This is a genomic window from Streptomyces doebereineriae, assembly GCF_031845645.1.
GTDB classification, from domain to species: Bacteria; Actinomycetota; Actinomycetes; order Streptomycetales; family Streptomycetaceae; genus Streptomyces; species Streptomyces canus.
In genome coordinates, this window is record NZ_JAVREZ010000015.1 from 113183 (window position 1) to 168829 (window position 55647).

The 55647-nt window shown below is 68.2% G+C and carries 50 protein-coding genes and 14 pseudogenes (1 of these 64 running past the window's edge); 31 read left to right on the top strand and 33 right to left on the bottom strand.

The window, feature by feature from the left end:
* Window positions 1-259, bottom strand: partial view of a LamG domain-containing protein gene (locus RNB18_RS35005; RefSeq protein ID WP_311718111.1) — the 5' end (the start) only. It extends 3497 nt beyond the left edge of the window; the window shows 259 of its 3756 coding nt (coding positions 1-259); its start codon is at window positions 257-259; its stop codon lies off the left edge, out of view.
* A gap of 150 nt (window positions 260-409) precedes the next feature.
* Window positions 410-703: a hypothetical protein gene (locus tag RNB18_RS35010; protein WP_311718112.1), complete on the bottom strand. Its 294-nt coding sequence runs from the start codon at window positions 701-703 to the stop codon at window positions 410-412.
* A gap of 485 nt (window positions 704-1188) precedes the next feature.
* On the opposite strand from RNB18_RS35010, the pseudogene RNB18_RS35015 reads away from it, so the two are divergent.
* Together RNB18_RS35015 and tpg are read left to right on the top strand one after the other, a co-directional pair.
* Window positions 1189-1752: pseudogene (locus tag RNB18_RS35015) on the top strand (telomere-associated protein Tap); the annotation flags it as partial.
* Between the two features lie 91 nt (window positions 1753-1843).
* Window positions 1844-2397: pseudogene (gene tpg / locus RNB18_RS35020) on the top strand (telomere-protecting terminal protein Tpg); the annotation flags it as partial.
* A gap of 99 nt (window positions 2398-2496) precedes the next feature.
* Here tpg and RNB18_RS35025 read toward each other — a convergent pair.
* Both RNB18_RS35025 and RNB18_RS35030 read right to left on the bottom strand, forming a co-directional pair.
* On the bottom strand, window positions 2497-2889 hold the full coding sequence (locus RNB18_RS35025) for a MerR family transcriptional regulator (protein WP_311718113.1): 393 nt from the start codon (window positions 2887-2889) through the stop codon (window positions 2497-2499).
* A 26-nt stretch (window positions 2890-2915) separates the two neighbouring features.
* Window positions 2916-3686: an SDR family NAD(P)-dependent oxidoreductase gene (locus RNB18_RS35030; RefSeq protein ID WP_311718114.1), complete on the bottom strand. Its 771-nt coding sequence runs from the start codon at window positions 3684-3686 to the stop codon at window positions 2916-2918.
* Window positions 3687-4169: 483 nt separating this feature from the next.
* Between RNB18_RS35030 and RNB18_RS35035 the strand changes: the two genes are divergently transcribed.
* Window positions 4170-4784 (top strand): hypothetical protein, encoded by a 615-nt coding sequence (locus RNB18_RS35035; RefSeq protein ID WP_311718115.1) that lies wholly within the window; start codon window positions 4170-4172, stop codon window positions 4782-4784.
* Between the two features lie 149 nt (window positions 4785-4933).
* Here RNB18_RS35035 and RNB18_RS35040 read toward each other — a convergent pair whose 3' ends face one another.
* Together RNB18_RS35040 and RNB18_RS54200 are read right to left on the bottom strand one after the other, a co-directional pair.
* Window positions 4934-5680, bottom strand: a complete 747-nt coding sequence (locus RNB18_RS35040) for a hypothetical protein (protein WP_311718116.1) — start codon at window positions 5678-5680, stop codon at window positions 4934-4936.
* A gap of 218 nt (window positions 5681-5898) precedes the next feature.
* Window positions 5899-6064 (bottom strand): annotated as a pseudogene (locus RNB18_RS54200) (IS630 family transposase); the annotation flags it as partial.
* A gap of 782 nt (window positions 6065-6846) precedes the next feature.
* On the opposite strand from RNB18_RS54200, the pseudogene RNB18_RS35050 reads away from it, so the two are divergent.
* Window positions 6847-7156, top strand: a pseudogene (locus RNB18_RS35050) (ankyrin repeat domain-containing protein).
* Here RNB18_RS35050 and RNB18_RS35055 read toward each other — a convergent pair.
* From RNB18_RS35055 to RNB18_RS35070, 4 genes are all read right to left on the bottom strand, one after another.
* A protein-coding gene (locus RNB18_RS35055; RefSeq protein ID WP_311718247.1) for an IS5 family transposase occupies window positions 7149-7948 on the bottom strand; the annotation gives its coding sequence in 2 pieces (ribosomal slippage) (window positions 7149-7609 and window positions 7609-7948; 801 coding nt in all). The pseudogene RNB18_RS35050 and the gene RNB18_RS35055 sit on opposite strands and share 8 nt — an antisense overlap.
* 346 nt (window positions 7949-8294) lie before the next feature.
* Window positions 8295-10592: an FtsX-like permease family protein gene (locus RNB18_RS35060; protein WP_311718117.1), complete on the bottom strand. Its 2298-nt coding sequence runs from the start codon at window positions 10590-10592 to the stop codon at window positions 8295-8297.
* Window positions 10589-11287, bottom strand: a complete 699-nt coding sequence (locus tag RNB18_RS35065) for an ABC transporter ATP-binding protein (protein ID WP_311718118.1) — start codon at window positions 11285-11287, stop codon at window positions 10589-10591. Before RNB18_RS35065 ends, RNB18_RS35060 begins: the two co-directional genes overlap by 4 nt.
* Window positions 11284-11808, bottom strand: a complete 525-nt coding sequence (locus tag RNB18_RS35070) for a PadR family transcriptional regulator (protein ID WP_059209554.1) — start codon at window positions 11806-11808, stop codon at window positions 11284-11286. Before RNB18_RS35070 ends, RNB18_RS35065 begins: the two co-directional genes overlap by 4 nt.
* A gap of 285 nt (window positions 11809-12093) precedes the next feature.
* Between RNB18_RS35070 and RNB18_RS35075 the strand changes: the two are divergent.
* The 3 genes and pseudogenes from RNB18_RS35075 to RNB18_RS35085 all read left to right on the top strand — a co-directional run bounded on the left by RNB18_RS35075 (window position 12094) and on the right by RNB18_RS35085 (window position 13750).
* Window positions 12094-13061: pseudogene (locus tag RNB18_RS35075) on the top strand (TIGR01777 family oxidoreductase).
* A gap of 97 nt (window positions 13062-13158) precedes the next feature.
* Window positions 13159-13317 carry a hypothetical protein gene (locus tag RNB18_RS35080; RefSeq protein WP_311718119.1) on the top strand — a complete coding sequence of 53 codons (159 nt, stop codon included), beginning with the start codon at window positions 13159-13161 and terminating at the stop codon, window positions 13315-13317.
* An 82-nt stretch (window positions 13318-13399) separates the two neighbouring features.
* Entirely contained in the window at window positions 13400-13750 is a 351-nt protein-coding gene (locus RNB18_RS35085; protein WP_311718120.1) for a hypothetical protein, read from the top strand.
* A gap of 77 nt (window positions 13751-13827) precedes the next feature.
* On the opposite strand, the gene RNB18_RS35090 is transcribed toward RNB18_RS35085, so the two are convergent.
* Window positions 13828-14274 (bottom strand): ATP-binding protein, encoded by a 447-nt coding sequence (locus RNB18_RS35090; RefSeq protein ID WP_311718121.1) that lies wholly within the window; start codon window positions 14272-14274, stop codon window positions 13828-13830.
* Window positions 14275-14484: 210 nt separating this feature from the next.
* Between RNB18_RS35090 and RNB18_RS35095 the strand changes: the two genes are divergently transcribed.
* Entirely contained in the window at window positions 14485-14847 is a 363-nt protein-coding gene (locus tag RNB18_RS35095) for an STAS domain-containing protein (RefSeq protein WP_311718122.1), read from the top strand.
* Window positions 14848-14873: 26 nt separating this feature from the next.
* Here RNB18_RS35095 and RNB18_RS35100 read toward each other — a convergent pair whose 3' ends face one another.
* Both RNB18_RS35100 and RNB18_RS35105 read right to left on the bottom strand, forming a co-directional pair.
* Entirely contained in the window at window positions 14874-15224 is a 351-nt protein-coding gene (locus tag RNB18_RS35100; RefSeq protein ID WP_311718123.1) for an ANTAR domain-containing protein, read from the bottom strand.
* Between the two features lie 410 nt (window positions 15225-15634).
* Window positions 15635-15943, bottom strand: coding sequence for a hypothetical protein (locus tag RNB18_RS35105; RefSeq protein WP_311718124.1), 309 nt, complete (start codon window positions 15941-15943; stop codon window positions 15635-15637).
* A 323-nt stretch (window positions 15944-16266) separates the two neighbouring features.
* Between RNB18_RS35105 and RNB18_RS35110 the strand changes: the two genes are divergently transcribed.
* Complete coding sequence (locus RNB18_RS35110) at window positions 16267-16947, top strand: GNAT family N-acetyltransferase (protein ID WP_311718125.1); 681 nt, start codon at window positions 16267-16269, stop codon at window positions 16945-16947.
* 75 nt (window positions 16948-17022) lie between these two features.
* Here the strand turns inward: RNB18_RS35110 and ku are convergent, their stop codons facing one another.
* Window positions 17023-17922, bottom strand: a complete 900-nt coding sequence (gene ku / locus RNB18_RS35115; RefSeq protein ID WP_311718126.1) for a non-homologous end joining protein Ku — start codon at window positions 17920-17922, stop codon at window positions 17023-17025.
* Window positions 17923-18294: 372 nt separating this feature from the next.
* Between ku and RNB18_RS35120 the strand changes: the two genes are divergently transcribed.
* From RNB18_RS35120 to RNB18_RS35130, 3 genes are all read left to right on the top strand, one after another.
* Entirely contained in the window at window positions 18295-18858 is a 564-nt protein-coding gene (locus RNB18_RS35120; protein WP_060892461.1) for a cysteine hydrolase family protein, read from the top strand.
* A gap of 324 nt (window positions 18859-19182) precedes the next feature.
* Window positions 19183-19389, top strand: coding sequence for a DUF6207 family protein (locus RNB18_RS35125; RefSeq protein ID WP_311718127.1), 207 nt, complete (start codon window positions 19183-19185; stop codon window positions 19387-19389).
* Between the two features lie 124 nt (window positions 19390-19513).
* A complete protein-coding gene (locus tag RNB18_RS35130) occupies window positions 19514-20491 on the top strand; it encodes an ATP-dependent DNA ligase (protein ID WP_311718128.1) in 978 nt (325 codons plus the stop codon).
* Between the two features lie 272 nt (window positions 20492-20763).
* On the opposite strand, the gene RNB18_RS35135 is transcribed toward RNB18_RS35130, so the two are convergent.
* The 4 genes from RNB18_RS35135 to RNB18_RS35150 all read right to left on the bottom strand — a co-directional run bounded on the left by RNB18_RS35135 (window position 20764) and on the right by RNB18_RS35150 (window position 22978).
* Complete coding sequence (locus RNB18_RS35135; protein ID WP_311718129.1) at window positions 20764-21495, bottom strand: hypothetical protein; 732 nt, start codon at window positions 21493-21495, stop codon at window positions 20764-20766.
* Between the two features lie 49 nt (window positions 21496-21544).
* Window positions 21545-22129: a hypothetical protein gene (locus RNB18_RS35140; protein ID WP_311718130.1), complete on the bottom strand. Its 585-nt coding sequence runs from the start codon at window positions 22127-22129 to the stop codon at window positions 21545-21547.
* Window positions 22130-22357: 228 nt separating this feature from the next.
* Entirely contained in the window at window positions 22358-22549 is a 192-nt protein-coding gene (locus RNB18_RS35145; protein WP_311718131.1) for a hypothetical protein, read from the bottom strand.
* A 39-nt stretch (window positions 22550-22588) separates the two neighbouring features.
* On the bottom strand, window positions 22589-22978 hold the full coding sequence (locus tag RNB18_RS35150) for a hypothetical protein (protein WP_311718132.1): 390 nt from the start codon (window positions 22976-22978) through the stop codon (window positions 22589-22591).
* A 407-nt stretch (window positions 22979-23385) separates the two neighbouring features.
* On the opposite strand from RNB18_RS35150, the gene RNB18_RS35155 reads away from it, so the two are divergent.
* Together RNB18_RS35155 and RNB18_RS35160 are read left to right on the top strand one after the other, a co-directional pair.
* A complete protein-coding gene (locus RNB18_RS35155; protein WP_311718133.1) occupies window positions 23386-23550 on the top strand; it encodes a hypothetical protein in 165 nt (54 codons plus the stop codon).
* 484 nt (window positions 23551-24034) lie between these two features.
* Entirely contained in the window at window positions 24035-24658 is a 624-nt protein-coding gene (locus tag RNB18_RS35160) for a hypothetical protein (protein WP_311718134.1), read from the top strand.
* Window positions 24659-24737: 79 nt separating this feature from the next.
* Here the strand turns inward: RNB18_RS35160 and RNB18_RS35165 are convergent, their stop codons facing one another.
* The 3 genes and pseudogenes from RNB18_RS35165 to RNB18_RS35175 all read right to left on the bottom strand — a co-directional run bounded on the left by RNB18_RS35165 (window position 24738) and on the right by RNB18_RS35175 (window position 26937).
* Entirely contained in the window at window positions 24738-25337 is a 600-nt protein-coding gene (locus tag RNB18_RS35165) for a hypothetical protein (protein ID WP_311718135.1), read from the bottom strand.
* 78 nt (window positions 25338-25415) lie between these two features.
* Window positions 25416-25643: pseudogene (locus tag RNB18_RS35170) on the bottom strand (transposase); the annotation flags it as partial.
* 400 nt (window positions 25644-26043) lie between these two features.
* Window positions 26044-26937: a helix-turn-helix transcriptional regulator gene (locus RNB18_RS35175; RefSeq protein WP_311718136.1), complete on the bottom strand. Its 894-nt coding sequence runs from the start codon at window positions 26935-26937 to the stop codon at window positions 26044-26046.
* Between the two features lie 207 nt (window positions 26938-27144).
* Here RNB18_RS35175 and RNB18_RS35180 point away from each other — a divergent pair, with 207 nt between their 5' ends.
* Both RNB18_RS35180 and RNB18_RS35185 read left to right on the top strand, forming a co-directional pair.
* Window positions 27145-27501 carry a carboxymuconolactone decarboxylase family protein gene (locus RNB18_RS35180; RefSeq protein WP_394817722.1) on the top strand — a complete coding sequence of 119 codons (357 nt, stop codon included), beginning with the start codon at window positions 27145-27147 and terminating at the stop codon, window positions 27499-27501.
* A 125-nt stretch (window positions 27502-27626) separates the two neighbouring features.
* The gene (locus tag RNB18_RS35185; RefSeq protein WP_311718137.1) at window positions 27627-28025 is read left to right on the top strand and encodes a (R)-mandelonitrile lyase; all 399 of its coding nucleotides are present in this window, start codon (window positions 27627-27629) and stop codon (window positions 28023-28025) included.
* A gap of 297 nt (window positions 28026-28322) precedes the next feature.
* Here the strand turns inward: RNB18_RS35185 and RNB18_RS35190 are convergent, their stop codons facing one another.
* The 4 genes from RNB18_RS35190 to RNB18_RS35205 form a co-directional block, all read right to left on the bottom strand.
* Complete coding sequence (locus RNB18_RS35190) at window positions 28323-29765, bottom strand: NF041680 family putative transposase (protein ID WP_311718249.1); 1443 nt, start codon at window positions 29763-29765, stop codon at window positions 28323-28325.
* Between the two features lie 901 nt (window positions 29766-30666).
* On the bottom strand, window positions 30667-32124 hold the full coding sequence (locus RNB18_RS35195; RefSeq protein ID WP_311718138.1) for an MFS transporter: 1458 nt from the start codon (window positions 32122-32124) through the stop codon (window positions 30667-30669).
* A gap of 457 nt (window positions 32125-32581) precedes the next feature.
* Entirely contained in the window at window positions 32582-33487 is a 906-nt protein-coding gene (locus tag RNB18_RS35200) for a helix-turn-helix transcriptional regulator (RefSeq protein ID WP_311718139.1), read from the bottom strand.
* A gap of 243 nt (window positions 33488-33730) precedes the next feature.
* Window positions 33731-34588, bottom strand: coding sequence for an inositol monophosphatase family protein (locus tag RNB18_RS35205; RefSeq protein ID WP_311718140.1), 858 nt, complete (start codon window positions 34586-34588; stop codon window positions 33731-33733).
* Between the two features lie 77 nt (window positions 34589-34665).
* On the opposite strand from RNB18_RS35205, the gene RNB18_RS35210 reads away from it, so the two are divergent.
* The 3 genes and pseudogenes from RNB18_RS35210 to RNB18_RS35220 all read left to right on the top strand — a co-directional run.
* Window positions 34666-35433, top strand: a complete 768-nt coding sequence (locus RNB18_RS35210; protein ID WP_311718141.1) for a transposase — start codon at window positions 34666-34668, stop codon at window positions 35431-35433.
* A 188-nt stretch (window positions 35434-35621) separates the two neighbouring features.
* Window positions 35622-36998, top strand: a pseudogene (locus RNB18_RS35215) (IS1380 family transposase).
* A 284-nt stretch (window positions 36999-37282) separates the two neighbouring features.
* A pseudogene (locus RNB18_RS35220) lies at window positions 37283-37525 on the top strand (transposase); the annotation flags it as partial.
* Window positions 37526-37750: 225 nt separating this feature from the next.
* On the opposite strand, the gene RNB18_RS35225 reads toward RNB18_RS35220, so the two are convergent.
* A complete protein-coding gene (locus RNB18_RS35225; protein ID WP_311718142.1) occupies window positions 37751-38410 on the bottom strand; it encodes a response regulator transcription factor in 660 nt (219 codons plus the stop codon).
* Window positions 38411-38460: 50 nt separating this feature from the next.
* Window positions 38461-40488: a sensor histidine kinase gene (locus RNB18_RS35230; RefSeq protein WP_311718143.1), complete on the bottom strand. Its 2028-nt coding sequence runs from the start codon at window positions 40486-40488 to the stop codon at window positions 38461-38463.
* A gap of 116 nt (window positions 40489-40604) precedes the next feature.
* On the opposite strand from RNB18_RS35230, the gene RNB18_RS35235 reads away from it, so the two are divergent.
* From RNB18_RS35235 to RNB18_RS35245, 3 genes are all read left to right on the top strand, one after another.
* Complete coding sequence (locus RNB18_RS35235) at window positions 40605-41300, top strand: hypothetical protein (RefSeq protein ID WP_311718144.1); 696 nt, start codon at window positions 40605-40607, stop codon at window positions 41298-41300.
* Window positions 41301-41469: 169 nt separating this feature from the next.
* A complete protein-coding gene (locus RNB18_RS35240; protein WP_311718145.1) occupies window positions 41470-41691 on the top strand; it encodes a hypothetical protein in 222 nt (73 codons plus the stop codon).
* 550 nt (window positions 41692-42241) lie between these two features.
* A complete protein-coding gene (locus tag RNB18_RS35245) occupies window positions 42242-43093 on the top strand; it encodes an IS5 family transposase (protein WP_311718146.1) in 852 nt (283 codons plus the stop codon).
* Between the two features lie 28 nt (window positions 43094-43121).
* Here RNB18_RS35245 and RNB18_RS35250 read toward each other — a convergent pair.
* Window positions 43122-43630: pseudogene (locus tag RNB18_RS35250) on the bottom strand (IS5 family transposase); the annotation flags it as partial.
* Between the two features lie 129 nt (window positions 43631-43759).
* Window positions 43760-43972, bottom strand: coding sequence for a hypothetical protein (locus RNB18_RS35255; protein ID WP_311718147.1), 213 nt, complete (start codon window positions 43970-43972; stop codon window positions 43760-43762).
* Here RNB18_RS35255 and RNB18_RS35260 point away from each other — a divergent pair.
* Window positions 43969-44358, top strand: a pseudogene (locus RNB18_RS35260) (transposase); the annotation flags it as partial. The gene RNB18_RS35255 and the pseudogene RNB18_RS35260 sit on opposite strands and share 4 nt — an antisense overlap.
* 96 nt (window positions 44359-44454) lie before the next feature.
* Here RNB18_RS35260 and RNB18_RS35265 read toward each other — a convergent pair.
* Window positions 44455-44985, bottom strand: a complete 531-nt coding sequence (locus RNB18_RS35265) for a GNAT family N-acetyltransferase (protein WP_311718148.1) — start codon at window positions 44983-44985, stop codon at window positions 44455-44457.
* 222 nt (window positions 44986-45207) lie between these two features.
* Here RNB18_RS35265 and RNB18_RS35270 point away from each other — a divergent pair.
* From RNB18_RS35270 to RNB18_RS35290, 5 genes and pseudogenes are all read left to right on the top strand, one after another.
* Window positions 45208-45603, top strand: a pseudogene (locus RNB18_RS35270) (NF041680 family putative transposase); the annotation flags it as partial.
* 66 nt (window positions 45604-45669) lie between these two features.
* Entirely contained in the window at window positions 45670-46191 is a 522-nt protein-coding gene (locus RNB18_RS35275; RefSeq protein WP_311718149.1) for a GNAT family N-acetyltransferase, read from the top strand.
* A gap of 63 nt (window positions 46192-46254) precedes the next feature.
* The gene (locus RNB18_RS35280; protein WP_311718150.1) at window positions 46255-46650 is read left to right on the top strand and encodes a hypothetical protein; all 396 of its coding nucleotides are present in this window, start codon (window positions 46255-46257) and stop codon (window positions 46648-46650) included.
* Between the two features lie 263 nt (window positions 46651-46913).
* Window positions 46914-47201, top strand: coding sequence for a hypothetical protein (locus RNB18_RS35285; RefSeq protein WP_311718151.1), 288 nt, complete (start codon window positions 46914-46916; stop codon window positions 47199-47201).
* A 173-nt stretch (window positions 47202-47374) separates the two neighbouring features.
* Window positions 47375-47866, top strand: a pseudogene (locus RNB18_RS35290) (alpha/beta fold hydrolase); the annotation flags it as partial.
* Between the two features lie 64 nt (window positions 47867-47930).
* Here the strand turns inward: RNB18_RS35290 and RNB18_RS35295 are convergent.
* Window positions 47931-48182 (bottom strand): annotated as a pseudogene (locus tag RNB18_RS35295) (hypothetical protein); the annotation flags it as partial.
* Window positions 48183-48266: 84 nt separating this feature from the next.
* On the opposite strand from RNB18_RS35295, the pseudogene RNB18_RS35300 reads away from it, so the two are divergent.
* From RNB18_RS35300 to RNB18_RS35310, 3 genes and pseudogenes are all read left to right on the top strand, one after another.
* Window positions 48267-48608, top strand: a pseudogene (locus RNB18_RS35300) (alpha/beta fold hydrolase); the annotation flags it as partial.
* Between the two features lie 100 nt (window positions 48609-48708).
* Window positions 48709-49839, top strand: coding sequence for an ISL3 family transposase (locus RNB18_RS35305; protein WP_311718152.1), 1131 nt, complete (start codon window positions 48709-48711; stop codon window positions 49837-49839).
* 81 nt (window positions 49840-49920) lie between these two features.
* Window positions 49921-50682, top strand: a complete 762-nt coding sequence (locus tag RNB18_RS35310) for a hypothetical protein (protein WP_311718153.1) — start codon at window positions 49921-49923, stop codon at window positions 50680-50682.
* Between the two features lie 307 nt (window positions 50683-50989).
* Here RNB18_RS35310 and RNB18_RS35315 read toward each other — a convergent pair whose 3' ends face one another.
* Window positions 50990-55033 (bottom strand): CHAT domain-containing protein, encoded by a 4044-nt coding sequence (locus RNB18_RS35315; protein ID WP_311718154.1) that lies wholly within the window; start codon window positions 55031-55033, stop codon window positions 50990-50992.
* Entirely contained in the window at window positions 55030-55473 is a 444-nt protein-coding gene (locus RNB18_RS35320) for a hypothetical protein (protein ID WP_311718155.1), read from the bottom strand. Before RNB18_RS35320 ends, RNB18_RS35315 begins: the two co-directional genes overlap by 4 nt.
* Window positions 55474-55647 lie beyond the last annotated feature (174 nt).

A 55647-nucleotide genomic window follows, 5' to 3' on the forward strand; every position in this document is an offset into this window, starting at 1 on the left:
CGCCATCGGGGTTGGCGAAGACCGTCTCCCGCTCGGTCCGTTCACCAACCACCTCGACCGGCTCACCGGACTCCTTCGCGTCCAGCTGTGCCTGCTCGTTCTCCGAGAATGCGCTGCGCTCGACCGCTGCGGCCGGCGGGGCAGCAAGGGGCGGCGCCAGACCGGGGGTTGTCACCAGCGCGGCGAGCGCCGTCAGCCAGATGATCCTGGCACGCCTCCGTCTGACGGCATGCGGCCGCCACACTCCCCCGTTGCCCATTCCCCACCCCTTGTTCACACACTTCACACAGGTGGCAAATCAGATGTCATGAACTGGTAAGTGTCAAGTAAATAGCGGTAGCTGAAAATCCATCACCGGACTGTCTGGCGGGATCCGACGATTTATCATGTAAGGGGGCAAAGAAGCGGGCTACCTGCCGGTGTAATGCTTGCCGTCAAGGCCGAGAAGGGCACATTTTGAGACGTAGTTCAGCACGTTTTCCTGCCTTCGCAGGCCACCGCCCGTCGCATGCCGTTGTGCAAAGGCCTGGTCCTCACCCAGGACCAGCAGCATCGCGCAAGTGCCGCCGGATAGCAGCGCGAAGCGCCCATGCACCTGTGGCAGATACTGGACCTGGCAGGCGGGATGCCACTTGGCCGAGGCGTTGAGCACACACACTGCGGAGCGCCGCAAAGTGTTTTGAAGGCCCTCATGTGAGGACACCGCGGGAAGAACCTCCTCCGGCCCTGTGCCCGGTAACGCAAGCAGGGATGTCTTGCGGAGGGAGTCCTCGACAGCGAACGACTCCATGAGCCCCGGAAGGCATGCCCCTCCCATGCGCGAGCCTTCCCCGGAGCCCAGTACCTTCGGGCCCGCATCGCGCTACACCAAACACCCAAGGAACACACTGTCCGGAGAGTCCCACGCCCCAGCACAGACACGGCCAGCGTCACGTGTGACGAGCCCAGCCCGTCTCGGTACAGAAGCCCTGCAAGTAGGCTCCCGCACTGTGGCCGGTGTAAGGGCCATTACCCTGGCGGCATGCACGATCAGAGACCATCGACGGCCAGCGACACCTCCCCACAATTCCCATGCACGGCACCGACTTTGTATCTCTGACCAGTGCAAACTCCGCACTCGCTATAGCAGTCGGCATAAGAATGACCTGGTCTTTCGTCATCCGTGTCAGCACCAGGTGAGCACCATGCAAGACCGCCTACGTCGACACCCTCGCCGACCTCGGCGTCACCAAGGAGCTCACGGACGTGGAGTTCCTGGCGGCGATGGAGCGGCACAAGGACGCCGACCCGGCGATGGCGGCCGTCCTGGCCGCCATCAAGGCGACCGTGAAGGGCGGCATCGGCAAGCTCCGCGAACGCCCGCAGGGCAAGAAGTACCAGGAGGGCGAGCGGTGGCCGGCCCTTCAGCGGCCGACCTGGCGCCCTGACATCCGCGCCGCCGTCATCTCCAAGGCCCGCATCAACATGCACCGCAAACTGCGCAACATGGCCACCATGACGGGCCTGTACCCGCTCGCCGTACTCTCCGACTGCGTCGTCTACCCCTCACCAGGCGACTCGCCGCTGGACTTCCTACCCTACGCCGCCAGCGGCAAACCCCAGCCGGGCGGGTTCCGCCTCGGCCCCACACCCGGCCTGGCCAAGCTCGAAGGCGTCCAGTCCATGCTCTGGGCGGTCGACCTGATGGAACAGGGCTACAACCCCGCCCGGCACATCAAGGGCGGCGACGCCGTCCTCGACGAAGGAGAGTAGGCCAGTGCCCGACACCGGCCCCACGCACAACACCCGGTTCCCGCCGGCCGACACCGGCGGCCAGGACCCCACCGCCGAGAAGAGCTGAGCCGTGCCAGAGATCGAGGACGCCATCGAGCGAGCCGACCGGGAAGCCTTCACCCGCCAGCCCCCCAAGACACTCAAAGGGCAGATCGGCTACCTGATCCGGCAGTTGGGCAGCGCGAAGGCCGTCGCACGCGAGATCGGCGTCACCGCCGACTCCGTCAACCGTTACGGCGCGGCGCCCGCAAACACGCCCGCCCCGACGTCGCCGCGGAGATCGACGACGCCGTGCGCGCCCGCTGGCAGCCCCAAGTGCGCAAGCGCCGGCAGCAACAAGCCGCCACCACGACCGGGATCTCCGTGGAGACGTGGGCCCGGTTCGGCTACACCGCACCGGTCGGCACGACCGACGACGGACGCTTCCGCCGCCTGACGGTGCACCTCCCCCCGGCGTACGCGCAGCGCCTGTTCAACGCCCGCAACACCGGAGCTGGCGACCAGCAGAGGCGCCAGATCATCGCCGAAGGACTCAAAGAGATCTACTTCCAAGACAGCGGAGCCCGCGCTCTGGGACTCTCCGACGTCACCCTCAACGACATCGACTACCTCGACCTCGACTACTACCCCAGACCCGGCCGGGTGCACAGCACCCTGAGCCGAGTCAGGCTTGTTGGCACCGTGAGTGGCCGTTGAGAGCGAAGCGACGCCAAGTTTCTCTGGCTAAGTGACGGGGCGGGCGGTCAGGCTGCGGGGCAGATTCGGCCCCCCGGTTGCCCGTCGCAACGCGGCTTCCAGCCGGTCGCGGGCCTGGGTCTGGGCGGCGATCCGTTGGTTGAGGACCGCCAGCCGTTCCAGCGCGACCCGCAGACCCTGGTCCGAGGTCGGTGCGGCAGCCACATCGCCATCCAGACAGGGCAGGAACACCCGCACGTCGTCCAGGGTGAGCCCGGCGGCCAGCAGGTGGCGGATGTTGCGGACTCGCACCACGGTCCGCTCGTCGTAGACGCGGTATCCGTTGGAGGCCCGTTCGGAAGAGATCAGTCCGGCCTGCTCGTAGTGCCGCAGCGCACGAGCGGTCGTTCCAGTTGCCGTGGCCAGTTCACCGATCCGCACCCGTCCCACCTCCCCGGCCACTCTTATCACGCCACGACCGCTCCGCCGTCGACCGGGAGTACCACTCCGGTGACGAACGATGCGTCCGGGGCCGCAAGCTGAGTGATCGCCCACGCCACCTCCTCGGGGCGACCGATCCGGGCCAGCGGGGTGTGCGCCAGCTGCCACTCCCGCACGGCTGCCATGCGCTCCAACGTCAGGCCCTGGTGCTCGCCGATGGGGGTGTCGATCGCGCCGGGGGCGACTGCCACCACCCGGACCCCGCGGGGTGCCAGCTCGACGGCCCAACTGCGGGTCAGCAGCTCCAGAGCGGTCTTGGTCGCCGCATAGACCGAGCTACCCGGCCAGGCCCGCTGCCCCACCGACGTACTCACATTGACGATCACCCCGCCCGACGCCTCCAGGAGCGGCAGCGCGGCCTGAGCCAGCAGGGTAGGGGCCACGAGGTTGGTCGCAAGCTGAATCTCGATCATCTCTGGCGTCAGCGTGCCGAGGGCGCCACTGCGCACCATGCCGGCGTTGTTGACCAGCACATCCAGCCGACCGTGCCTCTCCAGCACGGCCTGAAGAATCCGGGAAGGCTCGCCCTCAGCGGTGATATCGGCGGTCAGCGCTGTGATCCGGTCGTTCTCGGCAGCGGCCTCCATGAGCGGCTCGGCTCGCCGCCCGATCGCGACCACATGGGCGCCCTCGGCAGCGAAGGCGCGGGCGGTCGCCCGGCCGATCCCGGTGCCGGCTCCGGTGACGGCAACGATCCTGCTGCTCCGCGGTGCGGCGTTGTTGTTCATGCCGGTCATCGTTCAACCCTGCCGCCAGCGACAAGGTCAAGCAGCGCCTGGCGAGCGGTAGTCACCGCCGATGGCCGCCGCGAACGCAGTGACGCCACGTTCTTCCAGCCTCGGCACCGAGACCCGCCTCACGGTGACAGAAAGACTGCTGAATGAGCGCCTGTGACAAGCCGGATGCCTCGTTGGTGACGACCACGCTGCTTCGACCGTCCCCATCCAGCTCAGCCGGTCCCGCTGGTGACAACTCCTGAGCTTCGGCTCAGCAGTTCAGTACGCCCTTTCGTCCGGGCTCGAGTTCCCGTCGGCGGGCGTTGCCGGAGTGTGGCGCGGTCCTCTCGGCGGGAGCCGGGGCTGGTCGGCGCGTTCATCGACCGCTGCGGCCGCTACCGGGCACCAGTAACGCTCGTTCGCCGTGCACCGGAACCGGGCGGCCGGTGCCCCGTGGGTACTGCGGGACACCGTCTGGTCGGGTGGCGAGCGGGAGGCGGTTCGGTGGAGGCAGTCCTGCAGGTGGTGCCCGTGGTGGGTGAGACGACGTGGTCATTTGTGCATCGGGTGGCGGCCGCGTACGGGCTGGACGCCGCGGATCTGACCGGAGAGTGGCAGTCGGCGAACTGGACGCAGCACAAAGACCGCGGATGCGCGGGCGGTGAGGTGCTGCTCGACGAGGTGGCGCAGGAGCAGTTGGCCCGGTGGTGCCGCGTGCCGGCGGGGTATCTGGCGCGGGCGCTGCCGTCGTGGGCGGCCGGGCCGCAGGCGCTGGCCGGCCGGGGCGGGGACGGGCGGGGGTGGATGCGGTGGCGTACGGGGGTGCTGGAGTGGGGGTCGGTGGTGTTCGGGTGCGGGCTGTGTGCGGCCCAGCGCGGGGGTGGTGGACGGCGGGTGTGGGTGTACGGGCCGCAGTGGCAGCGGCTGTGGGTGCGCCATGGCCGGTGGCTGCTGGAGCCGGGCGGAGGTCATCCGCTGCGGTGGGTCGAGGTCGCCAGCCTGGCGCAAGAGTTGGGGCGGGCGCAGCGTCGGTGGGCTCGGGTGACGCGGGCCGCCAAGGAGGGCGGTGTGGCGCCGCGGGAGGTGAACTCGTGGCCGTTGACACCCTTCGCGCAGTGAATGTGCGGTCACCATTACGACCCGCCGCCAGAACCATGGGTTGTATCAGAAACCTCTCTGAAGGACACACCGAAGCGGCTTCATGACCAGGCCTCGCGCGGGCATCCCTCATTTCGCCCCGGAGTCATCCCGTGTACGGCGTCCACGCGCTAACCGCCGAGGGCACTGTTGATCGCCACCGAGCCGGCCTCACGCAGCCACTGACTGGCGGTCGAATCCGGAGCCCTCCCCAGGACACCCATGACCGCGTCGTACGCCCGTCGCAGGGCTGTCGGATTCGGCTGCTGAGCCGACGCCTCGCCGTGCAGGGCCGCCGCTTCCTCGACGAGTTCCGCTTCGGCGATGTCGTCGAGCCCGAGTTCGGGAAGCCGTGCCAGCACGTCCCTCGCGAATCGCAGCAGCGAGTCCGGCTTCACGCCCCAGGTGTTGTTCATGGTGTTCTGCCGACCTCCGATCTGGAAGCCCTGGGCTCCGGACTCGACCGTCGTGTTGTACGTGTCGCCCGTCGACGCAGGCCTGGGGTAGAGGAATTCTGACACTGTCATCCCACTTTCTGCGCAGTCGAGCCCGAGGCGGGTCAGGGAAATGCGGTGCGCCGTATGGACCTCCCGATAGCCGGGGTCCGTCCAGTGCGTCTTGTGGAACAGCTCCATCAGGTTTCGTTCAACCAGATACTGTGCGGCCTCGCGCAGGTCTTCGAGCGTCAGGGGAACGCTTTCGAACGAGGCGTCAGGAGACCCCATGAAGTCGCCGCAGACCGGCATGCGGTCACCTGCTCGGTACAACTGATGCGCCCAGCCCAGAAGCGCGTTACGCGTATGGACGGCACGGGCGGTCGGATCCTGAGCCGCCCTGGCCATGCGCAAGGCCTCACGCTCCGCAGCGACGGCCGTCATCTTGCCGCCAAGCCCTCGGAAAACACGGCGAAGTCCAGTCGCCGGCCGCTCATCGGGACGATCCGTACTCAACGACCCCCTCCTCCCCCTCGACGCCCCTCACCTCGGACCGAACCGCAACGCGGGGAACCGTAACCTTGCTTTACCCCTGAACGAGCATCTTTTCCCTGATCCCACGCAGAGCGGTCCTTTTGTGCTAGAGATCTTTAATAGCTGGGTTACGACGGTTGGAGGTCGAGTCCGGTCTTGGCGATGAGCATCGATGAGGTGGGGTCGGTACTGCATCCGTTTCAGCCGCGTCTTCACCAGCGCGGTGAGCTGGTCGAGGCTATGTTTGGTGAGGTTGGCCAGGGACCTCTTCAGGTGCGACCACACGCCCTCGACAGCTACTTGCCGCCGCAGATCGCCGCGCTGGCCCGGAAGGTCGCCGACGCCCTGGAAGTACCCCGGCCGGCCACCACATGACACCGTCATGGTGCAGTCGCTGAGCAGTGCTGAGCATCCGCGCCTGCCGGAGATGCCGGGGCGTGTCCGACCCAGGCTTGGTGCTGGGGCGCCACGTGCAGGCCCTCGCGCCGCCGGCCTAGTAGGACACCGCCTCGTGTTCTGCCCTCCAGGACCTGAAGGCCGCCGGCATCTCCCTGGTTCCCGTCGAAACGCAACAGGCTGAATGACCGAGCTTCTTGTAGCGCCCGCCCCGAGGATCTGCCTGATCCCCTGGGGCGGGCCTGTCGGGTTTCCCGCGCCAGGCCAGGTCGGCTATGAGTGCGTCGTGAGGACGGTCGTGGACGCATCGCTTGAGGTCGCCGACGGGTTGACCCTTGTCACCAGCCGCGAACGAGCGACCAGCGGTGTCGGCGTACATCAGAACGCGGCCAGCGAGGTACAGAGAAACGTCCCCGGCATGAAGAGGGTCAGGTGCAGGCTGGAGAGCCGGTCCCTGTGACCGATGTCCCGACGCGGGGGCCGGTAGGCACTTGGCCGTCGATATACCACTCCACCAAGGGCAGACCCGAGGCGATGGCTGTTCGAACACGTCTCTCGGCCCTATGGTCGATGGCGTGACTGTGCTGGAGACGGTGGGCGCTTTACAAGTCATCTCAATTGGCGCTCAGTGACGGGGGAATGCGTTGGCCGGGCTGGTGCAGCAACGGTTGAATGCCGCCGTGGAGAACACCTGGACACCGGCCCATCAAGCGGTGGAGAACGAGGACGCAGAGACCCTGGCTCAGCTACTAGGGGGCCGACCCCGACGAGGTGTGCGACAACATGACCCTCCTGACGCACGCCATTGACGCCGAAGGCGATGGCGCCTTGCAGAGCGGCGGCCCACTGACTGTGCATACCACCGCTGTGCTCCTGGCCTTCGGTGCTGACCCGCAACTCCCGGGGCCCGACGGGCAAACGCCCATGGACCTGGCCCTTCACTATGGCCACGACCTGGCAGTCAGGTTGTTGCAACGGCACATCAGCTAGTGAGGCGGCGCAGACAGATGAGGGTGCAGGCGATGCTGGTGAAGGCCAGGAAGTGTTCTGCCTTGCGTTCGTAGCGGCGATGAAGGCGGCGGCAGCCGGCCAGCCACGAGACGGTCCGTTCAACGACCCAACGGTGGCGGCCCAGCCGCAGGGAGCTGTCCCTTCCCTTGCGGGCGATCCGGTGCCGGATGCCGCGTGCCGATAACCATCGCCGCAGGTGGGCGTAGTCGTATCCCTTGTCGGCGTGAAGCTTTGCCGGTCTGCGCCGCCGAGGTCCGCGACGGGACCGAACCGGCGGGATGCCCTGCACGAGCGGAACCAGGGCCTGGCTGTCATGGACGTTGGCCGCGGAGATTCCGACAGACAGGGGCAGACCGTTCCGGTCGGTGATCAGGTGGATCTTCGAGCCATATTTGCCCCGGTCGACAGGATTCGGACCTGTCAGATCCCCCTTTTCAGGGCCCGCATGTTGACCGAATCGATCGCGCAGTGGGACCAGTCAAGCTCGCCGCGGGAGCCGAGTTCGTCGAGGACCAGGCGGTGCAGCTTGGCCCACACCCTGGCTTGCGTCCACTCGGTGAACCGGCGGTGAGCCGTCGCTCCCGACGGTCCGAACGAAGCGGTGGGCAGTTGCTGCCACGTGCAGCCCGACGTCGACACGAACACGATCGCGGCCAGTACCTCACGGTCACCGTGCCGGCGCCGACCGCCGCCCTGAGGCCGAGTCGGCGCCTCCGGCACCACCCGCTGGAACAGTTCCCACAGCTCGTCCGGCACCAGCCGCTCAACGATCCCCACCACAGGCCACAGCCTACCCAGCCAATTGAGATGACTTGTAAGCACCGTTACCGCCGTTGCCTTGATCATCTGGCTTTGGACTTGAGGTCATCTCACAACGCAAGGGGACGGTAAGCCAGGAAGGCTGCCGGGCGGACAGCGCGGAGCACGGTGGGGCGAGCGGAGGCGGCCGAGTCGATGACCGAGATGTCAGCAAGGACACGATCTACACGTGCGTACCGGAGCTGATGGGCAGCGGCCCAGTCGCGCGGCCCGAGTACGAGCTCGCGATCCAGCGGCCCTGAACGAGGGATGGCTCGGAGCGGCTGCGGTGAGCCGGTCCGAGCCATCGTCGTTCCTGCTACTCGTTGCGTGCCGTTTCGGGTCCCGTGATGCGTCTGAGCAGCGGCATCGTGGACGCGATGACCGCAAGCGAGGCGGCGAGCCCGGCGAGCACGATCGCGTAGTACTGGATTCCCGGTGCCCGGATCGAGTACCTGAACTGTGCCTGTACGAACAACTGGGCAGCCAGGAAGCCCATCCCGATCGCCACGACGGCGACCACCAGGAGCGGGACCGCGCTCTCCAGAAGCACCACCCTCCGCAGCACCCCGAGCTGTGTGCCGGTCAGCCGCAGCAGGCTGAAGGGGCGCTTGCGGTCGCGCAGTCCCCCGGCCACGCTCACCGCCAAGCTGCAGCCGGCGATGGGGAAACTGACCAGGATGACGACGTTGGCCAGTTGTTGGTATCCGGCGAGCTGTGCGCCACTTTGGGCATGCTCCTCGCGGACGGTCCAAGGGACGTCTCGGTCGGGATACGTGTTCGCGAGGATGGTGCGCGCGCGTTCGATTGCCGACGTCGACCCGTCGGTGGCCACGACGATCTCCTGGACCGGGAGGCGGGCCAGTCGCTGGGCGGAGATGTCGGCGGCGGGCCATGCCGTGGGCCAGTGCTGCCAGTAGTACGTGCCGAGGCTGCCGTAGTTCTGGGTGACCGATGCCGCTTGGGCTCCGGAGGCGCACGCGCTGTGGGCCGGCATCTTCGCGAGTTCCGTACACGAGGCCAGGCCGGCGATCGGCGGGGTCCCGGCGCCTCGGGGGCCTTGATAGGCCGGGTCCGTGGTGCCGAGCGGGTTCGTGTGGATCATCAGCACGCCGTTGACGCCCGGTACGGAGTTCAGGTCACCGAGCGCGGCCTTCGAGAGCGGGGGCACGCTGCCGATCTGACGCCCGGTAGCTGAGTTGAAGCCTTGGACGTAGTTGGCGTCCAAGGCGCTGGCGACCGCCCGGTCGGCCTGCGGGATGCTGCGCTCGGCGTTCAGCGAGCCGATGATCCCGACGGCCGCGCTGGTGACGCACAGGGCGAGGACCAGCCCGCTGACCGCGCGGAAGCCGGCCTTCGGGTCGTCCGCGAGGCGCCGGCCCGCGACGAGCAGCGCGGGGCGGCTGGTCTGCCGGGCCAGGAGGCGGGCTCCGGCCATGGTCAGCCAGGGGCCGGCGATGACGAGTCCGGTCAGGACCAGCAGGATTCCCGGGACGAAGACCCAGATCTGGCCGTTGGTGTTCCTGGGCACCCGGCCGATGGTGTACGAGAGTTCGGCGATGCCGGCGGCCAGTGGGATCAGCCGATAGGCCCGCGGCGGGCGTGGCGTGATGCGCAGGGTGACCCCGAGCGGGGAGACCTGCACGCGGCGCAGGGCGATCCGGGCGGCGATGGCGGCCCCCACCGGGACGGTGACGGCGACGAGCAGGATGTCACCGGTCCGCAGCGTGAGATCGCCGGCGAAGTACGGCGTACTCGTGAGGTCGACCGCCGCCAACTGCGTACGCGACAAGTAGAAGAGGCCGAAGCCGACGGCCGTGCCGAGGACCGCGGCGAGGGTCGATTCGACGGCCGAAATCATGGAGATCTGCCGCGGTGTGGCGCCGACCAGGCGCATCGCGGCGAAGCGCTGCTCGCGGCGGGCGGCTGCCAGGCGGGTGGCCGTGCCGATGAGGATGAGCACGGGGAAGATCAGGGCGGTGCCGGCGACGGAGAGGATGAGCTTGATGCCTCTGTCGTCGATGCCCGCCCTGACCGTGCAGTTGGTGCCGTTGCAGCTGCTGGGGGCCACGGTGGTGATCGAGGTGACCCGGGTGGCGTCGTGCTGCTTCGCGAGCTGGTCGGGACGGTGGCCAACGACGACGACCAGGGAGTCGGGGCCCGGGAGCGCCGCCTTGCCGACCGTGCCGACCTGGTGGCCGGGGTAGCGGTCGGCGAGTTCGGCGGCCGGGGTGGAATGCAGGAGCCTGCTGAGGGCCGGTGAGGCGTAGAACTCGCCCGGTCCGGGAAGGCGTGAAAGGCCCGGTGGGACGGGGGAGTTCGGGCCAGTGGCGGCGACGTCGACGCGGCCGATGGTTTTGCCGTCGAAGTGGTCCGCCCGAAGCAGCCACCACAGCGGGTCGGTCTCCGCCTCGGCGGCCGACCGGCTCGATGTCACTGTGCCGGAGCCGGTGTTGAGCCAGGCGTTGCGGCTGTTCTGGGTGGCGGTGGCGTTGATGGCCGCCAGGATGCTCAGCAGCAATCCGACGCCGAGTGCGACGGCGGCCGCGATGACGGCCAGGCGGGCGGCGGCCTCCTTGCCGCCGCTCACGGTGAGGCGCAGGCCGAGGCGGATCACGAGGTGAGCCGTTCGACGAACAGCGGCGTCACCTTGCCGTCGCGGACGATGACTTCGCGCTTCGCGAAGGCGGCCACCCGCGGCTCGTGGGTCACGAGGACGACGGTGGTGCCCTCCTCCCGTGCGGAGGCGACCAGGAGGTCCATCACGTGCTCGCCGGTGAGTGAGTCGAGCGAACCGGTCGGTTCGTCGGCGAACAGCACCTTGGGCCGGGAGACCAGGGCGCGGGCAAGGGCGACACGCTGTGCCTGTCCGCCGGAGAGCTCGCCGGACCGGCGCCCCTCGAGGCCGTCCAGACCGAGCCGCCCGAACCACGAGCGGGCCTCGGCCAGCGCACTCGCCCTGCGGGACTTGGCGAGCAGGAGCGGCAACGCGACATTCTCCTCGGCGGTCAGTTCGGGGACGAGCTGACCGAACTGGAAGACGAAACCGAACCGGTCCCGGCGCAGCGTGCTGCGTTCGGGCTCACCCTGGGTGTCGACGCGGCGGCCATCGAACCAGATCTCGCCGGAATCGGGGACGAGGATCCCGGCCAGGCAGTGCAACAGGGTGGACTTGCCGGAGCCGCTCGGGCCGGTGACGGCAAGGATCTCACCAGCACGGGCGCAGAGGTTCGCACCCTGCAGTGCGGGTGTCTTCCCGAACGACAGGACAACATCCCGCGCTTCCACCAGGAAGCCATCGTCCGAACTCATGAACGCACCTCCGCTGTCAGAGCGGCGAGCCGCGCCACGGTCTGGTCCATCCACCGCAGATCGGCCTCCAGGTGGAACACGCCGTGATCGGCCAGCAGCGAGTCGATCGTGCTGCCGGTCCGGCGCAGTTCGGTCAGCTCCCTCATCCGCTCCATATGGGCAGCGCGCTGGATGTCGAGGTACACGCGGGGGTCACGCTCCAGCAGCACCGCCAGTACGACCTTGGTGAACAGCACCGTCTGCAGGTGCGGTTCACCCGCGACCGGCTCGGTCAGCCAACTCTCGACCTGCGTGACCCCAAGCTCGGTGATCACGTAGCGCTTGCGGTCCGGCCCCGAACCGGGCCCGGTCTCACCGACCTCGACCTTCCCGTCACGGGCCAGGCGCCCCAGGGTCGAGTAGACCTGCCCGGCGGGCAACGGTTTACCCCGGCCGAAATAGGTGTCGTAGTCGCGCTTGAGGTCGTAGCCGTGACTCGACTCCCGTTCAAGGAGTCCGAGAAGTGCCAGAGGAACAGTCATACCTCAGTATCTACACTCAGTATCTAGCTGGCGTCAACGGACGGCCGGCGGCCGACCCGCCCGACGTCCTCCTGATAGTCGCCGCAGGAACCCGTCATCGGGGAGACAGGGCCTAGCTGGCCCCGCCCCGGCATGTGACGTCCTCAACCGCCGCAGTCATGCCGCTGGTGACGTGACCGGCCGTCACGTGCGTGATCGAGAACGCTCTCCGGCCGACTCCGGTCCCGCTTTGAACGCGTTCAACTCTTTGGTCTAGGCTCACCCGGGACGAAGGAGGGGTAGCCGATGAAGATTGTGATTCCCGGGGGCACCGGACAATCGGCGCGGTCCTGAAGCGCGCACTCGACGCCGCAGGCCACGAGGTCGTGATTCTCACCAGACGCCCCAGGCGCGAGGGCGAGGTCGAATGGGACGGTCAGACCCTGGGGCCATGGACGGCGGCGGTGGACGGCAGCGATATCGTCATCAATCTGGCCGGACGCACTGTGAGTTGCCGATACACGGCGGCCAATCTGCAGGAAATGATGGACTCCCGGGTCGACTCCACCCGGGTCGTGGGCGCCGCGATCGCGGGCGCTGCCCAACCGCCCCGGGTCTGGCTGCAGATGAGCACCGCCACGGTATACGCGCACCGCATCGACGCCCCCAACGACGAGGCCACCGGTGTGATCGGCGGTACCGAACCGGGCATGCCGGACTACTGGGCGTACAGCGTCGAGATCGCCAAGGCCTGGGAGCAGGCTCAGCAGGAGGCCGAAACGCCGGTTACGCGCAAGGTCGCTCTTCGCTCGGCCATGGTGATGAGCCCAGACCCCGGCGGGGTCTTCGCCGTCCTGCTGGGACTGGCCCGCCTGGGTCTCGGGGGACCGGTCGCCGGTGGGGCACAGTACATGTCGTGGATCCACGAACACGACTTCGTGCGCGCGGTGGAATTCTTGATCGACAAGGAGGACATCGCAGGGCCGGTGAACCTGGCGGCTCCCCATCCCCTGCCGCAGCGCGCATTCATGCGCACCCTGCGCTCCGCGTGGGGTGTACCGGTGGGTCTCCCTGCGACCAAGTGGATGGCCGAGGCCGGCGCGTTCGCTCTGCGTTCCGACACCGAACTGCTGCTGAAGAGCCGCCGTGTCGTCCCAGGCCGCCTGACCCAGGCAGGCTTCGACTTTCAGTACGCACAGTGGCCGCAGGCCGCGAATGAGCTGGTGCGCCGGGTACGCAAACGGATCGACGGCGGTTCCGCGGCACGCCGATGAACGGATCCGGGACGGCGGCCGATCCGGCCGCCCCCGTCGTCCCTGGCCAGCCTGTGCGCTACACCAGCGCCCTGGCCAGCCTCGGTAGCGAGTGCTGGTGAGCCACGTCGCCCTCCGGCTCTGGGAGGGCGCCTACATGCAGGCGGACAACACGTCGTTCGCGGCCGCGACCGGCGATCCGGATGTGGCCTACGACGCGGCGGTCTTCCAGCCGACCACGACCGCGGCCACCGGTCCCTGTTTCACCGGTTCCTGATCCCACCCGGCACTGCGCACACCGCCTGGAACCCACCGGGCCGTGGACGCTTCTCGTCCCCCCCCTCTCACGGAGTCCCACCATGCATTTCCCGACCCACCGTCCCCGGTACGCCGCCGTGCTGGTCGTCGCCGCGCTGGCCCTGACCGGCCGTTCGGCCGGCCACGGCACCGACCGCGCTCATTCGTCCGCGTCTTCGGGGACGACCCCCGCCGCGGACGCCTCTCCGAGCGCGGCCGCCGCTGCCGTCGGCCCACAGCCCCGCCCGACGGGCATCGACAACTGGCCGACGTACCCGGCTGCCAAGCAGGACGTGCCCACTGGCGGCTGCGGCGGAAGTCGTCCGCGGCGGCGCGCACATCGCGCGCGCCTCTGCCGCCCACCCGGGCAGCAGAGCCGGGTCCGGCTCCTGACGCCGGCGGCGGTCAGGTAGGGACCGGCCCGCCGGACGCACTGGGCGTTGGCGGGGCGCTGCGCGCAAGGCAGTGAAGCCGACGGGAGCGCAGGCTGTTACTGGGGGCGGCGGCCAGCGACGTGCCCGCCCAGGTCGTCGGGCAGGGCAATGCGGGCGGTGATGCGTTTGCCGACCGGCTCCCGCTGGGCCTCGAAGCCCTGCGCGACGGCCATGACGATCTCCAGACCGTGCTGCCCGACCCTGCCCGCGTCAGCGGCCCGGGCCACCGGCAGGACGGGATCGCTGTCCCACACGACCACTTCCACGACGGCGCCGGAAACGCGCAGTTCCATCAGCACCGGGCCTGGGGCGTACTTGCGGGCGTTGGTGACCAGCTCGCTGACCACCAGCTGGGTCAGGTCCATCGCGCATGCGGACACCGGCAGGCCGTGCTCGGCCTGGACGCGGGTGAGGAAGTCCACCGCGCGGTGGCGTGCCTCGGCGATGCAGGATCCGTCGCCGTCCAGGGCGACGGTGTCCTGGATCGGAGGGGCGCCAGGCATGACGCTGTCATCGCCCTCGGGGACTGATTCAGCCGGATCCACCCTTTTCCCCCGTTCATCCGCCCGCACATACCCCGGACTCTGCCTCACATGCCGTGAGCTCGGTTACGCAGAGGACCGAACAGCTGTTCACCGTAGTATCGGGGCAGGCTGCCAACACACACCGTGTCGGGGCCCGAGCCCCCATCAGCGAGCGCAGTCGAGGAAACGGTGACAGACACCCACGGAGCAGCCCGGCCCGGCCTGTCCATCGACCACACTGCCGTCGACGGCATCCGTGTGATCACCGTGCGCGGAGAGATCGACCACGCCGTCAAGGACACGCTCAGCCAGGCCCTGCTGTCCTTCGACGGCGCGACGGCGCCGCGGACCGTGGTGGACCTCAGCGGCGTGACCTTCATGGACTCCACCGGCATCAACGTCCTCGTCGCCGCCGACCAGGGCATGAGCGACGCTCAGGGATGGCTGCGCATCGCCGGCGCCCAGGAGCCGGTGCTGCGGGTCCTGGAACTCGTCGGCCTCGACCAGGTCATCGGCTGCCATCCCACCGTCGAACAGGCCCTGGCCCCCTGACCGACGCCGTGCCCGTCTCCGGCGCTCTACCCGGCTTCCGCGTCCGGGGCATTCCGCTGGCCTGAGCGCCGCTGCACGGCCGCGTCCAGCTCCCGCCCCACCGACTCCGGCAGCGGCTGCCCCAGCGCCCAGGCGATCACGGTCCCAGCCACCGTGTGCAGTTTGGTGTTGGTGTGCTGGGAGACCTCACGCAGCACGTCGAATCCGGCGGCTGGCGCGAGCTGGTGGATCGCGGTGAGGACACCGATGGCCTGATCCACCGTCGCGTGGGAATCGACGGCGTGCCGCAGTTGCTCGTTCTCCTGCTCCAGGCGGTCGTTCGTGGCGTCGTCACGTGTGCCGTCGCGCGAGGGCCGCGGCACGCGGGAGGTCGTCATGCTGGTCTCCGTACAGGGGCAAGGCTTTGTGTACGCCTGCCCCCTCCGGCGACAGCAAGACACCCTCACTACGGCAGCGAAAGTCACACAGCGTGGGATGGAGAGCTACGCCCTCTCCCGTCCCGGGTCGCGCTCCCTTTGCCACTCACACCTGATCCCGCAGCCGGTGGCCAGTCCGCGAAGGCCACTGCGAGGTGCTCCCTGGCCGCCCCGGCGACTGCACAGCGCCAAGCCCCGACCTCTACCCCGCAGACGTCTCCCGCATTTCGTCGCCCGCAGTGACGGCGGCGCGGAGCGGCGGCCCCGGCTGACGCGTAATCGTCGGGGTCGACGCCGTCATCGACTGCCGCAGCCCTCCGCCAAGCCCTCAGTAACTGGCCGCTCCCCGTGTCGGTCATGCGCTGCCCGGCTCAGAGCTGATGGTGATCGCGCTTGGACAGGTAGAGAGGACTGAGCTGACGCCAGTAGCCGTGCACGAGGTCTTCGGCCTCCTGCACCGCCCGCTGAACGCATGGCGCGTCCGTCGGCATGCGTTGCCCGGCCTGGGCCACGGCGTATCCCGTGCGCCGGACCTCCCTCCACCCCGCCCAGCGCGAGGCACGGCGAGAAACGGCAGCAGGGCGCGGCCTGCCGCTTCGGCCCGCCAGGCACCATCGCGCCAGCAATATCGCGGCCACCACCGACAATGCGTTGGCGGCATAGACCTCATGACCGGCCACTGGCTCCTCCTGCCGGACACCCGCATGGACCGTGCCGGATTCAGGTGCCCCGCTTCCGCATCGCCAACGTCACCGCCGGGCTAAGAAACCCTCACATCCATCACCGGGTGATGGGGAGACTGGCTTCGTAGGTGACAGCGGACACGGCCTGTCGGTGAGTTCGGAGACCACTTGTTGATCAACGCGCTGGGGAATGTCCATCGGAAGTGACACCACTTGGGTGTGCGTCGCCCGCCGCGCCGGTGACTCACAGGTCGAACCTCGTGTCTGCCCGAGCGTGGAAATCAGATGACCGGGGCTGCGCTCGTCTTCGACAATGACGCATGCTGATTGACCACTGGCCCTTGGTGGGACTGCGTCTGAGAACCCCGCGCCTGGAGCTGCGCCTGCCCAGCGAGGATGAGCTTGCCGAGTTGGGTGAGCTTGCAGCAGAAGGCGTCCACGAGCCGGACCGCATGCCCTTCATCGTGCCGTGGACCGACCTGCCTCCAGCGGACCGGGCGCGCTCGGTGGTGCAGCACCACTGGTTGCGCAGGGGGAACTGGTCACCTGAGAACTGGGCCCTGAACCTCGTTGTCTTTGAAAATGACCAGGTCGTCGGCCTGCAGACCATCGCGGCCCGGGACTTTGCCATGCTGCGGGAGGTGAGCACTGGCTCCTGGCTCGGGGCACGGTTCCAGCGGCAAGGGATCGGTACCGAGATGCGTGCCGCAGTGCTGCACCTGGCCTTCGTCGGCCTGAACGCACTCGAGGCGATGTCGGGTGCCTTCGAGGACAACGCCTCCTCGTTCGCCGTATCCATGAAACACGGTTACGAACTCGACGGGGTCGAGCGGCATGTGGTGCGTGGCCAACCTGCGATTATGCGGCGACTGAGACTGACGCGAGCCCGCTGGGAGATGCACCAGCATGTCCCGGTGTCGATCGTCGGGCTGCCGCCCTGTCTGCCGATGTTCGGCCTTTCGGACGACAGTCGCGCAGGCCTCCAGGAGGCGACCTCGTAACCCGGCTGCACGACCCCCAACAGGCACACCCCGAGCGGAAGGCCGACGCCAGCACCCCTGCGCGCAGCAGAACAGTCAGGCGCTGCGTGATCGGCGTGCTGTCGTCTTCTTCGTGGTCTTCTTGGCTGCCGTCTTCTTGGCGGTCTGCTTCTTCGTGGTCTTCTTCGGCATTTCGTGGACGTCGGCGTCCTCGCCGCGGGAGGCCTTGGCCTGCTGGACGGACTCGTTGAGGGCGGCCATGAGATCGAGGACCTTGCCCGGCTGCTCGGGTTCCGGGGCTTCGGGAAGGGGCTTGTCTTCCCGCTTCGCCTCGATGATCTTCGCCAGGGCGTCGGTGTAGGTGTCGGTGAACTCGGAGCCCTCGAGGTCGTCCTGGGTCATGCGGTCGATGAGGGCCAGCGCCTGCTCGATCTCTTCTTCCGAGATCTCCTCGTGCGGCGGGTCGACGGCGGCCGGATCGCGCACCTCGTCCGGCCAGCGCATCGCGTGCAGAACGATCGCATCGTCGCGCAGCCTCAGCAGTCCCAGGCGTTCCCGGCCCGACCAGGCGTACTTGGCGATCGCGACCTTCGATGACCTGCCCAGGGCCTGGCGCAGCAGCTTGTACGGCTTCGCCGCCACCTGTCCGTCCGGCACGAGGTAGTAGCCCTCCGCGATGCGGATCGGGTCGATGGACTCCAGCGGTACGAAGGCCTGGATCTCGATGGCTTTCGCCGTGGGCAGCGGCAGGTCCTGCAGCTCCGCGTCCGAGATGGCCACCACCTGGTCTTTGGCGTACTCGTAGCCCTTGCCGATCTCCGACTGGGGGATCTCGCGGTCCTCCAGGTCGCAGATCTTCCGCACCCGCACTCGGCCCATGTCTTCCAGGTGGTACTGGTGGAACTGGATCGAGTGGTTCTCGGTCGCGGACGCGACGCGGATCGGGATGGTCACGAGACCGAAGCTGATCGCACCGGACCAGATCGTTCGGGGCATGGCAAGCCTCCTGCGATACGCCCCGAGCCCTCCCAGCCTAAAAGCACCACTGGTACCAGGCACCCGAGCAGCAGATGGCCGCCACCGCCGGCGGCTGGGTTCGCCAGCGCGCTGACCTGCCGTGGTCGGCCTCCTGGTCGGGGTGTCCTCCACCGTGGTCGGCCTCCTGGCTTCGTAACTGACGGGCGACACCGCTTATCACTGAGTTTGGACAGCACTTGGTGATCACAGGGCAAGAAAATGTCGATGAGAACTGACACCGGTCATGGGCGCACTGCGGCGCGAGCTGATGAGGATCTCCGAAACTTCCACCGTGGCTCGGTTGATCCACCAGACTTGCTCTTGTTTCCCAACGGAGAAGGGACGGCAAGCATGGCGAACAGCGCACTTCTGGTGATGGACGTCCAACGGGACGTCGTGGCCATCGCCGACGACGGTTCCGGATATCTGCCGCGCTTGCGCAGAGCGATCGACGGTGCCCGGGCTGCCGGCATCCCCGTGATCTACGTGGTGATGGGGTTACGGCCGGGCGATCCGGAAGTCAGCCCTCGCAACAGGGTAATGACAAACGCCGTGCGGGCCGGCCTGTTCACCGAGGGCGCCCCTGGCACCGCGATTCATGACGACGTTGCGCCCCAGCAGGGCGACGTGGTTGTCACCAAGAGGCGGGGGAGCGCGTTCTCGGGCAGCGACCTCGACTTGGTACTCAGGGCTCGCGATATCGACAGCCTTGTTCTCACCGGCATCGCCACCAGCGCTGTAGTGCTGTCCACCCTGTGGCACGCCATCGACCTGGACTTCGGCCTCACCGTCCTGGCGGATGCCTGCCTCGACACCGACCCCGAGGTGCACACGATGCTCACCGAAAAGCTGTTCCCGCAGTGGGCAGATGTCCTCGCCGTCGAGGACTGGCTCAAAGCCATCGCACCGCAATAGCGGGAGGCCGCCCGGGCATCGCGGCGGATCGCCGCGTACAGATCGACCTTGGTCTTCGGTGGCACCGGCGCCCCCTCACCATGCAGAGCACTCCCAGCCTCCCACCGCAAGCACCCAAGTGGTGTCAAAACTCGGCGATATTACTCTTCGCCAACAACGGGCGGTGTCGCCGCCGATCGACAACCGGTGTCAGGACTCACGGATAATGCCAGCCTCCTGGTCGGGTCCTCCGCCGTGGTCGGTGCTGGGTTCACATGCCGGCTCTCGTCCCCGGACGGGTGAAGCCCGCGCGGTCGCCAGAACCTTCACCGGCGACGGCACGTCATGCCGGGTAGGAGGCCGATCCATGACACGCATGTTGAACAGCCGGGCCTGGCCGTCGTCGAGGTCGCAGCCGCCGACGATGCGACCGCCTTCGCCGTCCAGGACCTGCTCGCCGCCAACTACGCGATCGCACCGGGCGACCGCACGGTCCACGAGCCCGGCGAACCCGGCGCCCGGCTGGACCTACGCCAGGAGCCCGGCTTGTAGCGCTGCGGGTGGGCGGCCGCGTCCCGCTGACCAGCCGTGGTCTGGCTCATGGTCGGGTCGGTGGTCGGGTGTGCACGCGCCGCTCGGTTTGCGGACGGACAGACCGGGTGGAAGGCATGGGGCTGTGACGTGGACGCTGCCGGAACCGATGCTCGCCGCCCCTGTGTCCGACCCGGCTCTGCTGCCCGGGTGGGCGGGAGAGCCCAAGTGGGACGGGTTCAGGGCTCTGTTGTCCGTCGACGCCGGCCGGGTGGTGCTGCGCTCGAGGCGAGGCACGGAGATGGCGGCATCGTTTCCGGAGATCGTGGCCGGCATCGTGCAGCTACCGGACGCGACCGCGTTCGACGGCGAGCTGGTCGTATGGGATGCCGCGGGCCGCCTCGCGTTCGAGCGGCTACAGGACAGGCTTGCCCGGCGCGGAGCCGGGGCGGCCCGGTCGGCACAGGAGTGGCCGGCCCACTTCGTCGCGTTCGATGTCTTGCGGCTGTCCGGGACGGACACGACCGGATGGCCCTACCGGCGGCGCAGAGCCGCCCTCGAGTCCGTGTTCGCCGCCCGCGGGCTCATCGCGCCGTGGGTGTTGTGTCCGTCGACCACCGACCCGGACACCCTGCGCGAGTGGCTGACGTGGACCTCGGTCGGGATCGAGGGCGTGCTCTTCAAACGGCTGGACGACGCCTACCGGCCTTCAGGCAGAGACTGGCAGAAATACAAGGTGCGCGAGACCACGGAGGCGATCGTCGGTGCTGTCACCGGCTCCCTGACCGCTCCCCGTTCTCTGCTGCTCGGCAGGTACGACGACGGGCGCCTGCAATACACCGGCCGCACCACCACCCTCACCCGGACGGCCAGCACAACGGTCGCCGGCCAGCTTGCTTCGGCGCAGCACGGTCACCCATGGACGGGCTGGTCGTTCTCCGCCGGGTGGGGCAGTCACGAGACACTGAACGGCACGCTGGTGGAACCCGAGCTGGTGGTGGAAGTCAGCGTCGACGTCGCCCGCGACGCTGCTGGCCGGTGGCGCCACCCTGCACGCCTGCACCGCGCCCGCCCCGATCTCTCCCCCGCCGACGTCCCCCGCTGGACGTCACCGCAGCGCTAGCGTCGAAACACCCGCTGACCAGCCGTGGTCGGAGTCATGGACGGGGTTGGCGGCAGTGTGGTCGGCGCCGTGGCCGGTCTACTCGGTGGTGTGGTCGGGGTCGGGGAGTTCCGGTGGAAAGTGCTGTTCCAGGATCCTGACAACCAGGCTTGGCGCGTTCAGCGGGCGGCGATGAGGCGGCAACATCCCTCAAAAGCCGGGTGAGGCTGGTGACGACCGGGCCCCACCCCTTCCCACCCTCAGTACGCACGGTGTCGGCGGGAGAGCGGCGGTCAGCGCTGCTGCATCGCTTTGAGGTCGGACAGCGTCAGTGTGTTCGTGCCGCGGTCCTCCGCGCTGCTCTGTGTCCAGGCGACGATCGCCGGGTGCGCCTTCTCGTAGGCGGCGCCGGCGGCCGTGTTCTGGCCGTCGGTGACGGCGACCTGGGTGAGGTAGGCGGCCAGGGCGTGCGGCCCCCCGCCGTTGTAGCCGATGTTGTAACCGAGGCCGTTGCGCTGCGGCAGGATCGACAGCAGCCCCTTCTCCGTCCGGGCCCAGAACAGGCCCCCGCTGACGAGGAAGCGGTCGAAGGTGTCGCCCGGGCGCAGATCGAGCGGGGCGTACGTGTTGTAGCTCCACTGGTCCGTGCCTCCCGCGCCTGCGTGCTTGAAGTGCGCACCGACGACAGGCAGCCCGAACTCGGGGTCGTAGAAGGTCCGGCGGCATACACAGCCCGATCCCCTGACGACCGAAGGGCTGTCCTTGTCTTCTTCCACACAGGGGCGGAACAGAGCCGGGATCTTCGTTGGCTCCACGAGCGTGCAGTGCATCGCGTTTGGCTCGCAGCGCACCAGCCTGCTCAGCCACTCCTCAAAGTGAGGTGTCTGAGCCTGGCGCGCCGCGATGGACACGTCGGCGTTCAGTGATGTCGAGGCGATGCCAAGACGGGCCTCGGTGTAGAGGACGAAGTTCAGGTAGCCCTTCGTCGGATCGGTCAGGTTCAGGTCGACTGGCTCGTAGGTCAACGTGGCGCTCCAATCGTGGCGGGCCTGGTGCCCCGGCCTGGTGGCGGGTTCAGGGGGCGCGGTGTTCGGGGCGCAGGGTGAGGCCGTCGTGCAGGAACTGTTCGGCGTCGGCTGGCCCGAGCCCCAAGGCGCGGGAGACGGCTGTTCCCTCGTCGCCGCTGTTGAAGGCGAGCAGGATCCTGCGGCTTGCGGGGTCGGCCATGGTCCGGCGGGCGGCTTCGACGATGTGGGTGACGCAGCCGGTGGTGCCGTCTTCCACGATGTCCCTGCGAGTGTGGTCGTCCCAGATGTTGAGCTGGAGGTGGGCGCCCTCGGTGGAGCAGTCCTCCTTGGAGTCCGCACCGAGGACGCATCGCCCGAGCATGGCGGCGTGGGCGTGGCGCTGGAGGTAGACGGCCTTGCCCAGGAGGCGATTGACTTCCTTCTCCAGGTTCTCGCGCGCCTTCTCGGGGCTGACGAGCGAGGTCTTGGAGTCGAAGGGCTGCACCCGGATCTTCAGTGCCGACAGGCTGCGGGCGAGGTCGTCGGCGACGCTGAGCAGGCCCACCAGGTTCACGTCACCGGACTGGCGGGGCGGGGGCAGTTCGTCGGGATAGCTGTAGAGCGGCTCCAGCGGCTCGTTCAGGTCGGTCATGGGTTTCTCCCATTCCTGGTGCCAACTTCACGATTCTCAATCCGTCTCGAGACACAGATCACGAGAAGGCGCAGATCAGCCAAGCCCTGGCCGGTTAGCGTCACCTCTCTGTCCGCGGGCTGCACCCCTGCCTGGGACCGGGCGGGGCATGTGGTGCCTGAGGAGCGGCGGGCTGGCGAGGTGGCGGGCGAGGGCCATTGTCGATGAAGTCGTCCAGGCCGCCTGCACTCACGGCCGCGCAGGTTCCAGGATGTGCCGGCGGGGGAAGTCGCGGCGCACGGTGAAGACGATCGCGTCGACGGCAGCGAGCGCGGTGTCCACCAGGTCTAGGTCGTTGTGCCAGTCGGGACAGTGCTGGCCGTCCTCCGGCGGAGCGGCGTCGTAGCGGATGCCGGGAGCGCCGACGGCGGATGCCCTCATACGGATGTGGGGGCGTCGGAGAGCGTTCGGTGAGAGTGATCAGCGTGTGCTGCCGCGCCTGTCACATGAGGCGGTCCGCGCGAACGGGGTCGCGGCGCGGTCGAGCAGACCGGCCAGCAGGTCGGAGGAAACGGGCCGTGGGATGCCGGTCAGATCGCCGACGGCCAGGTTTCGGGCGAGGTCTCGGAAGATCAGCCGTTCCCGTTTGAGAGCCCGGAACAGGCTGCGAAGGGAGGTGGCGAGCTGGCGTCGGGCGGTCCCGGTCAGATTCTCCAGCGCGGCGTGGAGGTGGTCCGAGGTGACTTCCCGAAGGGTCGTCATGCCGGCCGCGGTCCACGCGATGAGGGTTGGTTGCAGGGTGGTGAGGTAGCGGCGGATGCCCTCCCAACTGCGTGGTTCGTTCTCGCTGGGGCCTTGGCCGCGCAGCACGTTCGTCCATGCCCGGACCTCGTCAGCGACGGGTTGTGGTAACGACAAAGCGGTCCTAGCGCCGCAGGTCAGTCCAGGTCCTACGCTTGAGGAGCGATCGCTCGTTCATCTCGCTCTAGAGCAACGGTTTGTCCGGACCCTGCGCGTGAGGAGCGACCGAACCATCAGCACTACCCGGGGGCACCAGACCATGGAGGAGCGACCGTAGTACCGGCAGTGGAAGGACCGTTGAAATTCGTGCCGTATGGCGGCACGACTGTTTCGGGATAGTGGGCATGACGGAGAGAGTGCAGGTGCTGTGTAGCGAGGGGGATGGCAGGAAGGTCCATTGCAGCCTGCCTGCGTCGATCGTCTGTGACGCTAACGCTGTTGATGGCACGATGAGTTGGGGCGAAAGGTGGAGGTTCGTGCAGGGTGACAGGCGGCAGATTCAGACGGCGGTCCTGGGCGGTGCGGACTCGGAAGAGCCGCTGATGCTGCCGCTGGAGGCGATCGAGCTGGACGCGTTCCGCCGCCATCACGAGCACGACACGTTCTGGTGCGGGCTGCTGCTCGGAGGCTGCGGCCTCTAGCTGACGACGAAGCTGTACACCGACCGGGTCTGTTCCCTGTCAAGTCCAGCGTGTTGAACTTGAGCGGAGACTTGGCCTGCGGCCATGCGACCGCTCGGACCTGGTGCGGGAGGGCAAGCAGTTCTCGGAGCTGGTGCCCAGGCGCAGACCCTCGACCCAAACGACGGGCCCGGCGATGGTGCGGGTCGTCGGCGGGGATGTTGGCCGTGGGCGTGAGGTCCTCGATCTCGGCCAGAATCGGAACCATTCCTTCACGAATTTTCTCGATCTCCTGCCATAGATCCTATTGTGCGGTTCGTTGACATTGCAGGGGGAAGCGAGGACGGTGCAGAGTGAGGCATTGCGCGGCCACAAGTGCTTCACACTGAAACGAAAATCACCCGCGGGTTCGTTTCGATTGCTGGCACGGGAACCCTGTGGATTGAGGGCTTCACAGAACTCAGCCGCTTAGCAGAACGCAATTTCCGCAACTGATGGAGCGATCATGGTTGACGGCACTCAAATCAGCGTAGACGAACTCCTGCTGTCGCAGCGTGAATCTGGACTGCGGGCAACGCTTGAAGCGATTGACTCGGACGAAAGCCGGGTCAAGGTTACCCCGTACATGGCTAACCTCGGCTGTTTGTGCAGCATCGCCCTGAATGTCCCCAAGGCTGCAATTGAAGCCCTTGTCAAAACGAGTGCGACGCATGACTGCTGTGGAAAATTACTTTCTGTGGTCGAGGTAATATTTGCAGATAAAGCGTACGCTGACGCCTTCTCTCAATTGATAAAAGTACAGGCTGTCGGTGGCGGGTCGCGACCAAGTGCTATTCAGGAGTCACCTGATCCACATTCGCCCGTAGCGCCTCCAAGTGGCTCGCAATCTATTTGGTCGGAACTAGCCTACGAGACCTCTCGCGAGCGGGGCCCCATGCGCGTGGATGATCCACACCGTCAGGAGTGCTTAAATGCCTGTACTGCTGAGGTTGAGCGATCCCTGAAGGAATGCTTCTATTCTGGTGCTGGCAGCCTGAATTGGTGTCTCTGTGTAGCAAAAAATACTCTCGGTGCCTGTAGGGCCGACTGCACGGGTCGTCGCCATGTCCCGACGTACTGTATCGAGTGAAGAGCGCCGCCGCGTAAGTGCCTGTTTTCCTTCCCTGAAGGGAGATCACACGGAGGGTCTTGCGCTTCCGCAGCGCGGGTCATGCAGATAGGGCAGGCAGTCGCTTCATCCAAGCATCGAACAAATCGCGGTCATACCGTTGCCGTCGGATCAGAGATGGCTCGGTGCTCCAGGTCCACACGACCCGGCCCGGGTCTGTGTCGTCGAGTGCTTGGTACCACTCGCGTAGTGGGCCAGCCAGTTGGGCGTTGACGTCGAAGGTCCTGCGGCTGCGTGTGGCGTCGTGCTCCTTCTGACGACGCAGGGTGTCAGAGGAAGGGATCTGGCAGGCGATCAGATCGGCGAGACCCAGTCGCCGCGTCTCAATCGCGCTCCGCGCGAGGGATAGTTGCGATTCGAAGTCATCGGCTGATGTGAGTCTGGCGCGTGCCAAGCACCAGCTGTAATGCAGCTTCAAGGGGTCGGTGTCGCAGACGGCCAACTCGTGCTCGGCCTCGAGTTCACAGGCGTGTGTCCAGCGGGTCACGTTGCGCTCGATCCAGAACACGCTCGTCTCGTCCAGGGACCAGTCTGCAGAGGGCATGCCGCCCGGCAGTTCAGGGACCACTTGCCCGGATGCAAATCGGGCGCAATGAGTTGACTTTCCGGCCGCGCTCGGACCCTCGACAACCAAGATCATGGTGTGCAGTCTTTCAGCACGCTGGTGGAAGCACCTCGCGAAAGGGTCCGATGCGGTCTGACGATGCCTCGCGGTTCAGGCTGACGGATCCGGCTTCTTCGACCAGCCGGGGGCGGGCTTCTTCCGGATCATACGCCTGGTCATGAGAGTGATGAGTGCCCAGTTCAGGTGGGCTTCGGAGTGCTGGGGCAGCCGTTCGTAGTCGCGTGCGTTGCGGCGGGCGTTCATGCACCAGCCGATCGTGCGCTCGACTTTCCAGCGGCGGGGTAGCACGACGAAGCCCTTGGTGCCCTTGGGCCGGGAGACGTCCGCCTCCCGGATCTCAGCGAACTTCGGTCCCGCGGAGTGGTCGCAAGCCACCTCCCGGCCCAGCCGAAAAACCGGCGCAGCCTCGGGGCCGGTCCCGCGGAGTCCTCACCCGGCACCTCCGGCTGAGCGCTGTCATCGGCCCTTCCGTATCCGTCGGCGAATCGAGCCCGGCTCCCCGTACCAGTCCACCGTCCAGGCCACGCGGCTCCCAGATCGGCTCTGTGCCGTTCACGATGCTGTGCAGGACCCCGGCCTTGGGGTGCAGCGGTACAGCGGTTAACGCTAAGCCGGTGATCATGGGATCAGGGCAGGTCCTGGGCGGGACTACAGCAGCTCGGCGTTCGGGTGGGGAGAGCAGTGCCGCGTCAGCGCGTGCGGCGTCGGTGACTGCGGTATGTCACGGGGTGGACAAGGTGTTGGGGGCTAGGTCCGCCTCGTGCGTGGCTGCCCAGGAAGCGAGTAGGGCCAGTGCTTCTGCGGAGGGGGAGCCGGGTTCTGCGGTGTAGATGGTGAGGGTTAGGCCCGGTTCGGCGGCCATCTCCAGGCCCTCGTAGGCGAGGGTGAGGTCGCCGACGACCTGGTGGTGGAAGCGTTTGGTTCCGGTGCCGTGGTTGCGCACGTTGTGGGCGCCCCAGCGGGTGCGGAACTCGTCGCTGCGGGTGCACAGCTCGCCGACGAGGTCGTGCAGGTCCTTGTCGTGGGGGTTGCGGCCGGCTTCGGTGTGCAGGATCGCCACCGCGGCATCGGCGAAGGTGTCCCAGTCGGGGAAGAAGCTGTGGGAGGCGGGGTCGAGGAAGATGAACCGGGCGAGGTTCGCCTGGTTGCCCGGGGACGCGTAGACGTCGGCGTGGAAGGCACGGGCGAGCGGGTTGGCGGCGAGGATGTCCAAGCGGCCGTTGCGGACGAAGGCGGGGCCCGCCGTGATGGCGTCCAAGGTCCATTGCAGGCTGCGGTGGGGTGTCCACCGTTGACTGGTGCGGTGCCTGGGACGGCGGGTGAGGGCGTCGGAGCCGTCCGCGGCATGCGCCAGGTTGAGCAGATGGGCACGTTCGGCGTCGTCGAGCTGGAGAACGCGGGCGACGGCTTCCAGGACGGCCGGGGATACGCCGGCGAGGTTGCCGCGTTCGAGTTTGGCGTAGTACTCGACGCTCATGTCGGCGAGGGCCGCCACCTCGCTGCGGCGCAGGCCGGGCACGCGCCGCCGGGGGCCGGAGGGCAGTCCTGCCCGTTCCGGGGTGATCTTTGCGCGCCGCGAGGTGAGGAACTCGCGGACTTCTTCACGGTTGTCCACACCTCGACGGTACGTCCGACAGACGGCCGGAGAGATGTACTGCTGGTACACCCATTGATGGTGCCTCGCTCATCGCACCGGACGGTGGTTACCTCGATGACGTGGTGCTTTCCGCCCGGCCGTGCAGTCGGGCTGGTGGACAAGCCCACGTCCGGCGCCGGACGGCACAGCACCGGACCGGCAGCCCCCCACCCCACGGCACAACACATGAGCAGGAGCAAGAACATGGCACCGCAGCAGTCCCCCTCACAGCAGCTCGTCGGCGACATCACGCCGAAGCTGGCCGACCTGACCGACGACGTCCTGTTCGGTGACGTCTGGGAACGCCCGGGGCTGTCCAAGCGCGACCGCAGCCTGGTCACCGTGACCGCCCTGGTGGCGCTGTACCGCACCGACCAGCTCCGCTTCCACCTGCGGACCGCACTGAACAACGGCCTCACCAAAGACGAGCTGGCGGAGATGATCACGCACCTGGCCTTCTACGCCGGCTGGCCGAACGCCATGAGCGCCGCCACCGTCCTGAAGGAAATCCTCGCCGAGCCCGACGCCGCGTCCGGCAACTGATCGACCGCGAACCTCTCGCCCGCCCACTCCCGCAGCGCGCCCGCAACATTCGCCTGGAGTCGGGCTCCGGCCTCGCCCACACCGGCGCCTCCTGATCCCCACACCACCGATCACGAAACAGAGCCATGGACCACATCATCGAAACGCCCACCATCAAGGGCCCGGCCGATCGCTTCACCGGCGACGTCTACCTCAACATGCTCCAGGCACCCACCGAGCCGGGCCGCCTGGCCGTCGGGCTGGTCCGCTTCACACCCGGCGCCCGCACCAACTGGCACTCCCACGCCCTGGGCCAGACCCTCCACCTCACCGACGGCGTCGGCCTGGTCGGCACCCGCGACGGCAACATCGTCCGTGTTACCGCGGGGCAGACCATCACCTGCCCGGCAGGCCAGGAGCACTGGCACGGCGCCACCGGCACCACTTTCATGGCCCACATCGCCATGGTCGTCGGCGACGACAACGGCGACGGCACCACCTGGCTCGAACCCGTCACCGACGAGCAGTACGGGCAGGCCTCCTGACCCTGGGTTCGGCAACCCCGTCATCCCTGCCACGTTAAACAACACGCGCACCACCCCTGCCAGATCGGACACTTCGGTGGCCGGTTCACCCTCCTCTTCGATGCCCAGGACCACTCCCAGAGCCACACCGGAGTGATGATCACCGGCCGCGTCGATGATGGACACCTCGACACCGTCCTGGGCCTGGCTGGCCCGACCACCCTCACCGTCGCCCTGGCTTCCTAAGCCCTGGGCGGCGCACGGCTCTTGGCCCGGTGGTACGGGGTTCAGAAACAGGCACTCAACCTTGTTCCTTATCTACCAAGATCTTCCAGGCTTGCCGATGGCCTTGAGGGTCTCGGGGCGTTTGACGGTCTTGCCGACGTCGTAGCGGGGTGCCCGGTGCTTGTTCTTGGCGCCGGCTGGCCGTCCGGGGCCGGTGCCTCGGGGTTTGGGAACACGGGCCGGGCAGGCGAGATGAGCGCGGATGTTCCTGAACCCCCGGCGGACCCGGGCCGGGGTGAGCCGGTTGGAGGTGGTGGGTTTCTCCCAGGGGCGACGGAGGTCCTCGGCGAGGGGACGGGTGAGCCGGAGCTGGGTGTGAGCGACGATCAGGAGCCAGGTCCAGCGGTCCGCCGCCTCGGGAGTACGGAGTTTCGGAGTGGTCCAGCCGAGGGTCTGCTTCGCGAAGCGGAAGGTGTGCTCCAGGTCGAAGCGGCGGAGAAATGCCTGCCAGAAACGGTCCACGTCGTCCGGGGTGGCACCGGTCTTGGAGGACCATAACCACACCGGCGGGGCATCCCGGTCCTTCGACAGGTGCTCGACCTTCAGCCGAATCAACGTGCCCTCGACCAAGGGCAGCTCGCCGTCGTGGTCGAGCCGGGAGGAGCGGTGGGTGAGCCTGGGGTGCACCCGGTCCCACGCCTGGGTTTCGGCCTTGCCGTAGTTGCTGGTGTCAGTGACCGTGGTGATCGCGGGCTCGGGCCAGGTCTCCGGCTTGGTGAAGCGGAATTCCGGGCCGTGCTTGGGCGGCCGGCCGTTGACGCCGTGCATCCTCGGCGGCTTCGGCAGGCGCATGACGCGGTCGGAGCGGACCCGGCCGACCATCTCGACCGGCAGATCACGCAGGACCCAGGCCAGGCGGGTGACGTCGTAGCCGGCGTCGCTGACGATCACGATGGCCGGGTCCCCGGCGCGCCACTGGCCTGCGGCGACGAGCCGTTGAACGACTCGTCGGAGCTGCGCGGCGGTGACCGCGGTCGCATCGTCCGCCGGGCCGAGCCGAACCGTGTCGAGGATCGCGGTCCAGGAGGTGGCGCCCGGCTCCAGCGCGGCCACGAAGGAGTAGGGCCAGCCCGGAATGAACTGCGATGCTGTCTTCGCGCGGCCGTAGACGTGGCAGAACAGCCGCTCTGCTGAACATGGCGCATCCGAGCGGAGCCACGGCGACACGTCGACCGCCAGGACCAGGCGCCCGCCCTCGAAACGCGGCAGCGGCAGCCCGGCCAGCACCGTCTGGAGCCGGTCGACGTCGATCCGGCCCTGGTTCAGGCCGCCGTACATCGCTCCGTGCCCGCGACGATGCTCGGGCAGCAGCGTCAGGTCCACCGGGGACTTCACCGCCCCGTCCGCACACAGCACCGCGTCCACGAGCTCGAACAACTCGTCGCGCCGGGCGGTCAGACACTCGTAGAACTCGCCCCGGAAGCGTGACGCTTCCGCGAACGCCTCCCTTCGGACAGCATCAGGCAGCAGACTCACCCTCACGGCCTTCGTCGTGGTCACGTGCACCTTGGTCGGAGCACATGATCAGACGAAGGCCGCCCCCACGTCCGGCGAATCCCCATGCGAGCGAATCCGTTCGAGACGCCATTCGAGACCGTGGCACCATGTAGCGCATGACGACGAACCGAAAGGTCCATGCCGCGTAGACGGCCAGGACAGATCCGTGCCGGCGCCCACGCCAGTCACCGGACAACCGGTGCAAGGCCAGTCATCGACGGCCTGTCATCGCGCGCACTGTCCGAGATCGCCCGTCTCGAGCACACCCGCAACTATCTGCAGCCAGGCGATGTCAGCACAGCTGTGGGCCTGTGGAAGAACTACGTACACCAGCCCGAGCGGGATCTGTGGCACGACTACGAGTGGGGCAACGTGCACTGGTACTGCTGCGGCAACCCCCTCGAATCCCGAGCCCTCCTAGCCTCGCGCTTTCATGAGGTCAGCCGTCCGAGGCTTGATTACAAGCGTGAGAAGTGCTCCTGACCTGCAACGATAGGGCTTGTCGAGAGTCTTGTTGGCTGCGAGGAAAGAGGCACTTCGCAGGTGACCAGGCATAACGGACCCGGCCCACGTGTCCGTGTCGAGGGCGACAGGCGCAGGGTGGTCTCGCAGGCAGGGACTGCGGTTCCTTCCTGACGCCGAGGACGGCTGGTGCGCTGCCCTCAAGAGCGTGCGCACCTCCCGTGTCGGCAGCGTCCATCGGACCTGGCCGCGGCCCTCGAGAGGGTACCCATGGGGAGCCGAGACTGCCGACAACTGTCCGAACTGTTTGCGGGACAGCCACGAGCCCGATGGGACAGGGGTATTGGGGCCGTGTCACACCGGGCTCGGGGAGCTTGGCAGCTCACCGGATGATGATGTGTGCTGCCGAGCGGCGCGTTCAGGCTGCGGGGGCGGGCTCCGGAGCGGGAGCCGCGCGACGCAGCAGGGTGAGAGCGACGAGCAGGCCGACGAGGCAGACGAATCCTGCGGTCAGCGTCGCGGCGTGCAGGCCGCCGAGGGTCGCCAGCTCTGCCGTGGTGGTAGAGGCGAGTGCGGCGGAGCGGGCGGTGACGATGGCGGCCAGTCCGGCCACTCCGATGGCCCCGATGAACTGCGGCATCTGGGAGAGCGCGCCGGCTACGCCCTGCTCGTCCGTGCGCAGGCCGGAGGTGAGGGTGGTGATGAAGGCGACGACGGCCAGGACGTGGCCGAAGCCCATCGCGCCCGAGGTGACCACCAGCAGCAGCGGGATGTTGCTGTCCGCGGGCAGGAAGACCATGAAGCCGGTGCCGACGGCCTGCACCAGAAGTCCGAGAGCCATGGTCTGGCGGGTGCCCAGTGAGCCGATCAGCTTCGATGCGATGGTGCCGGCGACCAGGGCGGTGGCGCCTTCGGCGAGGAAGCCGAAGCCGGTCGCCAGCGCCGAGTAGCCCAGGACGTCCTGCATGTAGAGGCTGAGCAGCACGGTCGTGCCGCCGCACATGCCGAAGGTGACGAAGCCGACGACGAAGCTCCACTTGACGGTGGGCCGCTTGAGCAGTTCCAGCGAGACGAGGGGGGCCGGGTGGCGGGCTTCGACGAGCAGGAAGGCGGCGATGAGTACCGCAGCGGCGATAAGGGAGCCGAGAGTGGAGCCGCTGGTCCAACCGGCGTCAGCGCCGGTGGAGATGCCGTAGACCGGAGCGAACAGGCCACCGCTGGCCAGGATGGCGCCGGGTACGTCGAGCCGGGCGGCGATACGGGCGCCGTCCTTGGGCAGCAGGACCACCGCGCCGAGCAGGATGAACGCACCGAGGAACACCATGATCAGCATGGTCCAGCGCCAGCTGAGTCCACTGGTGATGAGGCCGCCGCCGATGGTGCCGATGACGAAGCCGAGAGAGAGCAGGGCGCCGTTGACCGCGAGGGCCTTGGTGCGCTGCGGTCCTTCACGGAAAGAGGCGGTCATCAGGGCGATGGCGGTGGGGCCGATCATCGCGGCGGCAACACCCTGGCCGGCGCGGGCCGCGATGAGGACGCCGGGGTTAGGTGCGAGTCCGCCGATAAGGGACAGCCCGGTGAACAGGATGATGCCCAGGATGAACAGGCGGCGCCGGCCGACGAGGTCCGAGACGCGGCCGAAGAGCAGCAGGAGGCTCGCCGTGGGCAACAGGCAGGCGGTGGCCACCCACTGCAGGTCGCCGGCGGTGGCGAAGTTCAGGTCGCGACCGATCTCGGGCAGCGCCACCGTCACGATCGAGAAGTCCAGCGCGATCAGGAAGGTTGCACCGCACAGTGTGATCAGGGTGAGCCAGCCCCGCACGCCCAGCTTGTCGGGCGCTTCGGGAGCGCGATGGGGGGTGTTGGTTACCACCATGGTGGGATGCCTCTCACAGATGAGCGTCGGGTGGGTGAGAACAAGCCTGTGGTCCGCGGGGTGCGCTACCCAGCCCTCTGCGGTGGATACCCCTGGCAGGTGCAGGATCCAGCCGAGCATCGGACCATCGATTCTCAGTGAACGTCTCGGGGTGCTCCCGCACCAACATCCGCGAGCTGGCTTTGTCCACGAGACTCGTGAACAAAGCCAGCGAGCAAAGGCCCGCGCACTGTGGGGAGTTGCCGAAATGGGGGCGGAAGCCCGGGCTGAGTTTGTGCCGGGCTAAGCGGGCGCACTTCGCGCTGCGTGTGCGCCAGCTCGTGACGCGGGAATCCGGCCCGCTGCAACGGCGTCGAGGACATACAAAAAGGCCCGGCCTGGCAGCGACGGGGGTGACGGGGCCAGGCCGGGCGGGTCCGCGCGCCCCGAGGCGCGGCGGACGTTCAGGAGCCGGTGATCAGTCGGCTACGGCAGTTTCCGGCTGAGCGACCGAGGACGCAGAGCTCAAGTCGGACAGCAGATGGAGCGCCGCGTGCGAGGACGAACCTGGCTCGGCATTGAAGACCGCGACGCGCTGTCCTTCGTCATGCGGCAGGTCCAGCAGCTCGTTGGTCAAAGTCAGCGCGCCGACCAGAGGATGCTGGAAGTTGCGGGTGTACTGCACACAGGGGCGCACGGTGTGTGCGGCCCACAGAGAAGCGAACTCGGGACTGCGCAGGGTGAGTTCACCGATGAGTTCGGTGAAACGGGGATCGTCGGGATAGCGGGCTGCCGTCATGCGCAGGTCGGCCACGGTGTCCCGGGCCTTCTCACGCCAGCTGGAATACAGCTCACGCGTATGGGGGTCGAGAAAGACCAGGCGGGCCACGTTGGGGCGGCGACCGACGTGGGCCGGTGCGTCGAAGTCGATGTGCGCTGCGAGCAGGGCATGCGCCATGCGATTCCAGCACAGCACGTCGCCGCTGCGGCCCAGGACCAGGGCGGGCGCGTCGCCCATGGAGTCGATCATCAACCGGATACCGGGGCGGACCTGTTCGGGCCGGGAGCGGCGCCGAACCCGCGGTTTGTTGCGGGCCAGGCTGTGCAGGTGAGCGCGCTCGGTCTCAGTGAGCCGCAGTACCCGGGCGATCGCATCCAGCACGGCGTCCGAGGCATTGGGGCTCTGTCCCTGTTCGAGCCTCGTGTAGTAGCCCACGCTGACTCCGGCCAACTGCGCGAGTTCCTCGCGGCGCAGTCCGGGCACCCGGCGGCGGCCACCGTAGTCGATGAGGCCGACGTCCTCCGGCTGGAGCCGGGCCCGCCGGGCGCGCAGGAATGTGCCGAGTTCGGATCGCTGGTCCATGCTGTGTTGTCGCTGGTCCATACATCCAGCATGGCAGTTGCGGACGTTTGGTGCCTATCCCTGCCAGGTGCAGGCACCGGGAGCGCGTTGTCCCTGGTCATGTCGATGCCAATCGCCGATGCGGCCGTCTGTGCCGACGGCACGGTAGGTCCCCGGCGCCGAGAGCCGGCCTTTGCCCGCTGCTGATGTGGGTGTGGCCACCGGCGTTGATTAAGGCTTGTCCCGTAACCCATGAGGCGGGGTGAAACGGTCCTGGTTTGTGGGTCAGTTGGGGCGTTTGGCCAGGCCCAGGAGCTGCTGGTGGAGGCCGGGTCGGGCGAACAGAGCTGCGCCTGTGTCGGTTCGTCGCTGGCCGGAGAGGTCGCTGAAGGTGCCGCCGGCCTCCTCGACGATGGGGATCACTGCGGCAATGTCCCAGGCGCCGGCGCCCAGCAGCAGGAAGGCGTCGAGTTTTCCTGTCGCGACCAGGAGGGCTCCATGGCAGGTGCCGGATCCGGTGGATGGCTTGCTGGGTGGCGGCGTGGTGGGGTCCGCAGATGCCCAGTTGAGTGCGGGGAGCACGGTTGCGGTTCCTGCTGCCAGCCGGGCCGCGGCGACGCGTTCGGCTTTGCTTAGCCGCGGTGGTGGAGGCCAGATTCCGATGGCGGCAACCTTGGCGTTTCCTCCTGCCGTGAGCGTCAGCCGATGCGGCGGTGCTGACGGATCGGAGGGGCAGGGGCCCATCCAGGCGCCGGTGCCTGGCGTTGCCCACCAGCGGCGCCCGAGCGCGGGCGCGGAGACCATGCCCATGGTCACGGTGCCGTGTTCTTCCCGGGCGATGAGAGTGCTCCATTCCGGATCGCCCGCAATGAAGCTCGCCGTGCCGTCAATGGCGTCGATGATCCATCGGCGGCTGCTGCGCCCATGGGCGCCGAACTCTTCGCCCACGAACGCGTCGCCAGGATGTTCCGTACGGATCGACGCGCGCAGGACGCATTCGATCTCGCGGTCCGCGTTGGTGACCGGACTTCCGTCGCCCTTGTCCTCGGCACCCAGGTCGGGTGCGCGGAAGTAGCGCCGGGCGATCTCGTCCGCCTGATCAGCCAGTTGGTGCGCCAGCGTCAGGTCTGCTGAGTCCGTCATACCGCCCACTCTTCTCGCCGATACCTCCGTGATCAAGTCCCGGTCCAGGCGCATAGGCTCGGTGAGACGATCAGCGCATGGCTGGTGTGATCACGGCGTCCGAGCCGTCCTGGATAACCCCGTTCACCGGCGTGAATCCGCGCCAGTTCCACAAGACAGTGACCGCGCTCCGGCGCGAGCAGGCCGAACTTGTCCGGCGCGGCCGGCCCTGGGGCCTTTCGCTGGAGGACCGGGTGCTGCTCGTCGCGGCCTACTGGCGCACGAACTTGACGATGCGCCAGCTCGCCCTGCTGTTTGGCATCTCCAGGTCCGCAACCGACCGGATCATCAACCAGATCGGCCCACTCCTCGCGTTGAAGCCCCGGCAACGCTTCACGAAGGGCACGGTGCTCATCGTGGACGGCGCCCTGGTGCCCACCCGTGACCACACCATCGCCGAGCAGTCCAAGAACTATCGCTATTCCACCAACCACCAGGTTGTCATCGACGCCGACACCCGCCGGGTCGTCGTGGTCGGCCAGCCACTTCCGGGCAACCGGAACGACTGCAGGGCATGGGCGGAATCCGGGGCCAAAGCCGCCGTCGGCAAGACGATGACGATCGCCGACGGCGGCTACCCCGGCACCGGACTGGTGATGCCGCACCGCCGCCGGGCCGGCGAAGAACTCCCCGACTGGAAACAGGAGCACAATCGCTCACACAAGCAAGTCCGCGCCCGCGTCGAGCACACCTTCGCCCGTATGAAGACCTGGAAGATCCTCCGCGACTGCCGGCTCAAGGGTGACGGCGTCCACCACGCCATGCTCGGCATTGCCCGGCTGCACAACCTCAACCTCGCCGGATAGGCGCGGCGGCCACCGGCCGAGCAGTCTTGGCTCCGTCGACTCGAAGATCAGTTACGGGACAAGTCTTAGCCTCGCGCTTTCATGAGGTCGATCGTCCGAGTCTTGACCACAAAGGTGAGAAGTGCTCCTGACCTGCAACGATAGGGCTTGTCGAGAGTCCTGTTGGCTGCGAGGAAAGAAGCACTCAGGTGACCAAGCGTATCGGGTCCTACCCGCGTGTCCGTGTCGAGGGCGACGGACGCGGGGTGGTCTCGCATGCTGGGGCCGTGCTGTTGGTAGAGACGGTCCGCAAGACCGGCCTGGATGAGGCGATATCAGGTGCGCTCGCGCCCTGGCGCAAGCCGCGGGCAGTACACGATCCCGGCAAGATTCTGCTGGATGTGGCGCTCGCAGTGGCCTTGGGCGGAGACTGCCTGGCCGACGTGGGCATGCTGCGGGCCGAACCGTGCGTGTTCGGGCCGGTGGCCTCCGACTCCACGGTCTCCCGGCTGATCGACACGCTTGCTGCAAGCGGGAAGCACGCGCTGACCGCGATCCGTACGGCTCGGGCGCAAGTTCGCGAGTATGTCTGGAAGTTGGCCGGTGAGACGGCCCCGGATGTCGGCGGGCAGGTGCTTGTGGATTTGGACGGGGTGCTCGTCATCGCGCACTCCGAGAAGGAGGACGCGGCAGCGACCTGGAAGAAGACGTTCGGGTACCACCCGTGGATGGGGTTCGTCGACCATGGCCGCGGCGGGTCCGGAGAACCGGTCGTGGGCCTGCTACGGCCCGGCAACGCCGGCTCCAACACCGCCGCCGACCACATCGAGGCCACGCAGCTGGCCCTGGCCCAGCTGCCCCAGAAGTACCGGCGCGGACGTCGAACGCTCATCCGGTGCGATTCCGGCGGCGGCACACACGAGTTCGTCAACTGGCTCTCCGCGCGGGGCCGATGGCTGTCGTACTCGGTCGGGATGACCATCACCGACGCCATCCACCAGGCCGTTCTGAAGATCCCCGCCACCGCGTGGACGGTGGCCGTCGAACCCGGCGGCGGGATCCGCGATGGCGCCTGGGTGGCCGAACTGGACGGAGACTGCCTGAAAGGCTGGCCCAAGGGGGTGCGGCTGATCGTGCGCAAGGAACGGCCGCACCCCGGTGCCCAGCTGCGCTTCACCGACGCCGACGGGATGCGCCTGACGTGCTTCGCCACCAACACCAAGCACACCCCGATCGCCGCGTTGGAGCTGCGTCACCGCCAGCGCGCGAGGGCCGAGGATCGCATCCGCGCCGCCCGCACCACCGGCCTGCGCAACCTCCCCCTTCACGGCGCCGCACAGAACCAGATCTGGCTGTAGATCATCCAGACCGCACTCGACCTGCTTGCCTGGATGCCCATGCTCTCCCTGATCGGTAAGCCCCGTCTGTGGGAACCCCGCCGCCTGCGGCTGCGGCTGTTCTCCGCTGCGGCCCAGCTCGTCACCACTGGACGTCGCCGCATCCTCCGACTCGCCCGGCACTGGCCATGGGCCGGTGTGATCACCGATGCCCTGTCACGGCTTGAAGCCCTGTCGAACCCAGGCTGACCAGCGCCTTCCCGTCCCTACGAGCAGCACCACCGACCGGAGCCGTGGAACCCGGCGCCTACCCGGCGCGACAGGCCGGGCCACCAGCATGCCCACCTGCAGAAAGCCCCACCGCGAACAAGCAGAAAGGGTCCGTCAGCAAGCTGACGGACCCTCATGCAAGATCGAGGCTAGACACCGTGATGCAGGCCATATCGCCCCGAAGCGCCCGCGAACTTCAGAAGGTTGTCAGTCGGTCAGACGCCGTCTGGAACCGTCCATTCCCGCCCTATAACGCGGACGGTGTCCAACGCGCCCCCGGGACCAGGGGCTTCACCCCGATCCCGAAGCGGTGGACGGTTGAGCGGACCTACGGCTGGCTGATGCTCCACCGCCGCCTGGCGCGAGACTACGAGACCCTCCCCGCCCGCTCCGAAGCCATGATCCACCTCGCCATGACCGACCTCATGGCCCGCCGCCTCACTGGCGAGAACACCATCTCCTGGCGCGACCCGACATCACCGGATCAAATCCGCATACCAGGATGAAACAACGGGAGGAAACGACCTCTCAGTGCGCGGCCACGGCGTGGTCACCCGGTCCCGGGCGCAGCGCAGGGTCCCTGGAACGAGGCGGCCACCTCGCACTGGTCTGTGTCCGCCCCTGGCACCCGCGGATCCTCAAAGCCGCCGGCCTCAGCAAACTCTTCGTCCCCCTCGCCACAGCCCGTGTATCCAGTCGCCTGGCAGGACCGGGCCAGGCGAGGGTCGGCCTCACGGCAGGCCTAGGCCTGCGTCCCGGGCCAGGGCTACGGCTTCCGCGCGAGTACGGGCGCGGAGTTTGGCCAGGACATCGCTGACCCGGTTGCGTACCGTCTTTTCGGAGAGGGAGAGGCGGCGGGCGATGGAGGCGTTGTCCAGGCCGCGGGAGAGCAGATCAAGGATCTGCCGCTCCCGGTCCGTGAGATGAGGGAAAGGCAACGTGTCCCGGGCCGCGTGCGGCAAGGCGAAATGGGCGAGTACCCGCTGGGCGATGCGGGGGCCGAAGACGGCCTCGCCGCGTGCGGCGCCCAGCAGGGCCCGGTGCACGTCCGCGCCGTCGGCCTCCTTCAGCAGATAGCCGCAGGCCCCTGCGCGCAGCGCTGCGAAGACCGAGTCGTCATCCTCGTCCATGGTGAGGACGACGACCGCGACCTCGGGATGGACGGTGGTGATCTGGGCGGTCGCCTCGAGACCGCCCACCCCGGGCATGCGCAAGTCCATGAGCACGATGTGCGGCAGCAGCCGTGCGGTGGCGGCAACAGCTTCGGCTCCGTCAGAGGCCTCCCCGATGACGGTGACGCCGGGCAGGTCGCCGAGTACCGTCGCCATCCCGGCCCGGAAGATGGGGTGGTCGTCGACGACGAGGACGGTCACAGGCTGCGGCTGGCTCATCTCGCCCCTCCTGTATGGGCGTCCGCCCCCCAAGGGGCGCTCGCGGTCGGTCAGGCAGTGGCATGTGTCTCCTCTTGGGGGAGCGGCATCCTGGCCTGCACCGAGGTACCGCCGCCCGGGGCCGGGGTGATCGTCAGCCGGCCACCGACTTCCGCCGCGCGTTCGCCCATGCTGCGCAGGCCCACGCCCGCACGGTGGCGGGGCGGGATGCCGCAGCCGTTGTCCTCGACGGTCAGTACGAGAAACCCGGCGGTGACGTGGGCGGTGAGGGTGAGACGACCCGATGCGCTGTGCTTGAGGGCGTTGCCCACCGCTTCGGCCGCGATCGCGTACGCCGCCACCTCGACGGAGGCGGGGAGTTCGGAGCAGGCAGCTGTGACCGAGCAGCGACAGGTGGGAACGTCGTAGCCGGCGAGCAGTTCACGTAGCGCGCCTGCGAGACCGAGTTGGTCGAGCACGGCGGGGCGCAGGCCGTTCACGACGGTGCGCAGATCACCGACTGTCGTGCGCAGCCGGTCCCGTACCACCCTGATGGCGTCCGCGAGCCCGAGGTCAGTGGCCCTGCGGGCCAAGGAGTCCAGCTGGTGGGCGGTACCGGCCAGGGAGGGGCCGACGCCGTCGTGCAGGTCGGCGCGGAGCCGGCGGCGTTCCTCCTCCCGGACGGCGACGATGTGGGCCCGGCTGCGCGCCACGTCCTCGACGAGCCCCGCCGCGTACGCGAGGGTCGCAGCCCGCGCCGCGACCTCCTCGGCCGCGGCCCGCTGCTGCGCGGTCCAGGGCTCGGCCGCACGCCGCCGCCCCAGGTGAAGTTCGCCGACACGGCGGCCGAGCGCCAGGCAGGGCACGGTCCGCCAGCCCGCACCGGGAACGGGTATGCCGGAGGTCGCCGTCACGGCCGGTCCGGTGAATGCCGCGTACGGCAGGCGCAGGGCGCGGCGGAGCTCGTCGACCAGGAGTCGCATGGCCTCGGCCGGTTCCGAGGCGGGGGCGAGGTGGCGACCGACGCGGGCCATCACTGCGTACGGATCGTGGCGGTGTCCGAACAGCAGCCGGTCCACGGCCGATTGGACCGCCCCCCGCCCGGCTGCCGCAACGAGCGCGGCCGCGGCGATCGCGGCCGTGCCGGCGGGTGAACCGGGCGCGAGAGTGCCCGCGCCCGCGACGACGGCCAGATAGACGCCGAGGACCAGTCCGCTCAGCAGGGTGAAGACGATGGCCCGGCCGAGTACCACCTCGACGTCGTAGAGGCGGTGGCGCAGCATCGCCACGGCGATACCCGCCGGCGGGCCGAGCAGCCCGGCCACCATCAGCAGGTCGGTCAGCAGCTGGGGGAGTTGCCCGGTGGTGAAGCCCACGCCGGTGAACGAGAGGGCCATCAAGAGGCCACCGAGCATCAGCCATTGCAGCTGGGAGCGCTCCACGCCGAGTGCCGCACGGGTGCGTAACACGATGAAGAAGCAGGCTGCGGCGGTGCCGGCGGCCATGCATGTACCGGCGGACACGTACATGACAGTGTGCAGCCACTCCGCGCCCCGTACACCCAGCGGGTTGGCCAGGGCGGGCACCGGGTCGGTGCCGCTCGGACGCAGCATCGCGGCGAGGGTGCCGGTCGTGGCGACAGCGATGACGCTCCACGCGAGCGCCCGGCGCGGGCGGGTGCCGAGCCGTCCGTACGGGAAGAGCAGCGGCACCAGAGGGGTCGCGAAGTAGTAGCCCACGAACCCCCAGCAGCCCAGCCAGGCCCCGAACTGCCAGCCGGGCAAGGAGTGTTCGGCGACCAGCTGCGAATAGCCGGCGTAGTAGGTGAGCAGGTGGTACGGGCCGATCAGCGCGGGCGCCATCATCAGCCAGACCAGCCGATTGCGCGGCTGGACGCGGGCCACCGCCGCGCCGAGCAGTGGCCACACCGTGCCCAACACCAGATCGCTCCAGAACAGCTCGCTGAGCTCGACCTGCCGGGACAGCACCGCGTGCGCCGGCACGGTGGCAACGCAGCTCGCGGCGCCGACTCCCGCGACGGCGTACGCGGCACGGCGCAGCGCGCGGTCCCGTCGGCTTCCTCGGTCCCCCCAGCCCATGGGGACATGGTGGCGTACGGATATCCCGGGCGAAAGGGACTGGTGTCCCTGTTGCCCGGGACGCCGCCGCGTGGACAGTGCTGCTCAACCGTTCACATCCAGAGGAGCTGAGAGTCATGACAGCAGTGGATCCGGGAGCAATTGCTGGCGCGGTCCAGTCCGGCGGCGGCAACGGGCGGGCCAAGTGGCCGCTCTACGGGGTCGCGGCAGGCCTGCTCGGTGTCGTTGCCACGCTCGTCGCCGATCCGCGGACGGGCGTCACAGAGACAGAACGCGTCGATGCATCCATCCTGGACGAGGTGTCTCGCGGTACCGCCCACCTGGGCCTGGTGGCGGGGTTCATCACCGTCACCCTCCTGCTCGTACTTGCAGCGGCCTGGCGCCGGCAGGTGGAACCGCGGGTACCGGGCAGTACGGCGGCGCATGTGGTGAGCGGCGCGCTGACGGCCTCGGCGGCCGGCCTGACGTACGGATACGGCTGGAAGGGAGCGCTGGCCATCTATCTGCCGGCGGGCATGAACGGAAAGTCCTTCAGCGACGACGGCTTGTTCGTGTACTTCATGCTCAATGACTTCGGTGGCTACATCGGCTGGTTGGGTGTGGTCGTTGCGGCCGGGGCGATCGCCTGGATGGCTCTGCGCGAACGCACCGTATCGCGCTGGATCGGCGTGCTGAGCCTGCTGCCGGTACTGGCGGTCACGGTCTTCGCGGGGGCGACCGGACTCCCCGGCTTCCAGGGCGTGGTCGGGCCGGTGTGGCTACTGATCGCGTTCACCGGACTCGCGGCCGGACGCAGCACGATCGTCCGCTGACCCTCCGCACGGGAGGGGGTACGCGGGACGGAGACGGCCGGTGCCGCGCGGACGGCACTCCCGAAGACTCAGAGCTCCTGTCCGAGAGTCGTGAAGACGAAACCGGTATGGCAGGCGGGCCATCGTGGACAAAGCGGCCGACGGTGCAGGCCTCTTGGCGAGGCATCGGATGACCGCCTTGAGGATCGCCGTCGGCGGTTCGGCTGGAGCCGTCGTAGCCACGTGGTTGATCGAGGTGCTGGACGGCATCGACGCGCAAGTGACGCCGTACACCGGGGTTCAGGACCACACCAGCGCCTTCGGCACGCCCCTCCACGGCCCACCCGGCCACGATCCCGTCCAACAGCTAAGAGATGCCGACACCGCACCCGCAGGGGTGCTGGGGAACTGAACACCGCACGAAGCGCCACCTGGTGGCACCCAGGCAGACCACAACGGACCAACGGAGGAATCCATGCGTAGGAACCTGCGACTCACCGCAATCAGCGCCCTTTCCGGAGCGCTCCTGATGGGTGCCGTCGCATGCGACGACGACCCTCCCCCTGAGCCGCCGCCCAGCTACGACTGTGCCACCCAGAGCTCGGACCAGTGCAGCTACGACTCCGACACGACGGACACGCCCCTACCAGGACCGTCGGATAGCGGCACCAACCCCTGCGCCTTCCCAGGTGACCCCCTCTGCCTGGACACCCCGCTGATCATTCCCGGGCCAACCTCAACACCTGGTGACCCCAAGCGTTCTGAAGTTCTCACCGACCGCCGATGGTGGCGGGTCCGTCGTAGATGACGGGCGCCTCCTCCCCCGGCGGCCGGCGCCCCTCGCGCTTGACGCGGTCATTGAGGCCCCGCCGACCTCTGTGGCTTAGAGGGCATCTGATCTAGGTAGTTGGTGTTCTGGGATGGTTTTGTGACTGGTGCTGTTGGCGGTCGTTGGATGAGGCGTGAGTGTTCGTCGTCCGTACGGCAGTGACGTGTCCGACGCCCGCTGGGCCTTGATCGAGCCGGTCTTCAAGGACTGGCGGGCGAGACGGACCGGACCCGGAACGGCAGCCCGGGTGCACGATCTGCGAGAGATCGTGAACGCGATCCTTTATGTCAACCGCACCGGCATCCCGTGGGAGTACCTGCCGCACGACTTCCCGCCGTACAAGACCGTCTATGACTACTACGCGAAGTGGGAAGCCGACGGCACCACCCAGCAGGTCCACGACCTTTTACGCGACAAGACCCGCCGATTCCACGGCCGCCGAGCGGAGCCCACCGCGGCGGTGGTGGACGCGCAGAGCGTGAAGACCTCCGCAAATGTCGCCGAGACCAGCCAGGGCATCGACGCCGGCAAGAAGATCAAAGGACGCAAGCGCCACCTGATCACGGACACGCTCGGTCTGGTGCTGGCCGTCCTGGTCACCGCCGCGAACGTGCACGACACCACCGGCGGCAAGCTCCTCCTCGATGACCTGGCTGCGGCACATCCCAGCGCGTCCAAGGTCTGGGCCGACGGCGGTTACCAGAACAGCATCTTCAACCACGGCGCCGGTCTGGGCATCGATGTCGAGGTGGTTCAGCGGCCGCGTTCGAAGGGGTTCGAGCCGCTGCCGAAACGGTGGGTGATCGAGCGAACCTTCGGCTGGCTGATGCAGCACCGCCGCTTGGCGCGGGACTACGAAGCCCTGCCGCAGAGATCCCGGACGATGATCCACTGGGCCATGGCTAACAAAATGTCCCGCGAACTGACCGGAGAATCCACACCAACCTGGCGAATCGAAACAGACATTCCACTCAAATCCGCGTGAACACTGATCAGATGCTCTCTTAGAGGTCCTAACAAAGGCGTTGGACGTGCCTGTGGGTGATCAGGCAGGTGGCGAGGCCGAGGAAAGCTTCGTGGATGTCGTCGCGCCGTTCCCAGCGGATCCGCAGGCGGCGGAAGCCGTGCAGCCAGGCGATCGTGCGCTCGACCACGTAACGGAAGGTGCCCAGGCCGCTGCCGTGTTCCTCGCCGCGTTCGGCGATGACCGGGCGGATCCCGCGTGCTCGGAGCAGGCGGCGGTACTTGTCGTGGTCGTAGCCGCGGTCGGCGAGGAGCGCGTCGGGCCGTCGCCGGGGTCGTCCGACTGCGCCAGCCACGGCCGGAACCTTGTCCAGCAGTGGCAGCAACTGGGTGACGTCGTTGCGGTTCCCGCCGGTCAGCGACACCGCGAGCGGGATGCCCTGGCCGTCGGTGAGGACGTGGTGCTTGCTGCCCGGCCGTGCGCGGTCGACCGGGCTGGGCCCGCTTTTGGGCCGCGCCGAGCTGCCCGCACATGGGAGGAGTCGATCACCGCCCGCGACGACTACGTCAGCAGGAATCTTCGCGGCAAACCCCAACCGGTCGGCCCCCGGCCGCCGTCGGCCCGCGCCGTCACCCGCTGGCTCCTCACCCACCCCGACGCCCTGCCCGAAGGCTGACCGGCTCCAGCTCAAAGCCGTCCTGGCCAACTGCCCCGAAGCGCAGGATCGTGTTGAGGGTCATCCCGAGCTGCCGGGTTCCAGGCGTTGGTGCAGCCTTCCTGCCAGCGCTGATCGAGGTAGGGCTTGTAGGCGTCGAGCCTGGTCGCACGGTTTTGCCACTGCCCGGTGAACATCTCCTCCGGGGTGGTGGCGCGGGAGAACTGACGGCACTTGCCGAGCACGTGCGTTCCTTCATGTCTACGGCGTCGGCCCCGACACCGCTGCCGCGTTGCTGACAGCGGCCGGGGACAACCCGCAACGGATGGGCAGTGAGGCGTCCTTCGCCGCTCTCTGCGGCGCGAGCCCCGTCGAAGCCTCCTCCGGCAAGACCCAGCGCCGCAGACTCAACCGCGGCGGCGACCGCCAGGCCAACTCCGCCCTCTACACAATCGTCCTGGCCCGGATGCGCTGGGATACCCGCACCCGCGCCTACATCGAACGCCGAGTCTGCGAAGGCAAGACACGCCGCGAAGCCATACGCTGCCTCAAACGCTACGTCGCCCGCGAGATCTACCAGGCGATCGTCACGCTCCGACCGAATATGGACAAGCCAAGAGCAGCTGCTTGACATCCATAGGGGCATCAAGCTCTCGGTCGGCTACGAGGCCACCGTGCTGGTCGCGGCCATCAACGAGTGACTGTAAAGCACCACCACACCGCTTGCCTACAGTGTGATCCAGTAGCGGCGCTTGATGCCCTCGTCGGTGGTGCGGACGTCCTCCAGAACGCCGCCATTGCGCTCGATGGTGCGCGCCGATGCGACATTGTCGTCGTCGCATGTGATGAGGACACGGCCCAGACCGAGCGCACGGGCTTCGGGGAGAACAGCCCCGAGAGCCCACGTGGCCAGGCCGCGCTTTCGGGCGGAGGGCCGGATGCTATATCCGATGTGCCCGCCGCTATGGAGCAGAAAAGCGTTCAGCCGGTGCCGCAGATCGATGGCTCCCAGATAGCTGTCGTCCTCGACGATCCACCAGTGGGTGGCGTGGACCCACCCATCTCCCAGGGCAACTGACCTGTCCGACTGCTGCTGCAGTTGCTCTACCCACGCCGAGAAGGCGGCGGGGTCGTCGAGGTCAGCCTCAGGCATGAGGCCCAAGCCAGTACCGGCCTGGTGAGCACCTGGAGACCACTCGTCACGCGCCGCGAGCCATGAGGGCTGAAGTCGACCGGTGGGTGGGATCAGTTCAGGCATGCGGGCGACGATAACACTCGCACACCCCATGTGATCAGGCTCTTTGTGCTGGCTCATGGCCCGAGACCGCATCACACCCGATGACGCATGATCATCCACAATCAAGATCTACTTTCGATACGCGTAATGGCTGCACAACGGGTCGGGCTTCTTGTCGGGCGCGTTGCAGAAGTGCGCCGTGTCCGGATCCACGCAGGGGTTCGAGGGAAGGTACACCGGGATGTGCCCGTCATCGAGGGCACCGTCATCCGCCCGACCGTGGAGAAGCTCCCCAGTGGCGGGGTGAACAAGCCGGTCTGGTTGTGGTGGTCGGGCACCGCCGCCACCGCGAACGACGTGAACCGCTGTTGGCAGTCCTTCCTCGTCTCGAGCACACGTTCCGCCTGTTCAAGCAGACACTCGGGTGGAACAGGCCCAGGCTCCGCAGCCCGGAGGCGGCCGGCCGACAGACATGGCTGGTGATTGTCGGCGACGCTCCCCGGCCGGTGCACCGAAACCGTCCCGTCCCGGCCCCGGTCGACCGCTCGGCTCGAAGAACCACCGCCCAGCCACCCGGCACGAGGTGGGACGTGTCCTCGCACCGGCGAGGCATGCAGCCGTCCCGCACACCACAAGTAGGGGACCAAGCCCCGCCGAACTCAATAGGCGAGCACCAACCGCCCATACGCTGCCACGATGCATGCCATGGACGTCGAGAACCTCAGCGGGCTTCAAGTGGACCGCGCGGATCCATCGGACTGGGCCGCGTTAGCCAAGATCGATTCCGTCACGGCAGCAGGCGATCACACACGACGGGACAGCATCCGGCGGTGGTGCGAACAGGGTGTGGCCCTCATGGCCCGAGATTCATCCGGACCTTTGGGTTACAGCGTGCTGGAGTACACCTTCTTCGAGCAGGGCTTCGTCACCATGCTGATGGTCGCCCCCAGTGCCCGCCGACGAGGTGTGGGCGCACGTCTCCTCACGGCCGTCGAGTCCGTATGCACCACCACGAAGCTGTTCACCTCAACCAACGTCTCCAACCACCCCATGCAGCAACTACTACAACGCGCCGGCTGGCACCCGGTCGGTCTCCTCCACGGCCTCGACGAAGGAGATCCCGAACTCTTCTACCTCTGCCCGAGCACTCGGCTCCGCGACGCCACAGGCACCGGAGGTAAAACAACAAGGTCAGTGCCTGTTTGCGAACTTCCGAACGTCGGATAGCCCCTCGTCCGCACTCTGGAACGCTTGCGACGAATCAGGCCGATTCCTGACACGATGCCCGTTATGCAGCAGCTGCCCATTCCCTGCCCTGGCCATCTGATCCCGGATGCCACCAACAGGTTCGAGGCTGCATACCGGGCGGCCAAGGCGCAGCGTGCGGTGTTCGTGGGTATTGAACGCGAGGGTGAGTGGTGGACGGTGAAGGCGGACGCGCTGACCGCCGGCCCGGGCCACGTCGTCCAGGACGCCGTGAACGCCGCCCTGCGGGCCGCCATCGTCCGCCTGGTTCGCGAGCGGGAGACCAACTCGGATGCCTTTGCGGGCCCGGTGTACTTCATGCTGCACGGCGTGCCAAGCGAGGGGCGGGCCCGCGAGCTCGCCGCCGCCTTCCATGCCGCCCTGTATGGAGATCTGGGGCCGCTGCACCGTGGGGTGCCCGGTGCTGACGTGGACGAGTAGCCGCTGATCAAGACGCTGACGCGGCCGGTTGACGCCTCAGTGACCTGATCCGCGCCCGGAGCGTTGAGCCGGGCAGGACGAGTGCACCGTCGTCCGCAGGGTCCCCGACGGGCGTGACTCCGTCTCGTGTGGAGCAGCAAGTCATGCGCGATGATGCGACACGGCCCAGGATCGCTATGTGAACAGGCGGACGTCGCCGTCGCCTGATCCCGGCCCAGACGTGGCAGCCCCATGCCGCGTCTCCGCGATCTGGAAGGACCCAAATGCCGATCGTCCTCATCTCCCCCGAGTTCACACAGGAGCAGTACGAGGAGACCAACCGCAAGTTGACGGGGGGCAAGAACCGGATGGAGTCTCCAGCTGACTGGCCCGTAGAAGGTTTGCTCGCACACATCGCGGGACAGGGCGAGAGCACCTTCCGCGTCGTCGACGTCTGGGAGTCCGAGGAGGCCCTCAACCGCTTCGCCGAGATCCTCGTTCCGATCCTCCGTGAGGCCGGTGTCGAGGGCGACCCGGAGGTGTATCCGGCACTCACATATGTGTCCGCCTAGGTGCAGCCGCCTCGGGGCAGTGCTCTGCCCGTCCCCGCCGGGCGTGGACGCCCGCCCGACGTGCGCAAGCCCCGATCGACCCGGTTGACAACCACCCATCACGGCCCTGGTCGTGATCCGCCAGCCGGACCGGGAGGCCCGTCATCGACCTGCTTGCTCGCGAACGCGAGGTCGTGGCCGTCGACCTCCCGGGATTCGGCGACAGCCCACCCCTGCCGGACGGCACCACCCTCACCGTCCACGCATTGGCTGGCGAGGTCGCCAGGTGGTTCTCCACAATCGGCCTCCCGCGCCCGCCCGTCGTCAGCAACTCGCTCGGCGGGGCCGTGGCACTCGAACTCGCCCGGACGGGTGCCGTCAGCAACGCTGTCGCCCTGTCCCCCATCGGCCTGTGGACCGGCCCCGAAGCGGCCTATGCCCTCGGCTCGCGCATGATGGCGCAGAGCCTCGGCGGGCGCACGGCACGAGTGACCGGCAACCCGCTGGGCCGCACACTCGCATTCTGGCAACTCGTCGCGCGGCCCCGGCAGATGACAGCACAGGCAGCCGATGGCGCCCTTCGCAACCTGGCCCGCTCACCCGGCTTCGAAGCCACCCGCCGCGCAGCCCGAAGCTACCGGCTCCGTGGCTTTTCCCCCGGTGTCCCCGTCACCGTCGCATGGGGCACCCGCGATCTCCTGACACCGCTGCACCAAGCACGCCGCGCGACTCGACTCCTGCCGGGGAACGTCATCTCCGGTTACACGGCTGCGGGCACTCACCCATGTCCGACGATCCCGGCCGCGTCGCCCACCTCCTGCTGTGCGCAAGCAGCAGCTGAGGCGCACAGCGGCGGCGGCCACCGCCGTGGTGATGGCGTCCGCCCCAGGACTCGTCGTCAACGAAGCGGCCGTGGTCGTTGCGCAGGGCCGTGGTGTCGGAGCGGTTGTCCCACACGTAGTTGCGGCGGTCCATGTAGAGGTCGCTGTCGGTGCTGTGACCGGCATGGTTCGCCGGGCTGATGGGCGAGGCGGTGGCCATGCTATCGAGAGGCGTTTTGAGCAACCGCTGCGTAGGGTCTGCCGGATGACGGTCTCTCATGACGTGGCCGGAGACGGTCCGGTGCTGGTGCTGGTGCTGGTGCACTCCGGGGTCTGTGACCGGCGGATGTGGGATGCCCAGTGGCCAGCCTTGATCGACGCCGGTTACCGGCTGGTGCGCTGTGACCTTCGGGGTTTCGGTGAGACTCCAGCGCCGGACCGGCCTCACAGCGACGCCGAGGATGTGCTGGCCCTCCTGAACACTCTGGGCATCGCGCGGGCGACACTGGTGGGCTCCTCGTACGGCGGGCACGTCGCTTTGGAGATCGCCGCGCAGTGGCCAGACCGGGTGAACGCCCTTGCGTTGCTCTGCGCAGCCCTTCCCGGCCTGTGAACGATCACGTATTTCGGCTCTGTCGGAGATCTTGTGACAGAGCCAGTCTGAACTGGGCATCAACTGGGTATGCGGTTCAGGGGATTTGGGGCGGTTGCTGCCGCATTTAGCCGGTGTGGTGGTGGAGTCGGTGGAGCGGGCCGCCGGGGTGGTCACGTTTCGTACGTCGTGCCGGACGCTGCCGGTGCGGTGTCCGGAGTGCGACATGGCGTCCTGGCGGGTGCACGGCCGGTACACGCGGCGGCTGCGAGATGCGCCGGTCGGGCTGGCGCCGGTGGTGATCGAGTTCGTGGTGCGGCGGTTCAAGTGCCGTAATTCCCGCTGTGCCGCGGTGACGTTCGCCGAGCAGGTGGAGGGCCTGACCCGGCCGCACGCCCGATACACGCTGCTGTTACGCCGGATACTGTCGTCGATCGCGATGGTGTTGGCGGGGCGTCCCGGAGCCCGGCTGGCCGTGCTGCTGGGGATGCCGGTGGCCAAGGACGTGCTCCTGGGCCTGCTCAATACCGTGCCGGATCCGCCGTCCGGCCTGGTCAGAGTACTGGGCGTGGATGACTTCGCCCTCCGCAAGGGCGACTCCTACGCGACCCTCCTGGTGGACCTGGAGGCCCGCCGCCCGCTGGACGTCTTGCCCGGCTGGGACGCCGAACCCCTGGCCTCCTGGCTCGCCAACCACCCCGAGATCGAGGTGATCTGCCGCGACCGGGCCGGCGCCTACGCCGAAGGCGCTCGCACCGGGGCCCCGCAGGCCCTCCAGGTTGCCGACGGCTGGCACCTGTGGCGCAACCTCGCCGAAGCCGTAGAGAAGACCGTCGGCGCCCACCACTCCTGCATCCGCGCCGCGCTCACCCCGACCCCCGACCTCCCGGAGTCGCCCCCGACGCCCCTGGTCACAGCGGAGTCATCGGAGCCGGAGCCTGACGTCGCCCCGCCCGATGGCACGCTCGATGTCCTGGGCCGCCCCCGGCGGTTGGTGGCCCGCACCACCGAACGCTACGAGGCCGTCCAGCAGCGCCTAGCTGAGGGGAAGTCGCTGGCCGCGATCCGGCGGGAACTGCGGCTGGACCACTCCACCGTCCGACGTTTCGCCCGCGCCGAGAGCCTGGAGGAACTGCTGGTCAAGGCCACCAACCGGGCCTCGAACCTCGGATCTCCAGCAGAGCCCGTAATTCCCCAGGCTGCCATCCCGTCGTTCCGGAGGGGTCTCCGGGGCCAGCGTGCCTGAAGGCGGCCCGAACTACCGCCCTGAGCGGAGGCCACACGAATTCACCTGACAGTTGCGAGCCAGCTCCGCGATCATTGGCCGATGACCATGAGACCGGACCTTCTCAGTCTGAGCATCGTGTGCCCTGCACCCGACGAGGGCGGCGTGGAGGTCCGCCCGATCGTCAATGGCCGGGATCTTCTGGCCGAGGTGGTCCCCGGTGGCGTGGGAGGCTCCCGGTACCTGGGAGTAGGCCCCAGGGATCTACTGGGCCAGGACGGGCCGTTGCATGCCACGGCGACGCCCCACGAGGTTCGTCTCGCTTGGTCCGGGTGCGGCGTGGAGGAGTGCTGTGGCGCGCTGTACATCACGGTCACGCGTAACGGGGATCATGTTGTCTGGGCGGGTTGGCGCGACCTGGCCAATCAGGACTTCGACCTGCCAGAGCTTCGGTTCACCGCAGGTCAGTACGGGGCCGAGGTCCTGCGAGCGGGAGAGGACCGCAGTTGGGAGTGGCCGGCAGGAGCGGTTGCGCGGCTACTTGAGGCGGGGCTGAGGGGACGCGGGGACTGGCTCGTCAGGTGGGACTGCGAGTTGGAAGGCGTCTGGGCCTCCCGCAAGGAACCCGATCGAATCCACGTCGTCCTGAGGCATCCCCGTAACCGGGCCGATGCAGATCTGCCCTGGCTCCAGTTCGGGATGACCCTCCCGACCTCCGCGGACACCCCATCGGTCCAAGCCGAGCGCCTTGAAGCGCGGCTGACCGCAGGCGATCCCCGTGCCACCGCCGAGGTCTGGGGAGGTTCGCATGATGCCGAGCAACTGGGCTACCCATGGCCGCCGGTCGACCCGCTATTCATGTGAACGGCAGGGAGAGGCGGGGTTCAGCCTTTCCCTGCCGTTGGGTATCCACTCGCAACCGCCATCCCCATGGAGAAGCGTGACCGTGCGGGGAATTACGGGCTCTGTCACAAGATCTCCGACAGAGCCGAATAACGAGGAGTTCCACACTCCTATCGATGGCGAGCACGGGTATTGGTCCCTACCGCCGACATCAGCCCTGCGTCTGGACTGTTTTCGCGGCCGCTCGTCTCGACCGTGGTGGTGGAGGCGGGGTGGCAGATGGGCTCGCGATCCTCGTCGGTCACCGTGATCCGCACCGCCCGTACCTTCAGGGGCCGTAGTGGACGTACGACGACCACACGTCGGGGCGGTCGGGGATGCGGGTGCGTGTCCGGTGGATCGCCTCGTGGAGGGCTCGGGAGGGTCCCGCTGTCGGGGTGAGCGTCTGGTAGAAGGACTCCGCGAGGTGGGGGGCTTCCGCGTCGTAGATCGGCCACAGCGTGGCGACCACGTCGCGGTAGCCGGCCAGGAGGAACGCCGAGGCGATGGTGATGGCCTCGTCGGGCAGTACGTGGCCGCCCCGGGCCGTGCTGCACGCCGACAGGAACGCCACCTCGGCGTCCAGATCAAGTCGGCTGACGTCGGTCACCCGCAGCTCGGAGCCTTCGTGGAGGATCAGACAGCTGGACGACGGGCTGTAGGGATCGCTCATGCCGTGGCAGGCGAAGTGCACCCGGCTGGCGTCCGCCAGCCGCGCGAGCACGCGCGGCGCGGTCGCGTCGGCGCCGGAGAGGAAGACCCCGTCGGGGAAGCGGCCGCGCAGGATGCCGGTCTCCGTCGCCACGCCGACCAGGCGCGGCAGGCCCGCCGTGTCGGGGACGGCTACGCTCAGGAAGGTGTCGCGGTGGGCGGGCCGGGGGCGTCGGGCGTGGGTGAGCGCCCGGAGAGTGGGGGTGAACGACGACGTCACGCGGTCCAGGACTGTGTCGGTGGAGCTATGATGGCCCGCCGCCGCCACGGGCAGTAAGGTGAACAGCCCGGTCGGACACCACCACAGCCGTGGCGCCTCGGCCGTCGTACGGACGGTGTCCATGCCGAGGGTGTGCAGGACCGGCTGTGTCACTGTGTCCCACATCCACTCAAGGATGCCAGACATGCTCCGTGCGGCACCCGCCTCAGTGCCGGCTTTCGGCTGGACGCGCAGCAGTCTGTTGACGGCTCGTTCGGCGTCCTCCGCCGAGGCCGGGAGCCTGATCGCCTCGATGTCGCCGTTGGCGATGAGGATCGCATCGGTGCGGGACGCATGGGAGTTGACGATGACGACCGGGCCGTCGGCCGCGGTGTCGGTGACGGCTCGGCGGGACGAGGGCGCCAGGAACTCGGCCACTCCGGGCAGTTCGATGATTTCTCTGCGCAGCCCGTCCCATCGCGTGGCGCGGCGGTGGCGCTGCACGAGCGTCTCCTGTCCCGGGACGGACGATTCCTGCCGCAACTGCTGCCATTGGGCGGCCAGATGGGGTGCGTGCTCGTGCACGGCCGACAGCGGGCCGCGCAGGTCGAGCGCCTGCGAGATCAGGGTGGCCCGGCCCGCTTCGAGCAGTTCTACGGCCTTCAGTGCATCGTCGAGCTCCAGTGCGCACGCGGCCGCCGCGGTCGCGACACCGGTGGTGTCGGGGAGCATCGCCTCCTGGGCCTCCCGAGTCAGCCGCGGACCGACGGCGAAGGGCAACTGCTCGACCGCCAGGGCGTAGGACTCGGCCGCCGCCTCCCAGTCGCCGCGCTCGGCGTCGAGTGCGGCTCTGCGGCGTGCGGCGCTCATCCGTTGCAGTGGCGAGGCGTTGGGGAGTCGGGCCGCCTCGCCGAAGGCGTCGACCGCGGCGGGCAGATCGTCGCGTCGGCCCGTGGCGCGGTAGCGCCCTTCGAGCAGGTGTCCGAGGTTGAACAGGCGCCGGGAGCGCCGTACGTCGTCGATCGTCCGGTCCGCGGCCAGGTCCCGGAAGATGCTGACGGCTTCGTCGAGGTGCTTCGGATCGCCGTCGAGCCGGGCCTGTATCGCCAGGCCGAGGCCCAGGTCGACGCGATAGCGGTCGTGCTCGTCCGTGCCGCGCGGCGCTTCCTCGACGAGCGCGCGGGAGATGCCCAGCGCCTCGTCGAGGTGACGCCTGTTGCGGGTCCTGCTCGCATGGTCCTGCAGCGCGCTGCTCAGCGCGGTCAGGGCGCCCTCGTGCTGGGGGGTGCCGGGCGGGAACAGAGCGACGGCTTCCCGCGCGTACCGGATGGCGCCGGTGAGAACGGTCGGCCCCTGGTGGCCGGCGGCGAGGGGTAGCAGTTCGCCGAGCCGCTGTGCCACCCGCGCCCGCTGGTGATCGAGCCCGACGAGGAGGCTGTGTGCGCGCTTGAGCGTCCGGATCGCCGCGTCGAGGGCGGCGGGATCGCTGCAGCTCTCGTACAGCCGCAGGAAGGGATCCGACTGGGCGATCAGATACTCGGTAAGGTGGACATGGTGGTCCGTGGTGCCGACCTGAAGTTCGGAGGCGGCGCCGATGGCCTCGTCCAGCAGCTCCGGGCGCGGGTCGAGCCGGTAGAGGAAGACGAGCGCGTCCGCCAGCGCGACGAGCAACTCGCCGTGTTCGGCCGACTCCGGCTCGGCGGTCTCCAGCAGCCCGCGGATCACGGCGACAACCCTATACACGTCCCGCGGGGTGGCCGCCTTGGCGGCGATCGCTTCCTTCCAGACGCCGACCAGGGTGCGCAGGATCCGCGCCTTGCCAAAGCGGTCGGGAGTGACGGACTCGCTAGCGTTCCGCAGGGTGGTCACGCACTCGTCGAGGTAGGCGCCCTGCCCCGTGACGAGGTAGCGGTCCCGCAGCACGCTCGCGTGCAGAAGGAGCATGCCGGGGCGGTCGGGATGGGACGCGGCCACGGCGGAGATGCCACGGCGTGAGAGGTCCAGGCACTCGTCGAACACCTCGGTGTCGCCGGTGCGGCGGACGGTCTCCTGCAGGGCGCCGACGAGGGTGCCCAGGCGCCGGTGGAACTCGGCGTGCTCCACGGGTGTCACGTCGAACGCGGCCCGGGCCATGTGGAGGGCCTCTTCGACGAGCCTGCCGTCACCGGTGAGCTCCAGGAGGGATATGAGGGCAGCGGCGGCGTTCCCGCAGTACAGCGCGTAGTGGGCATGCTGCGATGGGGTGACCTCCACGGCGCGGCGGGCGGAGTCAACCGCGCGGGTCAGACCGGCCACGTTCGTCGTCGGCAGGTACTTCAGCCGCAGCGCCTCGCAGAGGTTTGAGTGGGCCATGCCGGGGTCGGGGTCCTCGGGACGCTGGTGGGCCGCGGCGCGGGTGTGCCACTCGATGGCCTCGTCGATGTCGTCGGTGCGGGCGGTCATGTTGAAGCGAAGGGTCAGCGCCGTCGCATGGTTGCCCGCTCTTGCGGCCCAGTTGGGATCGTCGGCCGGTGTAGCCTCCACCGCCTTGCGCCCGAACTCGACCGCTTCGTCGATACGGTCGATACCCGGCGCGATCACGAAGGCGACCCGGAGGGCCACCGCCAGCCGGGACATGAACCGGGGACCGATGTGGCCCCTGAGCCCCGAAAGCATGACCGCCGTTCTGCTGAACGTGACTGCCTCTTCGATGGTGTCGAGATCGCCGAAGGCTTCAGCCTTCACGCGCAGGCAGTCCGAGAGTTGGTCGGCCAGCTCGGGCCAGACGGATTCGGGGCTGTGAGCGACGGCCAGACGCGCTGCATCGATGGCCTGGTCCAGCTGCTCCGCATTCCGGGTGCGCAGGTACAGCATGAGGTGATGGGCCGACAGACAGGAGTAGCCGCTGACGAGTTGCTCGAACCACTCCTCTCGGTCCGACGCTTCTAGGCCGACGGCGGCTGTCGCACCTTGCAGCAGTTCGACGGCGAGGAACAGCGCTGCGGCGTCACCGGACCGCGCATACTCGTCGAGTTTGGACGAGCCCAGTACGAGCGCCTTCTCGGGGGACCCCGCGATGAAGGCCGGCAGGGTCTGTTCAGGGACGAGCGCGGGATCGTACTGATACGCCAGCGACAGGACGAGCATGGCCTGGCTCCTGAGGAGGCTGTCCTCTCCCTCCTGGAGAACCTCGGCGCGGAGGAACTGCCCCCACCCGTAGGCATTGATGGACTCGATGTCCAGGCTGTCGACATCGACCTCCCGCTCCGCCACAATGCGCTCCAACGCCATGTGGCCGTGCAGCACGGTGAGCGCCTGCTCGGTCTCCTCCGACAGCACCGCCTGCACGAACTCCGTCACGGCCGCCAGCTCGGGCCCCTGACGGAGCCGTTCGTACATGTTGACGAGCCGGGCCAGGTGCTCGAGGGCCGTCTGCCGCGTCATTCGTCGGTGGTCGGGGAGTCGTCCGGCGCCGCATCTACGCTCGCCGCAGGCGGGCTGTCCACCGTCTCGATCACCCAGACGTGCCGCGCGTAGTCCTTCTTCACCAGGAGCCAGGCGTCGTCGGCGGTGGGCAGCCTCAGGTTGAGGATTGCCGCGGCCTCACGGCCCGAGAGATCGGCGGGCAGCTCGAAGATCATGCGGCGTGCGCGGTCGACCAGAGCGATCTGGCCGTCGCTCATCAGCTGCTCCTCGGCAGCCTCGGCCCTCTTCCCCGGAAGGATCCTGCGCACCCACCCGTACAGGTCCTCGCCCACCTTGCCCGCCATCCCCTGGAGGACGGGCAGGAGCACGGATCCCGCCATGAACGTCATGACGAGGGCCTCGATCGAACGGGTGGGCCCCGCCACCCCTGCCGGCCGCGCGGCGGATTCCTGTGTCATTGGCCCATGTTGACTGCCTGCGCCCCGGTGCTGGAAGCCCCCGGCGGTCACGGCTGCGATGCCCGGATGCTCACCCCGGCGTACTGGAGCACGGGGGGCGCGCCCGCCACTTCATTCGCGGACGCTAAGAGTTGTCCCGTAACTGCTGGTCACAGTGAGCCGGTGGGGCCGACC

Coding starts and splice junctions, on each gene's coding strand:
- RNB18_RS35185 (WP_311718137.1), top strand. CDS start 27,627: ATGGACCACATCATCGAAACGCCCACCATCAAGGGCCCGGCCGATCGC.
- RNB18_RS35280 (WP_311718150.1), top strand. CDS start 46,255: ATGCAGCAGCTGCCCATTCCCTGCCCTGGCCATCTGATCCCGGATGCC.
- RNB18_RS35195 (WP_311718138.1), bottom strand. CDS start 32,124: ATGGTGGTAACCAACACCCCCCATCGCGCTCCCGAAGCGCCCGACAAG.
- RNB18_RS35225 (WP_311718142.1), bottom strand. CDS start 38,410: ATGAGCCAGCCGCAGCCTGTGACCGTCCTCGTCGTCGACGACCACCCC.
- RNB18_RS35065 (WP_311718118.1), bottom strand. CDS start 11,287: ATGAGTTCGGACGATGGCTTCCTGGTGGAAGCGCGGGATGTTGTCCTG.
- RNB18_RS35125 (WP_311718127.1), top strand. CDS start 19,183: ATGCCGGGTAGGAGGCCGATCCATGACACGCATGTTGAACAGCCGGGC.
- RNB18_RS35180 (WP_394817722.1), top strand. CDS start 27,145: ATGAGCAGGAGCAAGAACATGGCACCGCAGCAGTCCCCCTCACAGCAG.
- RNB18_RS35320 (WP_311718155.1), bottom strand. CDS start 55,473: ATGACACAGGAATCCGCCGCGCGGCCGGCAGGGGTGGCGGGGCCCACC.
- RNB18_RS35040 (WP_311718116.1), bottom strand. CDS start 5,680: ATGACGGCCGTCGCTGCGGAGCGTGAGGCCTTGCGCATGGCCAGGGCG.
- RNB18_RS35165 (WP_311718135.1), bottom strand. CDS start 25,337: ATGATCTTGGTTGTCGAGGGTCCGAGCGCGGCCGGAAAGTCAACTCAT.
- RNB18_RS35275 (WP_311718149.1), top strand. CDS start 45,670: ATGGACGTCGAGAACCTCAGCGGGCTTCAAGTGGACCGCGCGGATCCA.
- RNB18_RS35210 (WP_311718141.1), top strand. CDS start 34,666: ATGGCTGGTGTGATCACGGCGTCCGAGCCGTCCTGGATAACCCCGTTC.
- RNB18_RS35145 (WP_311718131.1), bottom strand. CDS start 22,549: ATGAGGGCATCCGCCGTCGGCGCTCCCGGCATCCGCTACGACGCCGCT.
- RNB18_RS35205 (WP_311718140.1), bottom strand. CDS start 34,588: ATGACGGACTCAGCAGACCTGACGCTGGCGCACCAACTGGCTGATCAG.
- RNB18_RS35230 (WP_311718143.1), bottom strand. CDS start 40,488: ATGGGCTGGGGGGACCGAGGAAGCCGACGGGACCGCGCGCTGCGCCGT.
- RNB18_RS35285 (WP_311718151.1), top strand. CDS start 46,914: ATGCCGATCGTCCTCATCTCCCCCGAGTTCACACAGGAGCAGTACGAG.
- RNB18_RS35085 (WP_311718120.1), top strand. CDS start 13,400: ATGCATTTCCCGACCCACCGTCCCCGGTACGCCGCCGTGCTGGTCGTC.
- RNB18_RS35240 (WP_311718145.1), top strand. CDS start 41,470: ATGACCGCCTTGAGGATCGCCGTCGGCGGTTCGGCTGGAGCCGTCGTA.
- ku (WP_311718126.1), bottom strand. CDS start 17,922: ATGCCCCGAACGATCTGGTCCGGTGCGATCAGCTTCGGTCTCGTGACC.
- RNB18_RS35120 (WP_060892461.1), top strand. CDS start 18,295: ATGGCGAACAGCGCACTTCTGGTGATGGACGTCCAACGGGACGTCGTG.
- RNB18_RS35265 (WP_311718148.1), bottom strand. CDS start 44,985: ATGCCTGAACTGATCCCACCCACCGGTCGACTTCAGCCCTCATGGCTC.
- RNB18_RS35310 (WP_311718153.1), top strand. CDS start 49,921: ATGACCATGAGACCGGACCTTCTCAGTCTGAGCATCGTGTGCCCTGCA.
- RNB18_RS35070 (WP_059209554.1), bottom strand. CDS start 11,808: ATGACTGTTCCTCTGGCACTTCTCGGACTCCTTGAACGGGAGTCGAGT.
- RNB18_RS35090 (WP_311718121.1), bottom strand. CDS start 14,274: ATGCCTGGCGCCCCTCCGATCCAGGACACCGTCGCCCTGGACGGCGAC.
- RNB18_RS35100 (WP_311718123.1), bottom strand. CDS start 15,224: ATGACGACCTCCCGCGTGCCGCGGCCCTCGCGCGACGGCACACGTGAC.
- RNB18_RS35140 (WP_311718130.1), bottom strand. CDS start 22,129: ATGACCGACCTGAACGAGCCGCTGGAGCCGCTCTACAGCTATCCCGAC.
- RNB18_RS35200 (WP_311718139.1), bottom strand. CDS start 33,487: ATGGACCAGCGACAACACAGCATGGACCAGCGATCCGAACTCGGCACA.
- RNB18_RS35110 (WP_311718125.1), top strand. CDS start 16,267: ATGCTGATTGACCACTGGCCCTTGGTGGGACTGCGTCTGAGAACCCCG.
- RNB18_RS35030 (WP_311718114.1), bottom strand. CDS start 3,686: ATGACCGGCATGAACAACAACGCCGCACCGCGGAGCAGCAGGATCGTT.
- RNB18_RS35315 (WP_311718154.1), bottom strand. CDS start 55,033: ATGACGCGGCAGACGGCCCTCGAGCACCTGGCCCGGCTCGTCAACATG.
- RNB18_RS35235 (WP_311718144.1), top strand. CDS start 40,605: ATGACAGCAGTGGATCCGGGAGCAATTGCTGGCGCGGTCCAGTCCGGC.
- RNB18_RS35160 (WP_311718134.1), top strand. CDS start 24,035: ATGGTTGACGGCACTCAAATCAGCGTAGACGAACTCCTGCTGTCGCAG.